This is a genomic window from Massilia sp. ZL223, from assembly GCF_018119395.1.
In the GTDB taxonomy this organism is placed as follows: domain Bacteria; phylum Pseudomonadota; class Gammaproteobacteria; order Burkholderiales; family Burkholderiaceae_D; genus Telluria.
Window position 1 is genome coordinate 1 of the sequence record NZ_JAGPWD010000004.1, and the last position, 56,743, is coordinate 56,743.

Below are 56,743 nucleotides of genomic sequence, written 5' to 3' on the forward strand. Positions count from 1 at the left end.
CGCGGGCCGCCCGGGGGGGGGCGTCCGGCGGGGCGGGGGGGGGGGGGGTTGGCCCCCCCCCCCCTTCTCGATACTGCCGGTGACCGGCTTGCTTTTGCGGTCGCGCAGCGTTTCGCCGCTGACCACGCCGATCATGGCGTATTCGCGCGACTCGGCCTTCCGCAATTCCATGCGCGGCACGGCGGGCAGGAAGCGCAGGACGATGTCGCCGCCGAGGGCATGGGCGCGCGCCAGTTCCGGATAGCGCATCTCGGAGGCGATGGTCGACATCACGCCCATCATGTAGTTGCAGTAGGCCATGCGCTCCGGGCGCCAGGTATTCACCTCGGCCACGAAGCGGTCGGGGTCGTCGGCTGCGTCCTTGCCGACCACGCAGTCCGTGGGCCTGACCACACGGCCTCTCGCCCCCCACCACAGCGCGGCAGCGATATCCGGCCCGTTGGCGGGATCGGCAAAACCGGCGGCCAGGCGCTCCGCCCCTTCCGGCATCCCTGCCGTGTGCGCTTGCGTGTAGAAATCGACGGCGCGCATCCAATCGCGGCGCAGGCAGACGCCGTGCTCGAACATGGTCCCGGCCAACAGCGCCACTTCGCGGTGGTTTTCTTTCAGCCCATCCTTGAGCCGTTCCACCGCACCGCTGCAGTCGCGCGACTGGATGCGGTGGGTGATGCCGGCCACGGCGTTCTCGCCCGGCGTGGCCGCCGCCGCCGGCAGGGACAGCAGAAGCAGGCCGGCGGCACAGGCGGCAAGGCGGGCGGTACGGAAAGGCATGGCGGCTCCGGGTGACGTTTTTCCAAACCGGCCACTCTAGCAGTTCGACCGCGCCAGATTCTCACCGATCGCAACAAAGGCTCAAATATCGAGCGGATCGACCTCGAGCGACCACTTGACGCGCGATTTCATGGCGCGCAGCAGTTCCACCCATTCGCGCAGGAAGGCCTGCAGCGCGGGGCGCGAGCTCGATTCCACCAGCAGCTGGGCGCGGTCGACGTTGTGGACCCGCGTCATGGTCATCGGAATCGGGTCGTTGATCAGGATGGTCTCGGACGGCAGGCAGTCGCGCGCCTGTTCCAGGAAAGCGATGGCGGTGGCCAGCTCGCGCGCCTCGGCGCGCAGCAACGCCTGGTACATGAAGGGCGGCAGGCCGGCTTCGCGGCGTTCCGCCAGCTGGCCGCCGGCGAAGCGCTCGTAGTCGTGGCGCACCAGCGCGCCGTACAGCGGATGGCTGGCGTAGCGGGTCTGCACCAGCACGTCGGACTGCGCGCCGCCGGCGCGGCCGGCCCGTCCCGCCACCTGCATCAGCTGGGCGAACAGGCGCTCGGCCGCGCGGTAGTCCTGCGAGAACAGCGCGGTGTCCGGGTTGAGGATGCCGACCAGGGTCAGGTTTTTAAAATCGTGGCCCTTGGCGACCATCTGGGTGCCGATCAGGATATCCACCTCGCCGCGGTGCACGGTGTCGAAGGCTTCCTGGGCGCTGCCCTTGCGGCGCGTGGAATCGGCGTCGATGCGCAGCACGCGCGCCTCGGGGAACATGGCCTGCAGGCCCTCCTCGATGCGCTGGGTGCCGCGCCCCAGCGGCTGCAGGTCGACGTTGCCGCAGGTGGGGCAATGGCGCGGGATGCGCAGCTCCAGGCTGCAGTGGTGGCAGCGCAGCCGGTGCTCCAGCTTGTGCAGCACCATGAAGGAGGTGCAGCGGGTGCAGTTGCTGATCCAGCCGCAGGCGTCGCAGGAAATCACGGGCGCATAGCCGCGCCGGTTCAGGAACAGCAGCGACTGCTCGCCACGCTCCAGGCGCGAGCGCAGCGCCGCCAGCAGGTCGCCGGTCAGGCCGTCGCGCGGGCGGTCGCGCTCCATGTCGACCAGGCGCACGCGCGGCAGCACGGCGTCGCGCACGGCGCGCTCGCGCAGCTCCAGCCTTTTGTAGCGGCCCGACTGCGCGTGGTGCCAGGTTTCCAGCGAAGGCGTGGCCGAACCCAGCACGATGGGGATATCCAGCTGGCGCGCGCGCCACACGGCCAGGTCGCGCGCCGAATAGCGCAGGCCTTCCTGCTGCTTGTAGGAGGGGTCGTGCTCCTCATCGATCACGATCAGCTTGAGATTCGGCAGCGAGGCCAGGATCGCCAGCCGGGTGCCGAGCACGATGCGCGCATGGCCCTGGTGCGCGGCCAGCCAGTGCAGCATGCGCTCGCCTTCCGACAGGCTGCTGTGCAGGGTGGCCAGCATGGCGCCGGGGAAGCGCGCGCGGATATTCCCTTCCAGCTGGGGCGTCAGGTTGATCTCGGGGACCATGATCAGGATCTGGGCCTGCGGGTCGCGCGCCAGCACCTGGGCGCAGGCCTGCAGATAGACCTCGGTCTTGCCGCTGCCCGTCACGCCCCACAGCAGCAGCGGCGCAAAACCCTGCGCCTGGCCGATCGCGGCGGCGGCTTCCTGCTGGGCCGGATTCAGCACCGGCATGTTGGCGGCGGCGACATCCTGGACGATATCGAGCTTGGCCATTTTTTTCAGCGCGCGGTCCAGCGCGACGGTCTTGGGCACGCGCAGGTTCTTGGGCAGGCCAGGCAGGGCCACTTCGCCGACCGGGCGCTGGTAGTAGTCGGCGGCGAAGCGCGCCAGGGCGATCCAGCGCTCCGGCAAGGGCGAGAGCTGGCTGCGCACGGCCAGCGCATCCTTGAGCTTTTCCGGCGGCACATCGGTCTCGTGCTTGACGCCCACGATCAGGCCGACCACCTCGCGCCGGGCGAAGGGGACCAGCACAAGCTGGCCGACCGCCGGCGCCTCGCCCGACTGGGAAACCCAGCGGTAATCGAAGCTGCTGTTGAGCGGCGTGTCGAGCACGACTTCAAGGATGCATTCTGGCAAGTGAGGCCCTGTGCAAAACTGTGGAAAACTTTGTGAATAGCGTGGGGCTTGACCCCGCTAAAGGTTTACGTTAAATCAAGCCAAAACTGAAAATTCTTCTAGTCAATTCTATTTTTCTTATTGTTTTCAATTACTTACATTGAGACGCACAGACCTGTTAACAAGCTGGGCTGGAATGGCGTTGTTGTGCATAAGTAGGGATGTCCTCGTGGAAAACTCGCTGCATTGCATCAAAATCTTCACGCGTTACTTGAAGTTCGGCGCTAAGTCACGGTAAACGAAGCACTTTTCCCCACATTTCCAGCTCCTGTGAATAACTTTGTGAACAATGGCCCAAAATGTGCCGAATTCCTTGGGACAAGCTTGTGGTTGGGAGGGAACGACACCGGCTGTTCATGCAAAAAACGCTTATAAATCATCGTTTTACGCTTGCCCAGACGGTGCCGAGATGTCCACAGGAATTTTTGCCCGGTTTTACGAAGTTGTGAACAAGTGAGACTTTGCACCAGGATACCGGGCAGGTATCCCTGAATAAGTCAAGCTGCGGCGCGTTGGCGGCGGCTGAAGCTGTGAACAGCCTCGACCATGGCGCTGACGGATTCCGGCGGCGTGAACTGCGAAATGCCATGGCCCAGGTTGAACACGTGGCCGTGGCCGGCCGCAGGCTTGCCATAGGCGCTGAGGGAGCGCTCCACCTCGGCGCGGATCTGTTCCGGTTCGGCGAACAGGATGGCCGGATCCAGGTTGCCCTGCAGCGCCACGCGGTCGCCCACCAGGGCGCGCGCACGGCCCAGGTTCACGGTCCAGTCCAGGCCCAGCGCGTCGGCGCCGATGCCGGCCATCTCGTCAAGCCACAGGCCGCCGCCCTTGGTGAACACGATCGCCGGGATGCGCACGCCGTCCTTCTCGCGCTGCAGCTGGGACAGCACCTGCTGCATGTAGCGCAGCGAGAACTCCTGGTAGGCGCCGTCGGCCAGCGCGCCACCCCAGGAATCGAAGATCATCACGGCCTGGGCGCCGGCGTCGATCTGGGCGTTCAGGTACTGGGCCACCGCGCGTGCGTTCACGTCCAGGATGCGGTGCATCAGGTCCGGGCGCGAATACAGCATCTTCTTAATGGTGTGGAATTCGCGCGAGCCGCCGCCTTCGACCATGTAGCAGGCCAGGGTCCAGGGGCTGCCGGAGAAGCCGATCAGCGGCACGCGGCCATTGAGGGCGGTGCGGATCTGGGTCACGGCCTTGAAGACGTAGTCGAGCGAGGCCATGTCGGGCACTTCCAGCGCCATCACCTGCTCTTCGCTGCGCAGCGGGCGCTCGAACTTGGGACCCTCGCCATCGGCGAAGTACAGGCCCAGGCCCATCGCATCCGGCACCGTCAGGATGTCCGAGAACAGGATCGAGGCGTCCAGCGGATAGCGGTCGATCGGCTGCAGGGTCACTTCGGTGGCGAAATCCGGATTCTTGGCCAGGCCCAGGAAGGAACCCGCCTGCTGCCGCGTGGCGCGGTATTCCGGCAGGTAGCGGCCGGCCTGGCGCATCAGCCATACCGGGGTGTAATCGGTCGGCTGGCGCAGCAGCGCACGCAGGAAGGTGTCGTTCTGGAGCGGGGCAAATTGGGGCATGACGGGCAATCCGGATCGAAGGGAAACCCCTATTATCGCATCCTGCGGCGGCAACTTATAATGCCATTCCAACTATCGAAAGACACTGCCATGACAGTTGCCACCAGCAAACAACCCGCGCCCTGCGGCGCCTGGACCTCGCCGATCACGGCGGCAGTCGTCGCCGCCGGCGCCACCCCGCTGTCCCAGCTGGCCGTGGATGGCGGCAGCGTCTACTGGCTGGAAGGCCGCGCCAGCGAAGCCGGGCGCTCGACCCTGATGGGCGGGCAAGGCACGGCCAGGGCCGAGCTCACCCCCCTGCCCTTCAATGTGCGCAGCCGCGTGCACGAGTACGGCGGCGGCGCCTATGCGGTGGCCGGCGGCCAGGTGTTCTTCTCGCACCATGGCGACAACCGGCTCTACCGCGTGGGCGCGGATGGCCAGCCTGTCGCCGTCACCGCCGAGGGCGAGCGCCGCTACGCCGACTTCGTGATCGACGCCCCGCGCCAGCGCCTGGTCGGCATCCGCGAAGACCACTCCTCCGGCGCGCAGTATCCCGACAACACGGTGTGCGCGATCGGCTTCGACGGCAGCGAAACCGTGCTGGTGGACGGCAACGACTTCTATGCCGCGCCGCGCCTGTCGCCCGACGGCGCCCATCTGGCCTGGCTGTGCTGGGACCATCCGCGCATGCCCTGGGAAGGCACCGAGCTGTGGCTGGCCGACGTGGCCGCCGACGGCAGCCTGGTGAACGGCCGCCTGATCGCGGGCGGCGCGCAGGAATCGATCTGCCAGCCGGAATGGTCGCCGGACGGCGTGCTGCACTTCGTCTCCGACCGCAGCGGCTGGTGGAACCTGTACCGCTACGAGCACGGCGTGGTGCACCCGCTGTGTCCGCGCGAAGCGGAATTCGGCGGCCCGCAATGGACTTTCGGCGGCTCGCTGTACGGCTTCTCTTCGCCGGACGAGATCGTGTGCACCTATATCGAGGCGGGCGTGAGCCGCCTGGCGCGCCTGGCGCTGCGCGGCGGCGAACTCTCGCCCATCGCCACGCCCTACCAGGAGATCCGCGAGCTGCGCGTCGAGGGCTCCCTGGTGGCGCTGCTGGGCGGCGCGCCCACGATCGCGCTGGAACTGGCCTGCATCGACCTGTCCACCAATCAGTGCACGGTGCTGGCGCGCTCCATCGAGCGCCTGCCGGAGGGGGTCTATTTGTCGGTCCCGCAGGCCGTCAGCTACCCCAGCGCGGGCGGGCGCACTTCCCATGCCTTCCATTACCCGCCCTGCAATGCGCATTACGCGCCGCTGGCGGGCGAGCTGCCGCCCCTGATCGTGATCGGGCACGGCGGCCCGACCGGCATGGCCGCTTCCACCCTCAAGCTGGCCATCCAGTTCTGGACCAGCCGCGGCTTCGCGGTGCTGGACGTGAACTACGGCGGCAGCACCGGCTTCGGCCGCGCCTACCGCGACCTGCTCAAGGGCCAGTGGGGCGTGGTCGACGTCGAGGACTGCGTGGCCGGCGCGCGCCACCTGGCGGAGCAAGGCCTGGTCGACCCGCAGCGCCTGCTGATCCGCGGCAGCAGCGCGGGCGGCCTGACGGTGCTCAGCGCCCTCGCCTTCCACGACGTGTTCAAGGCCGGCGCCTGCTACTACGGCGTGTCCGACCTCAAGGGCCTGGACGCGGACTCGCACAAGTTCGAGTCGCACTACAACCAGTACCTGATCGCCCCGCCGGAGCGCGCGGACACCGTGTATCGCGAGCGCTCGCCGATCCACCACACCGACAAGCTGCGCCACCCGATGATCTTCTTCCAGGGCCTGGACGACAAGGTGGTGCCGCCGCAGCAGTCGGAAAGCATGGTCGAAGCGCTGCGCGCGCGCCGCCTGCCGGTGGCCTACCTGACCCTGGAGGGCGAAGGCCACGGCTTCAGGAAGGCCGAGAGCGTGATCTGCACCCTGGAAGCGGAGCTGTATTTCTACCTGAGCGTGTTCGGCGTGCCCATCCCCGCCGGCCTGCAGCCGGTGGCGATCGAGAATCTTGGAGACGCATGAACGCAGCTGACCTGAACGAACGCCTGGCCGCCTGTAGCGCCGAACAGTTCCTGATCCTGGTGCTGCTGGCGCTCGCCGGCGAGCCGATGGGACGGCAACGCGTCCTCGAGCACATGACGGCGATGGGCGTCAAACTCCCCACGGGGCAGTGGGCAGCCGAACTGGCCCACCTGCGCGAGCTTGGCCTGGTCGCGGACGTGACCGGCCGCGGCTTCGTCATCGCGCCCGAGGCGTCCTGGCCCGTGCTGGACCGTGCGCTCGACGACGGCGCCTTCGACTTCGCGGTCGCCGCCTATGCCCAGGTGACGCCGATACGCAGCGACTGGCAGGGAAACCTCATGCTGCGCAGCTACCGCCAGGGCCTGGCCCTGCTGCGTATCGCCCTCCTCAACGGCGAGGGCAGCGAGACCGTGTCCGGGATCCTGGACGCCTGCCTGCGCTGCCACGAGGCTAACTACCTGCACCCGCTGGTCGAGGTCTGCGCCCGCCCCGTCTTCCATCCCGAAATCATCGGGCGCCTCCACCGCGGCGTGCGCGACAACGTGCTGGCGGTGCTGGTCATGCACTGCCAGCGCGAACCGCTGGCCGCGCCGGCTATCCGCGCGGCGGCCGAGCGCCAGGCGGCCGACGGCGAGCCCTCGGTCGCCCTGCGCCTGGCGCTGGCCGAACATTTCATCCTGTGCGGGCGGCTGGACGATGCGCTTGCCTTGCTGATCGAGGTGGCGGATTCGCCCGCCATGTTCCTGCGCAGCGTGATCGCGATTCTGCGCGACGACCTCGACGCCGGCCTGGCCGGCATCGAGCAGGCGATCAAGCTGCTGCGCCGCGAAACCGGCAAGCGCAAAGCCTTCTTCGAAGGAATCGGCGCGCACCTTGCGCTCGCGGCCCTGTTACGGAGCAAGCAGCCTGCTTCCATCAAATTGACGGAAGCGTGGTTCGACACCGTCATACGCAGCGTGCAGCGCCCGGAAAATTCGGTGAACAACCAGCTCGCGTTGCTGCGCTCGATCCGGTGCGGCACGGTCGATGCCGAAGTACTGGCTTCGCGCAACTGGGAACTGATGCTGGAGCCCTTCATGTTCCGCGCGCTGCTACATTACTGGCTCGGGCTGCCGCAGCTGGCTGGCAAGCGCACCCAACTCGAAGAAATGCTGGAGCAGTCCGAACGCGCCGGCTTCGATTTCATCTCGGCCCAGCTGGCGGGGCTCCTGGGCCAGCTGGGCTATGTCGGCCACGAGCAGCGCGCCAGCGAACTGCGCCGCCGGCACCGCTTCGGCGACATGGCGCTCTGGTTCGAGCGCGAAGAAGCCTGGGAGCGCCAGCTCAACGCCCTGATCAACCTGCAGCCGGCCGTCAACGCCGAAGTGGTCCGCGAGTCGCGCCTGGTGTGGATGATCCGCTACGACCCGACCCTGGGCGTGCAGGAGATCGAACCCCGCGAGCAAAAGCGCGACGCGCAAGGCGGCTGGACCCGCGGCCGTGCGGTCGGTCTCAAGCGCCTGGCCGAGGAAGGCGCCGTGCTGGACTTCCTGAGCGCCCAGGACCTGCAAGCAGTGCAGGCGATTGCCGGCCGGCGCTACTACGGCAGCAGCAGCGTGCGTTTCGAATTCGAGCGCGGCAAAGCGCTCGCCGCCCTGGTCGGCCATCCCTTGCTGTTCTGGATGGATTCGCCCGGCACGCGCGTGGAATTGCTGCCGGGAGAACCTGAGCTGCGGGTCAAGGCCCAGGGCGGCACCGTGCTGATCACGCTGCAGCCATCGCTGGAAGACCAGGACGGCGACGTGGTCGTCACGCGCGAGACGTCTACCCGCCTGCGCCTGGTGCACATCAAGGAAGAACACCGCCGCATCGCCGCCATCCTCGGCGAAGCGGGCCTGGAAGTACCGCTGGCGGCCGAGCGCCGCGTGCTGCGCGCGGTCGGCGCCATCTCGGCTATCGTCACCGTGCAGTCGGACATCGGCGCCAGCGCCAGCGACATCGAGCAGGTCGCGGCCGATCCGCGCCTGCACGTGCTCCTGCGTCCCTACCAGCAGGGCATGCGCATGCAGGTGCTGGTACGCCCGCTGCCGGACGCCGGCGCCTATTACGCGCCGGGCGAAGGCGCGGAAAACGTGATCGCCGACGTGGCCGGCGTGCGCACGGAAGCGAAGCGCAACCTGAACGCGGAGCGCGAAGCCGAGCGCCAGCTGGTTGGCGCCTGCCAGGCGCTGGAACAGGCGGAACTGGACCACGGCGAATGGCTGCTGGGCCAGCCCTTGCTGTGCCTGGAGCTGGTCGACCAGCTGCGCACCCTCGATCCCGCGAGCGTGGTGGTGGCCTGGCCGGAAGGCGAGAAGTTCCGCGTTTCCAAAAAGGCCACGACCAAATCCGTGCGCATCCAGATCCGGCGCGACCGCGACTGGTTTGCGGCCAGCGGCGAAGTGGTGATCGACGAGCAGCGCGTGATGGACTTGCGCGCCCTGCTGGAGCGCCTGCGCGAAGACGGCAGCCGCTTCGTGGCCCTGGGCGACAACGAATACCTGGCCCTGAGCGACGAGCTGCACCGGCGCCTGACGGAATTGTTCTCGTACGGCGAGATGCACGGCGACGGCGTGCGCCTGCATGCGCTCGCCAGCTTCTCGCTGGAAGAACTGGCGCGCGAAGCGGGCCGCGCCGACACCGACGGGGCCTGGCGCGCCCACCTGGCACGCATCGCCGAGACCGAGGCCTACACGCCCCCCCTTCCCTCCACCCTGCAGGCCGAGCTGCGCGACTACCAGCGCGAGGGCTTCGAATGGCTGGGGCGCCTGGCCCACTGGGGCGTGGGCGCCTGCCTGGCCGACGACATGGGCCTGGGCAAGACCCTGCAGGCCCTGGCCTTGCTGCTGACGCGCGCGCCCAACGGCCCGGCCCTGGTGGTGGCCCCGACCTCGGTCTGCCTGAACTGGATCGCCGAGGCCCAGCGCTTCGCGCCGACCCTGAACCTGAAGCTGTTCGGCCCCGGCGACCGCAAGGCGATGGTGGAGGAAGCCGGCCCCTTCGACGTGATCGTCGGCAGCTACGGCCTGCTGCAGCTGGAAGCGCCGCTGTTCACCGGGCGCCGCTGGCACAGCATCGTGCTGGACGAGGCGCAGGCGGTGAAGAACATGCACACCAAGCGCTCGCAGGCGGTGATGGCGCTGCAGGGCGACTTCCGCATGGCGGCCACCGGCACGCCGCTGGAAAACCACCTGGGCGAGCTGTGGAACCTGTTCCGCTTCATCAATCCGGGCCTGCTGGGCAGCGCCGACCAGTTCCAGCTGCGCTTCGCCGGCCCCATCGAAAAAGCGCAGGATAAACGCGCCGAGGCCGGAGCCCGCGCGCGCCTGCGCAGGCTGACCGCGCCCTTCATCCTGCGCCGCACCAAGGCGCAGGTGCTGACCGAGCTGCCGCCGCGCACCGAGATCGTGCTGCCGGTGGAGCTGACCGCGGAAGAAAGCTCGCTGTACGAATCGCTGCGCCGCGAAGCGCTCGACACCCTGGCTGCGCTGGAAGCGCCCGAGAGCCAGAAGTCGATCGCGATCCTGGCCGAGATGATGCGGCTGCGGCGCGCGGTCTGCAATCCGGAGCTGGTGGCGCCGGGCGCGGGCATCGCCAGCAGCAAGCTGGCCGCGTTTGCGCGCCTGACGGACGACCTGCTGGAGAACCGCCACAAGGTGCTGGTGTTCAGCCAGTTCGTCGACCACCTGACCCTGATCCGCCAGTACCTGGACAAGAAGGGCATCCCCTACCAGTACCTGGACGGCTCCACCCCGATCCAGGAGCGCAAGCGCCGCGTCGACGCCTTCCAGGCCGGCGAGGGCGAGCTGTTCCTGATCAGCCTGAAGGCGGGCGGGGTCGGCATCAACCTGACGGCGGCGGACTACGTGATCCATATGGACCCGTGGTGGAATCCGGCGGTGGAAGACCAGGCCTCGGACCGCGCCCACCGCATGGGACAGCAGCGGCCGGTGACGATCTACCGCCTGGTGGCGCGCGGCACCATCGAGGAAGGCATCGTGGAGCTGCACCACCACAAGCGCGACCTGGCCGACAGCCTGCTCGAAGGGACCGAGATGGCGGCGCGCATGTCGCCGCAGGACATGCTCGAGATGCTGCGGACAGGGCTCGGCGCTGCCGGGAACGCTGCGTCGTAGGGTTGGCGGCTCCGCCGCCGACCCTACGTTATCATCCGGCGTTTTGCCGAAGAGTTAACACTTCCCTCCACGACAACGTGTCGTAATGTTTCAGCCGCCCGCAAGCGACCGGAATGGTGCTACTCTTCACGCGCCCCCGCACAGCAGTATGCGCCGGGCGCCCCGCTTTTTTTCTGTTACAGGGCCGAATACGATGATGAAAACGAAAATCGCGCTGGCAGTGCTGCTGGCGAGTTTCGCACTGGCGCCGGCCAGCGCCAAGACCACCAAGCCTGCCAAGGGCAAGGCGAAAACCTCGAAAGTAGTCAAGGCGAAAAGCACCGACAAGCGCAAGAAGGCGCCGGTGAAGAAAGCCGCCGTCGCTACGGCGGCCACCGCTGCTGCTACTGCTGCCGCCCCGGCCACGCAAGCTTCCGCCTTCCGCCTCGACCGCCGCATGGACACGCTGAGCATGCAGTTCCTGACCGCGCAGTGGCGCATGGATCCGGAAGGCGGCATCTACGCCGGCAAGTTCGACCAGGCCGCCAACCTGACCATTCCCGATGCCGCCACCCGCGCCAGGAAAGTGGCCTTCGCCGAGGAATGGCTGGAAAAATTCGGCAAGCTCGATCCGAAGCAGCTCTCGCCGCGCCACCGCACCGACCTGGCTCTCCTGGTCAACAAGCTGGAAAAGGACCGCTGGAACCTGACCACCTGGCGCGAGTTCGAGTGGAACCCCTCGCTGTACAACGTGGCCCAGCCGCTCGACCTGATCCTCACCACCGAATACGCGGCCAAGCCGCAGCGCCTGCGCACCATCCTCAGGCGCCTGGCCAACGTGCCGGCCTTCTACCAGGCCGCCCAGGCCTCGATCACCAAGCCGACCATCGAGCACACCCAGCTTGCCATCACCCAGGCGCCGGGCACCATCGCGGTGCTGGCCGACCTGGGCAAGGCGGCCCAGGAATCGACCCTCACCCCGCAGGAGAAAGCGATCTTCGCCCAGCGCATCGCCAACGCCGGCACCGCGGTGCTGGGCTATGTCGATTTCCTCACCCAGCTGGACAAGAACCTGAATGCAGCCAAGGACGCGCGTCCCTTCCGCATCGGGAAGGACTTGTACGAGCAGAAGTTCGCGCTCGAGATCCAGTCGGCCAGCAGCGCCGAGCAGACCTACCGCAAGGCCCTGGCCACGCGCGAAGAGCTGCTCACCCGCATGAACGCGATCTCGGACGAGCTGTGGCCGCGCTACATGGCGGGCGTGAACAAGCCGCAGGACCGCTTCCAGAAGATCGGCATGATGATCGACAAGCTCTCCGCCCGCCACGTCGCGCGCGAGAACTTCTTCCCCGAGATCCGCCGCCAGATCCCGCTGCTGCAGGACTGGGTGATCAAGAACGACCTGCTGACCCTGGACCCGGACAAGCCGCTCGAAGTGCGCGAGACCCCGATGTACCAGCGCGGCGTGGCCGGCGCCAGCATCGACGCGCCCGGCCCCTACCGTCCGAAGGACAAGACGTATTACAACGTCACGCCGATGGACAACCTGACGCCGGAACAGGCCGAGAGCAGCCTGCGCGAGTACAACGAGTGGATCCTGCAGATCCTGAATATCCACGAGGCGATTCCAGGCCACTACGCGCAGCTGGTCCACGCCAACAAGTCGCCTTCCCTGATCAAGTCGCTGTTCGGTAACGGCGCCATGGTCGAGGGCTGGGCCGTGTACGGCGAGCGCATGATGCTGGAATCGGGCTACGGCGGCAACGCGCCCGAGATGTGGCTGATGTACTCGAAGTGGAACCTGCGCAGCGTGACCAACACCATCCTCGACTACAGCGTCCACGTGCTGGGCATGCAGCAGAACGAGGCGATCGACCTGCTGACCCGCCAGGCCTTCCAGACCCGCCAGGAAGCCGACGAGAAGTGGCGCCGCGCGACCCTGACCTCGGTGCAGCTGACCAGCTACTACAGCGGCTACGAGCAGATCGTGGAACTGCGCGAGCGCCGCAAGCAGCAGCTGGGCGAACGCTTCAACCTGAAGGAGTTCCACGATCAGTTCCTCAGCTACGGCAACGCCCCGGTCAAGATGATCGCGGAGCTGATGCAGTAAACCTCCTGTGCAAATGCGCACAAGCGGCGTGCCTGCGCGCCCAGCTTGTGCGCATTACTCCGGTTGCATAATGCCTGCGGACTCAGATCCACAACAATGACAACCGGAGACATTCGAATGACCCTCATTTCTTCGCCGCCGTCCTAGCGCTGCGGGCCGCCAGTCTTTTCCTGTTTGTCATCCCCGCAGTCTCACGCAATGAACGGAGGCTTCAATGGCATTACGCATGAATCGGGCGGCGGCAGCCGCCTGCCTGGCTTTATTCGCATCCTGGACGCCTGCCCAGGCCCAGGTCCAGGCCGGACCGGGAAGCTGGAGCGCCAACCAGACCTGGGCCACCGACACCGCCAACGGCGGCGCCCTGACCGGCTACTACTACTGGCCGGCCACCCAGCCCGTCCTGGACGGCAAGCGCGCGCTGGTGCTGGTGCTGCACGGCTGCGCCCAGACCGCCGCCGGCGACGTCATCGACGGAACCAGCGACAAGGGCTACAACTGGAAGGCCGCGGCCGACCAGTATGGCGCCGTGATCCTGGCGCCCAACGCCACCGGCAACCTGTACGGCGCCCACTGCTGGGACTGGGCGAATACGAACCGCAGCCGCGGCTACGGCCACAACGCCGTGCTGCTCGACCTGGTCAACCGCTTCGTCAGCAATCCCCAGTACGCGATCGATCCCAAGCAGGTGTATGTCGCCGGCCTGTCCTCGGGCGGCGCCCAGACCATGGTGCTGGGCTGCGTGGCGCCCGACATCTTCGCCGGGATCGGCATCAATGCCGGGCCGCCGCCGGGCGTGACGACCTCGCAGATCTCGATGGTGCCGTCGGGGTACACGGCCAGCACGGCGGCCAACAACTGCAAGAACATGTCGGGTTCCTATGCACCCAGCTTCACGAGCCAGGTCGCCAGTGTGATCTGGGGTACCAGCGACTACACGGTGGCCCAGGGCTACGGTCCGCTGGATGCGGCCGCGATGCGCCTGGTCTACGGTGGCAGCTTTACCAAGGGCGCGACGAGCACGGTGCCGACCGGCGGCACGAACACGCCCTACACGGATGCGAACGGCAAAGTACGCACTTCGGAGATCTCGGTCAGCGGCATGGGCCACGCCTGGCCGGCCGGCAGCGGTGGCCAGAACAGCAACTACGTCAATGCGACCACGGTGAACTATCCGTCCTTCGTGATGGATTTCTGGTTCAAGAATAACCTGCGCGTGGCGCGCGCGGCGCCGCCGACCATGAGCTCGTGCAGCGCCAGCGTGTCGGGATCGACGGTGACGGTGAACGGCGCCGCCACGGTGGCCGGCGGCTCGATCGCCAGCTACCGGGTGGTGCTGAACGGGGCGACGCCGGTGGACGATGCGGCCGCAGGCAGCGGGGCCAGCTTCAGCAAGGCGTACAGCGCGCGCGCCGATGGCTATTACACGGGCAGCGTGACGGCGACCTCCAGTACCGGCCAGGTGTCGGCGGCCTGCGCCATTCCGCAGTTCCTGGTCGGTACGGCGCCGGCCTTGCTGCCGCCTGCCGGCCTGGCGGTCGGGGCGCGTACGGCGAACAGCATCGCCTTGTCGTGGAACGCGGCAAGCGGGGCGACGGGATACAACGTTTACCGGAATGGGGCGAAGCTGAATGCGTCTGCGCTGACCTCGACGAGCTATACCGATACAGGGCTGGCGGCGTCGACCAGCTACAGCTATCAGGTGTCGGCGTTGGGCAATGGCGTGGAAAGCGCGCTGTCTTCAGCGGTAACGGGGACGACCACGTCGGGCTTCGTGTGCACGGCGACGACGGCCAGCAACTATGCGCACGTGACGGCCGGACGGGCGCACAACAGCGGCGGCTACGCGCTGGCGAACGGGTCGAATCAGAATATGGGGCTGAACAATACGTTCTATACGACGACCTTGGCGCAGACGTCGGCGGGGTATTACGTCATCGGGAATTGCCCGTAACGTCTATTACCAACCCGCTGCTTTAAAACGTCATCCCCGCCTGCGCGGGGATGACGTTGATATGCTTTGAGGTAGGTTTAGGCCGTCTCTTCCGGCGCCCGCGTCGCCCTGACAAACACCGGCGCCAGCAGCAGCCCCAGTTCGTAGAGCAAACACATCGGAATCGCCAGCGCCAGCTGGCTGACCACGTCCGGCGGCGTCACGATGGCGGCGATCACGAACGCGCCCACGATCACGTAGGAGCGGATTTCGCGCAGCTTCTGCAGGCTGACCATGTTCATGCGCACCAGGATCACCACCACCACCGGCACCTCGAAGGTGACCCCGAAAGCCAGGCACATCGACATCACGAAGTCCAGGTAGTTCTCGATGTCCGGCGTCACCGCGATCGACTGCGGCGCGAACTCGCCGATGAAGTGGAACACGCGGCCGAACACGAAGAAGTAGCAGAACGCCACGCCGGCGATGAACAGCAGCGAGGACGAGATCACCAGCGGCAGTACCAGGCGCTTTTCGTGGGCATACAGGCCGGGCGCGATGAACGCCCAGGCCTGGTAGAACACCCAGGGCAGCGACAGGATGAAGGCCAGCAGCAGGGTGACCTTCATCGGCACCAGGAAGGGCGAAATCACGCCGGTGGCGATCATCTTCGACCCCACCGGCAGCGAGGCGATCATCGGGGCGGCGAGGAGGTCGTAGATCTGCGAAGGACCCGGCCACAGCATCAGCGCCGCGCACACGAGCGCAATCCCGATCGACGCCTTGACCAGGCGGTCACGCAGCTCGACCAGGTGGGAGATGAAGGTTTCTTCGCCGGCGGCTTGCTCAGTCATCAGAAGAAGGAAGTATTGGATTTGGCGCCATACGGGGAGCCGGCCGGGCGGAACTTGCGTACCCGTGCGGCGCCCGACATCACATGGCGCTTGGTGCCATGGCGGTTCTTGTACCAGGCCGGCACGCTGGAGGTGCGCACCAGCTTCTTGCGGCGGAAGTCGCGCGCCTTGCGCTCGATGTCCTGCGGCGTGGCCGGCACGTTGATGCCGCTGTCATGGGCCGCGCGTCCGTCCCACAGCGCCTCGACCTCGTCGACGTGGCTGTGGACCGTGTGCTCGACCTCGTCCTTGAACGATTGCGCGCTCTCCTGCACTTCCTTGTGCAGGTTGCGCAGTTCGTCCAGCTCGATCTCGCGGCTGACTTCGGACTTCACGTCGTGCAGGTAGCGCTGGGCGCGCCCGTACAGGGTGCCGGCCATGCGCGCCACCTTCGGCAGCTTTTCAGGGCCGATCACGATCAGCGCGACAACGCCGATGATCGCGAGTTTGGACAGTCCGAGATCGATCATGGGACCCGCGGATTACGAACGGGTCTTGTCGCGGGCTTCCACGTCGATGGTCGTCTTGTCGGCGACCTGCTGCGGCGGGGTCGTGGAGGCGGTGGTAGAGCCGTTGGCCTTCTCTTCCTCGCCCTTCACGCCGTCCTTGAAGCCCTTCACTGCTTTGCCGAGATCGGAACCGATATTGCCGATCTTCTTGGTGCCGAAAATCAGCATCACGACGACCAGGACAATCACCCAGTGCCAAATACTCATCGAACCCATGTTTGTCTCCTTGCAAGGCGCCGGGCGCCTGTAAATCGGAAATGCGTATGTTTCAGTATACGCGATGTGGGGACACTTGCCCCCATATAAAGCTTAGGCTGGACTTAGGTGCCCAGACCGCGCCATGGACGCTTGCCGCCGTACACATGCAGGTGCAGGTGATACACCTCTTGCCCGCCGTCCGGCCCGCTGTTGATCAGGGTCTTGAAGCCGCCGCTGCGTCCGCCGTTGCCGTCGGATTTCACCGCGACACCATGCTCCTCGGCAAGCTTCGGCGCCAGCGCCAGCATCTTGCCCAGTACGGCGGCGTGCTCGTTCGTGCAGTCGGACAAGGTGTCCACGTGCTGCTTCGGAATCACCAGCAGGTGCACCGGAGCGGCCGGGTTGATATCCTTGAACGCGAGCACATCGTCATCTTCATAGACGACGGCAGCCGGGATCTGCTTGGCGACGATCTTGCAAAAAATGCAGTTGTCCATCTTCTCTCCAGATGATTACAGTGCTTTCCGTTTGGAAAACCTAGCTATCCTACCAGCGCCGCATGACATTGGGATGACGATTATGACACCGGATGCCAGCGCCGCAAGGGTAAGTAGGCGCTTACTCTTTGCGCGCGGCCTTTTCGTCGAGACCGGACAAGCCTTCGCGGCGCGCCAGTTCGTCGAGCACCTGCTGCGGCGTCAGCTTGAACTGGGCCAGCAGCACCATCGAGTGGAACCACAGGTCGGCGCACTCGTACAGGACCTTGGAAGTGTCGCCCGAGACGCGCGCGTCCTTGGCGGCCATCACGGTCTCGGTGGCTTCTTCGCCGATCTTCTTGAGAATGGCGTCGTCGCCCTTGGCGAACAGCTTGGCCACATAGGATTTGTCGGGGTCGCCGCCGTTTTCCAGCTTGCGCGATTCGATCACGGCCGCGACACGGGCCAGGGTAACGCTCATGAGGGTTTCTTATCCGCGGAATAAATGGTGTCGGGGTCCTTCAGCACCGGCTCGGCCGTCTGCCAGTCGGCCCCGTCGAATTTCTGGAAGAAGCAGGAGTGGCGCCCCGTGTGGCAGGCGATGCCCCCTAGCTGCTCGATCTTGAGCAGCACCACGTCCTCGTCGCAGTCGAGGCGCATTTCCAGCACTTTCTGAATGTGGCCGGACTCTTCGCCCTTGTGCCACAGCTTCTTGCGCGAGCGGCTCCAGTAGACGGCTTCGCCCAGCTCGGCGGTCCTGGCCAGCGCTTCGCGGTTCATCCAGGCGAACATCAGGATGTCGCCGGTGGCCGCTTCCTGGGCGATCACCGGCACCAGACCGTGCTCGTCCCATCGCACCTTGTTCAGCCATTTGGCATTGGTCGGCATGTTCACTCCAGGCGCATGGGGATGCCACGCTCGGCCATGAAGCGCTTGGCTTCGCCGACCGTGTGCTGCCCGTAGTGGAAGATGCTGGCCGCCAGCACCGCGTCGGCGTGGCCTTCCAGGACGCCGTCGGCCAGGTCCTGCAGGCCGCCCACGCCGCCCGAGGCGATCACGGGGATGCCGACCGCGTCCGAGACGGCGCGCGTCAGGCCGAGGTCGAAGCCGACCTTGGTGCCGTCGCGGTCCATGGAAGTGAGCAGCAGTTCGCCGGCGCCCAGGCTTTCCATCTTGCGCGCCCATTCGACGGCGTCGAGGCCGGTGGCGTTGCGGCCGCCGTGGGTGAAGACTTCCCACTTGCCGGGCGCGACCTGCTTGGCGTCGATCGCGACCACGATGCACTGGGAACCGTGCTTTTGCGAGGCGTCGAACACCAGCTGCGGGTTGGTGACGGCCGAGGTGTTCATGCTGACCTTGTCGGCGCCGGCATTGAGCAGGCGGCGCACGTCCTCGACCTTGCGCACGCCGCCACCGACGGTGAGCGGAATGAAGACGGTCGAGGCCACGGCTTCGATGATCGGCAGGATCAGGTCGCGGCCGTCGCTCGAGGCGGTGATGTCGAGGAAGGTGATTTCGTCGGCGCCCTGCCCGTCGTAGCGGCGGGCGATCTCGACCGGGTCGCCGGCATCGCGCAGCTCGGTGAAGTTGACGCCCTTGACCACACGGCCGCCGGTGACGTCGAGGCAGGGGATGATGCGTTTTGCGAGCATAAAATTTTTTGCGTTAGCGCTTGTTCGTCGTTCCCGCGAAGGCGGGAACCCAAGTTCTACCAGCGTTTCGGCTGCTCATGCAAGCTTGGATTCCCGCCTTCGCGGGAATGACGGTGTATTTGAACCGGTGACTATCGGCCCTGGGGATTAAGCGTCCGCACCCTCAGTCAGTTCATCGGCACGCACCTGCGCCGAGGTCAGGTCCAGCGTGCCTTCATAGATCGAACGGCCGCAGATCACGCCTTCGATGCCTTCGTCCTGCACCGCGCACAGCGCTTCCACGTCGGACAGGTTGTGCACGCCGCCCGAAGCGATGATCGGGATGCGCACGGCTTGCGCCAGCTTGACGGTGGCTTCGATGTTCACGCCCGCCATCATGCCGTCGCGGCCGATGTCGGTGTAGACGATCGATTCCACGCCGTAGCCTTCGAACTTCTTGGCCAGGTCGATGACCTCGTGGCCCGACATCTTGCTCCAGCCGTCGGTCGCGACCTTGCCGTCCTTGGCGTCCAGGCCGACGATGATGCTGCCAGGGAAGGCGCCGCAGGCGTCGTGCAGGAAGCCCGGGTTCTTCACGGCGGCAGTGCCGACGATGATGTAGCTGATGCCGTCGTCCAGGTAGCGCTCGATGGTGTCGAGGTCGCGGATGCCGCCGCCCAGCTGGACCGGAATTTCTTCCAGTTCATTCTGTTCGGCGTACTCCTGCACGACCTGCAGGATCGATTTGATCGCTTCTTCGTTCTTGGGCTTGCCCGCGAAGGCGCCGTTCAGGTCCACCAGGTGCAGCCGGCGCGCGCCCTTCTTGAGCCAATGCAGCGCCATCTCGGCGGGATCTTCGGAAAACACGGTGGCGAGGTCCATATCGCCTTGTTTCAGGCGAACGCAGTGACCGTCTTTCAGGTCGATGGCGGGGATCAGCAGCATGATGGTGGTCGGTTGGTTGACGGTTGGGAGCGAACGCGGGCGTTCACGGTTTCCAGTGGATGAAATTACGGTACAGGCGCAGCCCTGCGGCGGCGCTCTTCTCGGGGTGGAACTGGGTGGCGACGAGGTTGTCGCGCGCCACCGTGCAGCAATACGGCGCGCCGTAGTCGGCTTCGCCTATCGTGTCGGACGGGTTGTCCGGCACCGCGTAATAGCTGTGCACGAAATAGAAATAGCTGTTGTCGGCGACGCCTTCCCACAGCGCGTGGGCGCGCGACTGGCGTACGCGGTTCCAGCCCATCTGAGGCACCTTGAAGCGCGAGCCATCAAGCTGCAGCTTGCCGTCGAGCTGGAAGCGCACCACCTTGCCGGGCAGCAGGCCCAGGCCGGGGGTGCCGTCGTTTTCTTCGCTGGCATCGAACAGCATCTGCTCGCCCACGCACACGCCCATCACGGGTTTGTTCCGGACGGCGCGCAGCAGGGCTTCCTCGGCGCCGGATTCGCGCAGGCTGGTCATGCAGTCGCGCATCGCGCCCTGGCCGGGCAGGACGATGCGGTCGGCCGCGTCGATGTCGCCGGCATTGTTCGAGACCAGCACATCGGCTTCGGGCGCGGCCGCGCGCAGGGCCTGCGCCACAGAGCGCAGGTTGCCGAGGCCGTCCACCACAACAATCTTGTTCGTCATGGCGTCAGAGGCTGCCTTTGGTCGAAGGGATGATGCCGGCGGCGCGCTCGTCCAGCTCGGTGGCCATGCGCAGGGCGCGGCCGAAAGCCTTGAACACGGTTTCGCACTGGTGGTGCGCATTCACGCCGCGCAGGTTGTCGATGTGCAGGGTCACGCCCGCATGGTTGACGAAGCCGCGGAAGAACTCGCCGGTCAGGTCGACGTCGAAGGTGCCGATCATGGCGCGCGTGAAGGGAATGTGCATTTCCAGGCCAGGGCGGCCGGAGAAATCGATGACCACGCGCGACAGCGCCTCGTCCAGCGGCACGTAGGAATGGCCGTAGCGGCGGATGCCTTTCTTGTCGCCGACGGCCTTGGCCACCGCCATGCCGAGCGTGATACCGGTGTCCTCGACGGTGTGGTGCGCATCGATGTGCAGGTCGCCGACGGCTTCGACTTCCAGGTCGATCATGCCGTGGCGCGCGATCTGGTCCAGCATATGGTCGAGGAAGGGGACGCCGGTATTGAGTTTCTGGCGGCCGGTGCCGTCGAGGTTGATCGCGACGCGGATCTGCGTCTCGTTGGTGTTGCGCGTGATTTCGGCGGTGCGGGTCATTGCAGGGTGCTCGTCAGTCGGCCTCCCCCATCGGGGAGAGACCGGTTACAGGGACGCTTTCAGGGCTGTCAGGAATTGGGTGTTTTCTTCCGGGGTGCTCACCGTGACGCGGATGCAGTTCGTCAGCAGCTTATGCATTTTACTCAAATTTTTGATCAAGACCTTCTCGCCATGGAGATGCGCGCAGACGGCATCGGCGTCCGGCACCCGCAGCGAGATGAAATTCGCGGCCGACGGGAAGACTTCGACACCCGGCAAGGCCGCCAGTTCGGCGGCCAGGCGGCTGCGCTCGGCGTTGATCTGCTCGGCCTGGCGGTCGAGCACGTCGAGGTGGTCGAGCGCGAACTCGGCCGCCACCTGGGTCAGCACGTTCACGTTGTAGGGCGGACGGACTTTTTCGAACTGTTCCAGCAGCGCGGCGTGGCCCGACAGGTAGCCCAGGCGGATGCCGGCCAGGCCCAGCTTGGACAGGGTGCGCATCACGACCAGGTTGTCGAATTCCGGCAGGCGGCCCATGAAGCTCTTGTGGGCGAAGGGCTGGTAAGCCTCGTCGACCACGGCGATACCGGTGTCGCCCAGGGCGCGGATCACCGCTTCCATGTCGGCGGCGTCGAACAGGTTGCCGGTGGGATTGTTCGGGTAGGCCAGGAAGACCAGCGAGGGCTTGTGCTGCTCGATGGCGGCCAGCATCGCTTCGCGGTCGAGCGAGAAATCTTCCTTGACCGGCACGCCGACGAAATCGGCGCCGGCGAACTGGGCCGAGCGCGAGAACATCACGAAGGCCGGGACCGGCGCCATGACCACGGCGCGCTGGTCTTGTTTTGCGACGGCGGTCGCCATGATGGCGATCAGCTCGTCCGAACCGTTGCCCAGAAGCACGTCATAGCCGGCAGGCACGCCCAGCTTGGCGCAGATCTTGTTCTTGACGGTGCGGTAGGACGGCACCGGATAGCGGTTCAGGGCCGCGTCGGCCAGGCGCGCGCCCAGTTCGCGGCGGAGTTCTTCCGGCAGCTCGTAGGGATTCTCCATCGCATCTAGCTTGATGTAGCCGCTGGCGTCCGGCACATGGTAGCTGCCGATCGCACGCACGTCGGCACGGATGGTGTTGTCGATCAGCTTGTCGATGGCGCTCATGGATTTCCTTCAGAGGTAATGGCGATAGCCCCTTTGGCCGCCGCCTTGCGTTTCTTTGCAGCCAGCGGAACTTCCGGCGCGGCAAGGCGCGCCTGGATGATCTCGCAATAGGCCGGGTTCAGCTCGAAGCCGGTGAACTGCCGGCCCAGGCGCTTGGCCGCGATGGCCGTGGTGCCGCTGCCCATGAAGGGATCGAGCACCACGCCGCCCGGCGGGCAGGAGGCCTTGACCATGCGCTCGATGATCTCGAGCGGCTTCTGGGTCGGGTGGTCGGCGCGCTCCGGATGCTCGCGGTGCAGGCGCGACACGCTCCATACGTCCTTCGGGTTGTAACCCACTTCGAGCCACTTGGCGCCGACGAAGATCGAGCGCGAGCGGGCCTTCTTGGTCTCGGCGTCGTAGGGAATACGCACCGCGTCCAGGTCGAAGTAGTAGTCCTTGCGGTTGACGAAGAAGCCGATGGTGTCGTGCACCGAGCTGAAGCTGCGCACGCTGCCGCCCATCGAGGGCACGCGGCGGTCCCAGATGATCTCGTTCATCATCGTCATGCGCTTTTTGAGCATGACAAAGATCTCGGGTGCGAAGCGCCAGGTCAGGAAGATGTACAGGCTGCCGTTGGCCTTCAGCTTGGGCAGCACGGCGGCTATCCACTGCTCGGTCCAGGCCAGGTAGGCTTCGACGCTCTGCTGGTCGGACGCGTTGCCGTAGTCCTTGCCGAGGTTGTAGGGCGGGTCGGTCAGGATCAGGTCGATGGATGCATCCGGGATGCGCGCGATTCCTTCGAGCGCATCCTCGCAGAAGACCTGGTTGACCCAGTCCGTCATGACGTTTTGATACGCAGTTCGGCACTACGGGCGTGGGCCTGCAGGCCTTCGCCATAGGCCAGTTCGGCCGCCACCTTGCCCAGGGTTTGCGCGCCCTGCTCGCTCACCTGGATGATGGACGAGCGCTTCTGGAAGTCGTACACGCCCAGCGGCGAGGAAAAGCGCGCCGTGCGCGAGGTCGGCAGCACGTGGTTCGGGCCGCAGCAGTAGTCGCCCAGCGATTCGGACGAGAAGCGGCCCAGGAACATGGCGCCCGCGTGGCGGATCTTATCTGCCCACTGCATCGGCTCCGCGGCCGAGATTTCCAGGTGCTCGGCGGCGATCGCGTTGGCGATCTCGCAGGCTTCAATCATGTCGCGCACCTTGATCAGGGCGCCGCGGTCGCTGAGCGAAGTGGTGATGGTCTCATGGCGCGGCATGGTTGGCAGCAGCTTGTGGATGCTGGCTTCGACCTGCGCGATGTAGTCCGCGTCCGGGCACAGCAGGATGGCTTGCGCCAGCTCGTCGTGCTCGGCCTGCGAGAACAGGTCCATCGCCACCCAGTCCGGGTCGGTGGTGCCGTCGCACAGCACCAGGATCTCGGAGGGCCCTGCGATCATGTCGATGCCCACGGTGCCGAACACGCGGCGCTTGGCCGAGGCCACGAAGGCGTTGCCCGGGCCAACGATCTTGTCCACGGCCGGGATGGTCTCGGTGCCATAGGCCAGCGCGCCGACCGCCTGGGCGCCGCCGATGGTGATCACGCGGGTCACGCCGGCAATCGCGGCGGCGGCCAGCACCATGCGGTTCTTCACGCCGTCCGGGGTCGGGACCACCATGACGATTTCCTTGACGCCGGCCACCTGGGCCGGAATCGCGTTCATCAGCACCGAGGAAGGATAGGCTGCCTTGCCGCCCGGGACATAGATGCCGACGCGGTCCAGCGGCGTCACGCGCTGGCCCAGCACGGTGCCGTCAGGCTCGGTGAAGGTGAAGCCGTTCAGTTCCTGCTTCTGGCGCTCGTGGAACACGCGGATGCGTTCGGCGGCGGTGCGCAGCGCGGCGCGCTGGGCTTCCGGCAGCGAGTCCAGGGCCTCAATGAGTTCGGCCTGCTTGATGTCGAAGGCGTCCATCGAGGATGCCCCGCCGTTCGGGATGCGGTCGAACTTGTTGGTGTACTCCAGCACGGCGGCATTGCCGCGCTTTTTGACGTCCGCAAGGATCTTCGCGACCGCCGTTTCGATGGCGTCGTCGGTCTCCGCCTCGAATGCCAGCAGCGCATCCAGGGTGGGTTTGAAATCGGGAGCGGTGGAGTCGAGCTTGCGGATCTGTACTGCCATGTTCAGCCTACTTGTTGGGACGCGCGTTGGAAGGCGTCGAGGATCGGTTGCAGGCGCTCGCGCTTGAGCTTGAGCGCGGCCTGGTTGACCACCAGGCGCGAGGAGATGTCCATGATCTTTTCGACTTCGACCAGGTTGTTGGCGCGCAGGGTGCCGCCGGTCGAGACCACGTCGACGATGGCGTCCGACAGGCCGACCAGCGGCGCCAGTTCCATCGAGCCGTACAGCTTGATCAGGTCGACGTGCACGCCCTTGGCGGCGAAGTGCTCGCGCGCGGTGTTGACGAACTTGGTCGCCACGCGCAGGCGCGCGCCCTGGCGCACGGCGGTGTCGTAGTCGAAGCCGGCGTTCACCGCGACCGACATGCGGCACTTGGCGATCTGCAGGTCGATCGGCTGGTACAGGCCTTCGCCGCCATGCTCGAGCAGCACGTCCTTGCCGGCCACGCCGAAGTCGGCGGCGCCATGCTGGACATAGGTCGGCACATCGCTGGCGCGCACGATCAGCACGCGCACGCCGGGGTCGTTGGTCGGGAGGATCAGCTTGCGCGAGGTCTCGGGGTTTTCCAGCACCTCGATGCCTGCCGCCGCCAGCAGCGGCAGAGTGTCTTCGAAGATGCGGCCCTTGGACAGCGCCAGGATCAGGCCGGAACTCGTGTTTTGGCTATTCGGATTCATGCTTACTTGATGCGGACGATGTCGGCGCCCACGGCCGACAGCTTCACTTCCATGCGGTCGTAGCCGCGGTCCAGGTGGTAGATGCGGTCCACCAGGGTCGTGCCTTCGGCCGCCATGCCGGCAATCACCAGCGAGGCCGAGGCGCGCAGGTCGGTCGCCATCACGGGCGCGCCGACCAGGCGGTCCACGCCCTTGATGAAGGCGGTGTTGCCTTCGGTGTGGATCGAGGCGCCCAGGCGGTTCATTTCCTGCACGTGCATGAAGCGGTTTTCGAAAATGGTCTCGGTCACGCGGCTCGGACCCGAGGCGATCGTGTTCACGGCCATGAACTGGGCCTGCATGTCGGTCGGGAAGCCGGGATACTCCGTGGTGCGGAAGGACACCGGGCTCGGACGGCCGTCCATGCGCGCGCGGATGGTGTTGCCGGACACGGCGAGCTGCAGGCCCATCTCGCGCAGCTTGTCGAGGGCCACGTCGAAGATGTCGGTGCGGGTGTTGGTGAGCAGGATGTCGCCGCCGGTGGCCGCGACCGCGCACAGGAAGGTGGCGGCTTCGATGCGGTCCGAAATCACCGCGTGCTCGGCGCCGTGCAGCTCCTGCACGCCCTGGATCACCAGGCGGTCGGTGCCGATGCCTTCGATCTTCGCGCCCATGGCCACCAGCAGGTTGGCCAGGTCGGTCACTTCCGGCTCGCGCGCGGCGTTTTCCAGCACGGTCTCGCCCTGGGCCAGGGTGGCGGCCATCAGCAGGTTCTCGGTGCCGGTGACGGTGATCATGTCGGTGTGGATGCGCGCGCCCTGCAGCTTGTTGGGCGCCTTGGCATAGATGTAGCCGCCTTCGATGGTGATCTCGGCGCCCATCTGGCGCAGGCCCTTGATATGCTGATCCACCGGGCGCGAGCCGATGGCGCAGCCGCCCGGCAGCGAGACCTTGGCTTCACCGAAGCGCGCCAGCAGCGGGCCGAGCACCAGGATCGAGGCGCGCATGGTCTTGACCAGCTCGTAGGGCGCTTCCAGCGAGGTGATATTGGCGCCGTTCAGGGTGACGTTCTCGTCGTCCTGGTCCACCTTGAGGCCGGTCTGCTCGAGCAGGCGCAGCATGGTGCGCACGTCGTGCAGGCGCGGCACGTTCGACAGGCGCACGTCGCCTGCGGTCAGCAGGCCGGCGCACAGGATGGGGAGCGCAGCGTTCTTGGCGCCGGACACCGGGATTTCACCGTTCAGGCGCTTGCCGCCGACGATCTGGAGCTTGTCCATGCTTAGCCTCCGAATTCTTCAGGGGTCAGGGTTTTCATCGACAGCGCGTGGATTTCCTCGCGCATGCGGTCGCCGAGCGCGGCGTACACCAGCTGGTGGCGCTGGATCGGGCGCTTGCCGGCGAAGGCCGGCGACACGATCACGGCCGTGAAATGGCGGCCGTCGCCTTCCACCTGCAAATGGGTGCATTCGAGGCCGGCGCTGATGTAGCTGTGGATCAGTTCTGGTGTGGTTTCCACGACAACTCCTGGGTAGATTCTTTGTTAGTGGCGCAGCTTGTAGCCGCGCTTGAGCATGTTGATTGCAATTGCCGCCAGCACCGCGAAGAACACGGCGACGATGGCCAGGCTGGTCCAGGGCGAGACATCGGACTTGCCGAAGAAACCGTAGCGGAACCCGTCAATCATATAAAAGAACGGGTTGAAATGCGAGACGGCGAGCCAGAAGGGCGGCAGTTTCTGGATCGAATAGAACACGCCGGCCAGGAAGGTGGCGGGCATGATCAGGAAGTTCTGGAAGGCGGCCAGCTGGTCGAATTTCTCGGCCCAGATGCCGGCGATCACGCCCATGGTGCCGAGGATGGCCGCGCCCAGGAAGGCGAAGGCGACGATCCACAGCGGCGCCACGAAGCTCAGGTGGGCGAACCAGGCCGTGACCAGGAACACGCCGGCCCCGACCACGATCCCGCGCAGCACCGAGGCCAGCACATAGGCCGACAGGATCTCGGCATGCGACAGCGGCGGCAGCAGGATGAAGACCAGGTTGCCGGTGATCTTGGACTGGATCAGCGAGGAAGACGAGTTGGCGAAGGCGTTCTGCAGCACGCTCATCATCACCAGGCCCGGGATCAGGAAAGCGGTGTACGACACGCCTTCGAGCATCTCGACGCGGCCGTCGAGCACGTGGCCGAAGATCAGCAGGTAGAGCATGGCGGTGACGATCGGCGCCGCCACGGTCTGGGTCGCGACTTTCCAGAAGCGCAGCGACTCCTTGTAGAACAGGGTCCGGAAGCCCACGGAGAAGAGGTTCATTGCTTGCCCTCCTCCATGATCTGGATGAAGATGTCTTCCAGGTCGGCTTGCTCCAGCTGCATCTCGTCGATGACGGCGCCGGATTCGCGCAGGCGCGCCAGGATCGGCTCGACCTCGGAATAGTCGTTCACGCGCAGTGTGTACTTGTTGCCGTTGTTATGTTCGTCGTGCGAGACCAGGTGGCGCAGGCCGTCCGGCAGGTCGCCGCTCTTCAGGTGCACCACCAGCTGCGAGCCCGACACGCGGCGCAGCAGGTTCGGCATGGTGTCCAGCGCCACCACCTGGCCCAGCTTGAGCATGGCCACGCGCTGGCACATGGCCTGGGCTTCTTCCAGGTAGTGGGTGGTCAGGACCACGGTGTGGCCCTCGCGGTTCAGGCGCGAGATGAACTTCCACAGGGTCTGGCGCAGTTCCACATCGACGCCGGCGGTCGGTTCGTCGAGCACGATCACGGGCGGCTTGTGCACCAGGGCCTGGGCCACCAGCACGCGCCTCTTCATGCCGCCGGACAGGGCGCGCATGTTGACGTCGGCCTTGTTGGTCAGGTCGAGGTTGTGCATCACCTCGTCGATCCAGGCGTCGTTGTTCTTGATGCCGAAGTAGCCGGACTGCAGGCGCAGGGTCTCGCGCACCGTGAAGAAGGGATCGAACACCAGCTCCTGCGGCACCACGCCCAGGCGGATGCGCGCTTCGCGGAAGTCGCTCACCACGTCGTGGCCGTGCACGCGCACGCTGCCCGCGTCGGGGCGGATCAGGCCTGCGATGGTGGAAATCAGGGTGGTCTTGCCGGCGCCGTTGGGGCCGAGGAGGCCGAAGAATTCGCCTTCCTCGATGGTCAGGGAAACGCCCTTGAGGGCCTTGAAGCCCTTGTAGCTTTTCTCGACGTTGCTGATCTGGATCGCTGTCATTCTTGTTGGGGAGGCGCGGACGCGCGGGACGGTGCGGTGAAACAGCCCATTATAGGGGAATTCGCAATGTCAAGAGCGACAGGGGATTTTCGGGACGCGCCGAAGCAGTGCCGGCGGAAGAAAAGAAGGCGACGGGCGAACCCGCCGCGCATCATTGCTGCGGCAGCAGCGAGTCGACCCCGTACAGGGCCGCGAGCTTGCGGACGTTGTCCGGCATGTTGATGAAGCGCAGGCGCTGGCCCGCCGCCTGTGCGCGGCGCTGCCAGGCCAGCAGCATCGCCACGCCCGAGGAGTCGGCCGCCTGGATGCCCGCCAGATCGAACACGGTCTCGCCGGCCTTGATCGCGAGCGCACCCTGTTCGAGTGCCGCCCGGGCGCTCTGGAAGGTCAGTGCATCGAGCGAAAGCATCGCATTGGCCTCGGCCATTACTTCGGCGCCTTCAGCGGCTTGTTGGCCAGCTGCGCATTGCGGTCGGCCAGGGTCTTGATCAGGCCATCGATGCCGCCCTTGTTGATCTGGCTGGTGAAGGTGCCCTTGTAGGTCTCGACCAGCCAGGCGCCCATCACGTTCAGGTCATAGATCTTCCAGCCCTGCGCGCCCTTGGCGACGCGGTAGTTCAGGGTGACCGGCTCGCCGCGCGAGACGTTCACCTGCGAACGCACTTCGACGTCGGTGGCGCCCGGTTCGGCGCGCAGCGGCTTGAACTCGACGGTCTGGTTGTCGACCTGCGACAGCGCGCCGGCATAGGTGTACACCAGCAGGGTGCGGAACTCGTCCGACAGGCGCTTCTGCTGCTCCGGGGTGGCCTGGCGCCAGAAGCGGCCGGCCGCCTGCTGGGTCATCTTTTCGGAATCGACGTAGGGCAGGATCTTGGTGTTCACCAGGCCCATGATCTTGTTGCGGTTGCCGGCCTGGATCTCCTTGTCGGCCTTGACGGCGTCGAGGATCTCGGTGGAGATGCGCTTGACGAAGACGTCCGGCGCTTCTGCGGTGGCGGCCGGCGCGGCGATGGCGGCGGTGGCGAAGGCGACGCTGGCGGTCGCGGTGGCGATCAACTGGATGATAGGCTTCATGTAGGGCTTTTCCTTTCGTTGGCAGCCGCGCAACCGGCCCGGTGGGACGGTTCGCGGCACTGACCGGTTAACTCTTCTTACTGCTTTTCGGATGACACCGGTTGCGGAACGACTTGCGAATTGGCGTCCGCATCCTTGTCTTCCGCCGCTTGCGGCGGATTGCCGTCGTAGACCTGGCTCTGGCGGCGCTGCATGTAGCCGTCGCGGATGAAGTCGTAGCGGTCCAGGGCGGCGTCTTCCAGCAGGCTGGTGGCGTCCAGCAGGGTGGCGCGCTTGTCGACCACGCGCACGGCGTTGCCGATGTTGCGCCAGTTGTCAGGCTGCTTGTATTTCCAGATGTCGGCGCCGATGTCGGCCGGCAAGGCCGCGGTGTCACGTACCGTAGATGGGCCCAACAATGGCAACATCAAGTAGGGGCCGCTTGGAACGCCCCAGACGCCCAGGGTCTGGCCGAAATCTTCGTTGTGCTTCGGAATGCCCGCTTCCGAAGCGATGTCGAGCACGCCGAGCAGCCCGAAGGTCGAGTTGAAGGCGAAACGGGTCAAATCGCCCATGCCGGCCTGGCCTTTGCCTTGCAGCAGGTTATTGACGCCGCTCCAGGCATCCGACAAGTTGCCGAAGAAATTGTTCACGCCGGTCTGGACGGGACCCGGGGTGTAATCCTTGTAGACGGTGGCGGTCGGCTTGAGCACGGTGCGGTCGACCGCATCGTTAAAGCTGAACACGGCACGGTTGTAGCCTTCGAGCGGATCCTGTGGATTGGTCGCGGTCGAGGCGCAGCCGGTGAGCGCGAGCATCGCCGCGACGGCGGCGAGCGCGGAGGCGCGGCGGGCGGTACGGGAAACGTGGGTCATTCGCTACCTTCCTTTCCTTCAGCGGCCTTGCTATAGATGAATTGGTTGATCAGGTCTTCCAGCACCGCAGCCGACTGGGTACGGTTGATGCGGTCGCCGTCGACCAGGTTCTGGGTGTCGCCACCCGGTTCGATGCCGATGTACTGCTCGCCGAGCAGGCCAGCGGTCAAGATCTTCAGCGAACTATCTTTAGGGAATTTATACGAGGGCTCGAGATCGAGGCGCACCAAGGCCTGGTAGGTCTTGTCGTCGAAGCTGATCTCGCCCACGCGGCCGACCACCACGCCCGCGCTCTTGACCGGCGCCTGCGGCTTGAGACCGCCGATGTTGTCGAACTTGCCAGTCACGGCATAGGTCTTGCCAAACGAAATGGTGCTCATGTTGCCGGCCTTCAGGGCCAGGAACAGCAGCGATGCCAGGCCCAGCAGGACGAACAGGCCGACCCAAACGTCGATAGTTTTGCGATGCATGTGAATACCTTACGGAACTTAGTTAATTCTTTACTTGTTGAACATCAGGGCGGTCATGATGAAGTCCAGCCCCCAGACCATCAGCGAAGCGATCACGACGGTGCGCGTGGTGGCGCGCGACACGTCTTCCGGCGTCGGCTGGGCCTGGTAGCCCTGGAACAGGGCAGTAAAGGTCACCGCGACACCAAAGATAAAGCTCTTCAGCACACCGTTCAGTACGTCAGCTCGCACATCGACGCCGGATTGCATCTGCGACCAGAACGCACCTTCGTCGACACCGATCAGCTGCACGCCGACCAGGTAGCCGCCCAGCACGCCGACGGCCGAGAACACGGTGGCCAGCACCGGCATGGCGATCACGCCGGCCCAGAAGCGCGGCGCGAGCACGCGCTGCACCGGGTTAATCGCCATCATTTCCATGGCGGACAGCTGTTCGCCGGCCTTCATCAGGCCGATCTGCGCGGTGAGCGAGGTGCCGGCGCGGCCGGCGAACAGCAGCGCGGTCACGACCGGGCCCAGTTCGCGGGTCAGCGCCAGCGCCACGACCTGGCCCAGCTTCTGTTCGGCGCCGTACTGGTTCAGGGTGTAATAGCCCTGCAGGCCCAGCACCATGCCGACGAACAGGCCGGACACGACGATGATCACCAGCGAATAGTTGCCGATGAAATGGACCTGTTCCGAGATCAGCGCGGGCCGGCGGAAGGCTCCGGGCGAGCAACCCAGCAGGGTAAAGAAGGAACGAGTGGCGAAGCCCAGGCTGGCGACGCTTTCGCGCACGGTGCGGCCGATGCTTTCGAGGATGCGGGCGATCATTTGCTCACTCCCAGGCCCAGGTCCTCGGCGAGCGACTTGCCGGGATAGTGGAAGGGCACGGGGCCGTCCGGGGCCGCGTTGACGAACTGCTTCACGTACGGATCTTCCGAGACGCGCAGCTCGGCCGGCGTGCCTTCGGCGACGATCTTGCCTGCCGACATGAAGTACACATAGTCGGCGATGGCGAAGCATTCGTGCACGTCGTGCGAGACCAGGATCGAGGTCGAGCCGAGGGCGTCGTTCAGGTTGCGGATCAGGTTGGCGGTGACGCCCATCGAGATCGGGTCGAGGCCGGCAAAGGGCTCGTCGTACATGATCAGTTCCGGATCCAAAGCGACCGCGCGAGCTACTGCTACCCTGCGCGCCATGCCGCCCGAGATCTCGGCGGGCTTGAGGCGATGCGCATTGCGCAGGCCGACGGCGTTGAGCTTCATCAGGACCAGGTCACGGATCAGCTCTTCCGGCAGGTTCGTGTGTTCGCGCAACGGGAAGGCAACGTTATCGAAGACGGACAGGTCGGTGAACAGGGCGCCGAACTGGAACAGCATGCCCATGCGGCGGCGCAGGCGGTACAGGCCGTCGGTGTCGAGCTGGTGCACGACTTCGCCGCCCACGCGGACTTCGCCGCGCTGGGGGCGGATCTGGCCGCCGATCAGGCGCAGCACGGTGGTCTTGCCACAGCCCGAGCCGCCCATGACGGCAATGAGCTTACCGCGTGGGAAATCCATGCGGAGGTTCGACAGGATGGAACGCTCTCCGTACGCAAAGTGCAGATCGCGAATTTCGACTAGGTTTGGCACAGCGTGATTAATTTTTGAGGAATCCGGTATTGTAGTGCAGAAAGGGCAAGCCTTGCTGGCGGCACCTCCGTTTTGGAGGCTGGATCGACGTGCAATTACAACACAACTAACTCACGAGTCACTAATTTGATGATCGTAAGTGGTTGTTTTTGAAGAGATATGTATGTCTCACGAGACTTCAGTTTGTTGAATCATATCAACAAATGCCCATAGGCAACCCACCTCCTGCGTGGGGGAAGTTGTCGACTGAAGAAGCATAAAAGCCTGTACCGCTACGTGCTTTGCTGCAAAGCAGCAATGCCTGTTGATTCAGCTAACAATAAAAAAGGCGGCCCGCAGGCCGCCTAAACGGAAACCTTGGAAACCGTTGATTAGCGCGGCAACACCGAGCTGCCCATCAGGAATTCGTCGACGGCGCGCGCGCACTGGCGGCCTTCGCGGATCGCCCATACCACCAGCGACTGGCCGCGGCGCATGTCGCCGGCGGCGAAGATCTTCGGCGACGAGGTCTGGTAGCAGCCTTCGCCATCGGTGGTGGCGCGGGCGTTGCCGCGGGCGTCCTTCTGCACGCCGAAGGCGTCCAGCACCTGCTGCACCGGCGAAACGAAGCCCATGGCCAGGAACACCAGGTCGGCCTTCATCTCGAATTCCGAATCCGGCACTTCGCTCATCTTGCCGTCCTTCCACTCGACGCGGCAGGCGATCAGCTTCTCGACCTTGCCGCCCTTGCCTTCCAGGCGCTTGGTGGCCACCGCCCAGTCGCGCTCGCAGCCTTCCTCGTGCGAGGACGAGGTGCGCAGGCGGGTCGGCCAGTAGGGCCAGACCAGCGGCTTGTTTTCCTGCTCGGGCGGCATGGGCATCAGTTCGAACTGGGTGACCGAGGCCGCGCCGTGGCGGTTCGAGGTGCCGACACAGTCCGAGCCGGTGTCGCCGCCGCCGATCACGATCACGTGCTTAGCCGTCGCCTTGATCTGGTCCTTCAGCTTGTCGCCCGCGTTGACGCGGTTTTGCTGGGGCAGGAATTCCATCGCGAAGTGCACGCCCTTGAGCTGGCGGCCCGGGACCGGCAGGTCGCGTGGCTGTTCCGCGCCGCCGGCCAGGACCACGGCGTCGAAGTCCTTTTCCAGGTCTTCCGGGAAGATGGTGTCGCGCGCCATGTTGCTGACGGTGGCCGGGAAGTCCTTGCCGATCAGGACACTGGTGCGGAAGCTCACGCCTTCGGCCTGCATCTGTTCGATCCTGCGGTCGATCAGGTCCTTCTCCATCTTGAAGTCGGGGATGCCGTAGCGCAGCAGGCCGCCGAGGCGGTCGCTCTTCTCGAACACGGTCACGTCATGGCCCACGCGCGCCAGCTGCTGGGCGGCGGCCAGGCCGGCGGGGCCGGAACCGACCACGGCGACCTTCTTTCCGGTCTTGACGCTTGGCGGCTGCGGCACGATCCAGCCGTGTTCCCAGCCGCTGTCGGCGATCTTGCGCTCGATCGACTTGATGCCGACCGGCTCATTGTTGATGCCCAGGGTGCAGGCGGCTTCGCAAGGCGCCGGGCAGATGCGGCCGGTCACTTCGGGGAAGTTGTTGGTCGAGTGGAGGTTCTCCACGGCCGCGCGGTAGTTGCCGTGGTAGACCAGGTCGTTCCAGTCCGGGATCATGTTGTTGACCGGGCAGCCCGTGTTGCAGAAGGGGATGCCGCAATCCATGCAGCGCGCGCCCTGCACCTTGGCCTGGCCGTCGGTCAGGGTGACGACGAATTCTTTATAGTTCTTGACGCGATCGGTCGGCTCGAGGTGGCCCTCTTCCTGCCGTGCGAATTCCATGAAGCCGGTAATTTTGCCCACGTTGTTTTCCTTGTATCCATCGGAGAGAGCAGCCCGCTGCCCTACCACCGTCATCCCGGCGCAGGCCGGGATCCAAGTTTTGCGTGCGCTGACGCTACGCTGGCAAACTTGGGTCCCGGCCTTCGCCGGGACGACGGTTCATCTGTTATCGGCAGGCTTTACGCCGCCATCTCGATCTTGTCGTTCGCCTCTTCCATGCTCGAGTTGTGCATCTCTTCGAGCGCCCGCTTGTAGTCGGTCGGGAAGACCTTGACGAACTTGGTGCGGCTGTTGGCCCAGTCGTCGAGCAGGTTGCGCGCGCGGGTGGAACCCGTGTGCTTGAAGTGGCGTTCGATCAGGCGGCGCAGGATGGTTTCGTCGGATTCGCGCTCGCCGTCGCGGGTCTGGCTGTGCCAGCCGGACTTGTCGGACTGCTGCTTGGCCGGCAGCACCGCTTCCAGGTTCACCATCGAGGTATTGCACTTGCCCTCGAACTCGCCCTTCGGGTCGTACACATAGGCCACGCCGCCCGACATGCCCGCCGCGAAGTTGCGGCCGGTCTCGCCCAGCACCACGACCGTACCGCCGGTCATGTATTCGCAGCCGTGGTCGCCGCAGCCTTCCACCACCGCGGTGGCGCCCGAGTTACGGACCGCGAAACGCTCGCCCGCCACGCCGTTGAAGAAGGCCTCGCCCGCAATCGCGCCGTACAGCACGGTGTTGCCGACGATGATGTTGTCCACCGCCCAGCCGCGGAACTCGGTGTTCGGACGCACGATGATGCGGCCGCCCGACAGGCCCTTGCCCACATAGTCGTTGCCTTCGCCAACCAGGTCCATCGTGATGCCGGCCGCCAGGAAGGCCGCGGCCGACTGGCCGGCGGTGCCCTGCAGCTGGATATGGATGGTGTCGTCCGGCAGGCCGGCATGGCCGTAGCGCTTGGCCACTTCGCCCGACAGCATGGCGCCCACGGTGCGGTTGACGTTCTTCACCGGCGAGATGAAGGAGACGCGCTCGCCCTTTTCCAGCGCCGCTTTCGCCTGCGCGATCAGCTTGTGGTCCAGCGCCTTGTCCAGGCCGTGGTCCTGCTCGCCGGTGTGGAAGAGCTGGGCGCGCGAATCGGTCTTCGGCTGGTAGAAGATGTTCGAGAAATCCAGGCCCTGCGCCTTCCAGTGGCCGATGGCCTTGGATTTGTCGAGCAGGTCGGCGCGGCCGATCAGTTCGTCGTAGGTACGGATGCCCAGCTGCGCCATCAGCTGGCGCGCTTCTTCGGCGACGAAGAAGAAGTAGTTCACCACGTGTTCCGGCTTGCCCTGGAACTTGGCGCGCAGGACCGGGTCTTGCGTCGCCACGCCCACCGGGCAGGTATTCAGGTGGCACTTGCGCATCATGATGCAGCCTTCGACCACCAGCGGCGCGGTGGCGAAGCCGACTTCGTCGGCGCCCAGCATGGCGGCGATCACGACGTCGCGGCCGGTACGCATCTGGCCGTCGGCCTGGACCCGAATGCGGCTGCGCAAGCCGTTCAGCACCAGGGTCTGCTGCGTTTCGGCCAGGCCCAGCTCCCACGGGGTGCCGGCGTGCTTGACCGAGGACAGCGGCGAAGCGCCGGTGCCGCCGTCATGGCCCGCCACCACCAGGTGGTCGGCCTTGGCTTTCGAGACGCCGGCAGCCACGGTGCCGATGCCGACTTCCGACACCAGCTTGACCGAGATCGAGGCGCGCGGATTGGCGTTCTTCAGGTCGTGGATCAGCTGCGCCAGGTCTTCGATCGAATAGATGTCGTGGTGCGGCGGCGGCGAGATCAGGCCCACCCCCGGCACCGAGAAGCGCAGGGACGCGATGTATTCGGACACCTTGTGGCCCGGCAGCTGGCCGCCTTCGCCCGGCTTGGCGCCCTGCGCCATCTTGATCTGGATCTGGTCGGCCGAGTTCAGGTACTCGGCGGTCACGCCGAAGCGGCCCGAGGCCACCTGCTTGATCTTGGAGCGCAGCGAGTCACCCTCTTCCAGCGGAATGTCGGCCACCACGCGTTCGCTGCCCAGGATCGATGCCAGGGTCTCGCCCTTGCTGATCTTGATGCCCTTGAATTCATTGGTGTAGCGCGCCGGGTCTTCGCCGCCTTCGCCGGTGTTGCTCTTGCCACCGATGCGGTTCATCGCGATCGCCAGGGTGGCGTGGGCTTCGGTCGAGATCGAGCCCAGCGACATGGCGCCGGTGGCGAAGCGCTTGACGATTTCCTTGGCCGGCTCCACTTCATCCAGCGGGATCGCCTTGCTCGGGTCGATCTTGAACTCGAACAGGCCGCGCAGGGTCAGGTGGCGGCGGGTCTGGTCGTTGATCAGCTGGGCGTATTCTTTATAGGTGCTGAAGTTGTTGGCGCGGGTCGAGTGCTGCAGCTTGGCGATCGCGTCCGGCGTCCACAGGTGGTCCTCGCCGCGCACGCGGTAGGCGTATTCGCCGCCCACGTCGAGCGCATTCGCCAGCACCGGGTCGTTGCCGAAGGCGAGCGTGTGCAGGCGCAGCGCCTCTTCCGCCACTTCGAACAGGCCGATGCCTTCCACGTTGGACGAGGTGCCCTTGAAGTACTTGTCGACCAGCGACTTGTTCAGGCCGACGGCTTCGAAGATCTGGGCGCCGCAATAGGACATGTAGGTGGAGATGCCCATCTTGGACATCACCTTCATCAGGCCCTTGCCGGTCGCCTTGATGTAGTTGTAGATGGCGGTGTCGGCCGACATCTCGTGCGGCAGGCCATGGGCCAGCTCGGCCAGGGTTTCCAGCGCCAGGTAGGGGTGCACGGCTTCCGCGCCGTAGCCCGCCAGCAGGGCGAAATGGTGGGTTTCGCGGGCCGAGCCGGTTTCCACCACCAGGCCGGTGGAGGCGCGCAGGCCGCGCGCCACCAGGTGCTGGTGGATGCTGGACGTCGCCAGCAGCGCGGGGATCGCGACCATGTCGGCCGACAGCTTGCGGTCGGAGACGATCAGGATGTTGTGGCCGGACTTGACCGCGTCGACGGCTTCGGCGCACAGCGAGGCGATCGAGGCTTCGATGCCTTCCTTGCCCCAGCTGGTCGGGTAGCAGATGTTCAGCTCATACGACTTGAACTTGCCGCCGGTGTGCTGGCTGATGTGGCGCAGGCGCGCCATGTCGTCGAAGTTCAGGATCGGCTGCGACACCTCGAGGCGCATCGGCGGGTTGACGTTGTTGGTGTCCAGCAGGTTCGGCTTGGGGCCGATGAAGGACACCAGCGACATCACCATGCTTTCGCGGATCGGGTCGATCGGTGGATTGGTGACCTGGGCGAACAGCTGCTTGAAGTAGTTGTACAGCGGCTTGAGCTTGTTCGAGGTGACGGCCAGCGGCGAGTCGTTGCCCATCGAGCCGGTGGCTTCCTCGGCCAGCACGGCCATCGGCGCCATCAGGAACTTCAGGTCTTCCTGGGTATAGCCGAAGGCTTGCTGACGGTCCAGCAGGGTGATGGCCGCCTTTTCGCCCTGGGCGTGCGCATCCTTGGCGCGGTGCAGGGCCAGCTGCGATTCCGACAGCTTGATTTCGTTGAGCTTGATGCGCACCGACTTGATCCAGGCCTTGTAGGGCTTGGCGTTCGAGTAGGTGTCCTTCAGTTCCTTGTCGTCGATGATGCGGCCGGCTTCGAGGTCGATCAGGAACATCTTGCCCGGCTGGAGGCGCCACTTCTTGACGATGCGCGACTCGGGAATCGGCAGCACGCCGGATTCGGAAGCCATCACCACCAGGTCGTCCTCGGTGACCACGTAGCGCGCCGGGCGCAGGCCGTTGCGGTCCAGGGTGCCGCCGATGTGGCGGCCGTCGGTGAAGGCCATCGCGGCCGGGCCGTCCCACGGCTCCATCATCGCGGCGTGGTATTCGTAGAAGGCGCGGCGGTTGTCGTCCATGGACGTATGGTTTTCCCAGGCTTCCGGGATCATCATCATCATCGCCTGGGCGACCGGATAGCCGGCCATCACCAGCAGCTCGAGCGCGTTGTCGAAGCAGGCGGTGTCGGACTGGCCTTCGTAAATCAGCGGGAACAGCTTGTTCAGGTCCTCGCCCAGCACGGCGGACTTGAGCATGCCTTCGCGGGCGCGGGTCCAGTTGAAGTTGCCCTTCACGGTGTTGATCTCGCCGTTGTGCGCGATCAGGCGGTAGGGGTGGGCCAGCGGCCATTCCGGGAAGGTGTTGGTGGAGAAGCGCTGGTGCACCAGGGCCAGGGCCGAGATGCAGCGCGGGTCCTGCAGGTCCTTGTAATAGACGCCGACCTGGTCGGCCAGCAGCAGGCCCTTGTAGACGATGGTGCGCGCCGACATCGAGGGCACGAAGAATTCCTTGCCGTGCAGGAGCTTGAGCGCCTGGATCGCGTGGCCGGAGGACTTGCGGATCACGTAGAGCTTACGTTCCAGCGCGTCGGTGACCATGATGTCCGGGCCGCGGCCGATGAAGATCTGGCGGATCACCGGCTCCTTGGCCTTGACGAAGGGCGACATCGGCATGGCTTCGTCGACCGGCACGTTGCGCCAGCCCAGCACGACCTGGCCTTCGATGCGCACGGCGCGCTCGATCTCCTGTTCGCAGGCGATGCGCGAGGCGTGTTCTTTCGGCAGGAAGACCATGCCCACGCCGTATTCGCCGGGCGGCGGCAGTTCGACGCCCTGCTTGGCCATCTCGTCGCGGAAGTACTGGTCAGGAATCTGGATCAGGATGCCTGCCCCATCGCCCATCAGCGCATCGGCGCCCACGGCGCCCCGGTGGTCCAGGTTCTTCAGGATCATCAGGCCTTGCTCGATGATCGAATGGCTCTTGTTGCCCTTGATATGGGCGACGAACCCGACGCCGCAGGCGTCGTGTTCATTGGCGGGATCGTACAAACCTTGGGCAATCATGAGGCTTTCTCCACAGCTTTGGTAGGGGTATTAAATCGAGAATAGTGCAATGCAGCAGAATCGGCAACAAGAATAATTAGGGTCAGAGTCGAATTATTTGACAACTTTTTGAGAAGTCAATTAATTGGGGACAGAGTCAATCGGGATGGATAAGAGCCAGCTTTCTAAACGCAAGCCGTTGATTTTGAATCAAAAAATACAAGCGAAAACGGCACGGATAACCGTGCCGTCAGTAGGAGAGAGTCTTGCTCAGGGCTAGAGAAGAGGCGGAATCGGTTCCCGGAACGGGCGGCCGCGCTTGGCAGGAAGGATCTGGCGCTTGGTTTTACGCTCGAGATCGGCCTTGAAGGCGTCCGAGCCCAGCGGGGCGTTCTTCAGGATCGAGGTCGTGATGAAATCGACTTCCTGCTGGGACATGCCCTGCTCCACCAGGGCGATGTAGGCCGCCTCGCGCTGGAAGGGCGTGTTGCCCAGGCTCCAGTAGAGGGAGTGTTCGGTGACGATGCTGTCGGAACGCACCCCCGCGTGGTGGACGTAGCTCGACCAGGGATAGTCCGCCGGCGCATTCACCAGCTGGGCGCGGACCGGATTAAGCTCGATGTAGCGGCTGCAGGCCAGGAAATAGCGTTCGGTATCGATTAGCGAGGTGCGGAACCGGCCTTCGAACAGGCTGCCGGTGCGCTCGTACTTGTTGTTGAACCAGGGGACGTAGAAGCGGCCCACCTTCTGCATCATCAGGGCCAGGCCCGTGTCGTTCGAAGGCGTCGCCAGCAGGTGCAGGTGGTTCGGCATCAGCACATAGGCATGGATCGCCACTTCATAGAAGCGGGCGGTCTCCTTCAGCCAGACCAGGAAGCGCTGGTAGTCGGCCTCTTCGCGGAAGATAGGCTGACGGTTATTCCCACGCTGGATGATGTGGTAGGGCTGGTTCGGAACGATGAGTCGGGGAAGGCGTGCCATGGCATCTGCTCAAACGATGAGCAGGCATTCTACATGAAAAATTGACTCTGTCCCTAATTAATCTCAAGCCACAGCCAAACCAGCGCGACTCCGTCCCCATTTATTTGAATACAGGGAAGAAAATCAGTTGACTCTGTCCCTAATTAGCCAGAATCCTCGCCGGACAGCCAGATCGAGCAGGAAATTGGCCAGTAATTCGACTCTGACCCTAATTGTCCGCCGGGCTATTGGCCAATAAATCGACTCTGACCCTCATTAAAAGAAAAGGGACCTCGGAGGTCCCTTTGCGGATCAGGCCAGCGTGAAGCCGGCGGAGAGGCTGTAGCCTTCGCCGTAGGCGCTGCGCAGCGGCAGGTCCTGGCCCAGGCCAGAGCGGGCCTTCTTGCGCAGGCGGTAGACCAGCATGTCGACCCGGCGGCTGGCGTCCGGGTCCTCGCCGCCCATGCCCGCCACGATCACATGGCGCGGGACAGGACGGGTGTTGATCGTCAGCAGGTGCAGGAAGTTGCACTCTTTTTCGGTCAGGTCGATCACTTTGCCCATCAGCTCGAGCTGGCGCGCGCTCACGCGCAGGGTCCACTTGCTCGGCGCCGGGGCCGGATCCTGCGGACGCACGCGGCGGTCCAGGGCTTCGATGTGGGCCGCCAGTTCCGGGAACTTGATCGGCTTGGTCAGGTAGTGGTCCGCGCCCAGGCGCAGGCCCAGGATGCGGTTGTCGAAGGCCACCCGGCCGGTCAGGACCAGCAGGCCGATCTCCGGATACAGCTGGCGCATGCGCGGGATGACGTTGAAGCCGTCCTCGTCCGGCAGGCCGAGGTCGAGCACCACCACGGCGGCAGGGGTGCGCGTCAGGGCGGCCCACATCTCGCTGGCGGTACGGGCGATCGTGACCTCATGGTCGAGCTCCCGCAAGAACTCGGCCATGTCGTCGGCGTATTCGCCATTGTCTTCAACAATCAATATCTGCGTCATGGTTTAGCCATGTTATTCATTCTTTCCTGGCGGCCAGAGTCGGCGCGCCGGACCGATTATCACTGCTGAGACTTCCTGAAGCAAGCTGTTGTTGCCCGCTGCCCTCACTCGACGGCAGCCAAAGCCGGAATTCGGCGCCATTCTCGCCCTCTTTGCCCGGCGCCAAGTGCAGGCTGCCGCCATGGACGTCCAAAATCGAGCGCGCCATATAGAGGCCCAGGCCGCTGCCCGGCAAGCCAGCTGCATTGCTGCCCCGATAACCCTTGTCGAATATGCGTGCCGCATCTTCTTGCGGCACACCCCCGCCCTGGTCGCGCACGGCGACGTCGACCCCGCCGGCGGCGGGGCGCACGCTGAGCGACACCGGCGTGCCCGGCGGCGAGAAGGCGAGCGCATTGTCGACCAGGACCTTCAGCGCCAGCCGCAGGCCGGCCGGTTCGCCGCGCAGCTGGAAGGCATGCGCACCAAGGTCGACGATCGCCTCGCGCCCGGCGGCGCGCACCTGGGCCGCCGCGGCTTCGACCAGCTCGTTGACCGCCAGGGTATTGGCCTGGCGCGTCTTACCGATGGCCGCCATGCGGTCCGGCGACAGGTATTCGTCCAGCATGCCGATCAGGCGGTCGACCGCCGCGCCGATCTTGCGGTAGCGCTGGCGCGTCGGTTCGTCGGCGTTCACCGCCGTCGCTTCCAGGCGCTGGATGGCGCCGTCGATGGTCGCCAGCGGGGTGCGGAATTCATGGTTGAGCATGCTGGCGAAGCGCTTCTGCTCGGCCTGCTGTGCGCGGCGCGGCGACAGGTCGCGCAGCAGGCCGACCAGCATCGGCGGCGTGTCCGCCGTCACCGTGGACAGCACTTCCAGCGGCAGCGCGCGGCCCTCCAGGTTCGGAACGTCGAGCTCGGCCGAGCGGCGTTCGCCAGGCAGGGCGGCCGCGGCTTCGCGCAGGCAGGCCGCCAGCACGGCCAGCGGCGCATTCCCTGCCGGGTGCGCGAGCGCCTGCTCCAGCGCGGACGGGTCGTGGCCGAGCAGCGCCGCGAAGGCCGGGCTCAGATAGCGCAGCTGGAAACCGGGCAGCGCGATGCCGAATGCGATATCGCCGCCCAGTTCGGCCATGGTGCGGAACTGTCCGGCGGATACGCCGACGTCGGGCTCAGTGGTGGCCTCGTCGGCGTCGACAGTGAAATTCATCAGGGCTTTCGGTTGAGGGCGAGCTGGTGATTATGACTGAAACGAGAGTATATCGTTCACGTTCATTATTTGCACGACAACACCTGTCGTCATATTGCCGACATGACATATTTGAAGAAATACGCCACGGAGCGGGGACTTGCGCGATAATTCGCACACTATGAACGATACCGCAACCCTCCCCCCGCTCCCAGACCGGCTCTCGATCGACCCGAGCAGCCCTTTCCACAACCCGGACGTGTTCCAGCGCGAGATCGGCATCCGCTTCAACGACAAGGATCGCCATGATGTCGAGGAATACTGCCTCAGCGAAGGCTGGATCAAGGTCGCTGCCGGCAAGACGCTGGATCGCAAAGGCAAGCCGATGCTGATCAAGCTGAAGGGCAAGGTCGAGGCGTTTTACAAGTGATTGCCTTGCAGTGTAAACACGAAGGTCGCTGCGGCGGCCTTTTTTGTTGTTCGTGGTGGGCGGGCAAACTTGGGTTCCGGCCTTCGCCGGAACGACGGTTTATCGGCCAACCACTACGTTTGACCTAGCCGATAGCCATAGCACGTCGTCCCGGCGAAGGCCGGGACCCAAGTTCGTATGCAGGCCACGGCATCAAAAAAATGGCGGACCTAAAGTCCGCCATTGTTATCATCACCGCGCTTACTGCTCGTCCAGCGGCGCAAAGATCGCCTGCAGATCCTCCTGCGTCAGCGCCATCTTCTGCGATTCGCCTTCCGCCAGGATCGACTGCGCCAGCTCCGACTTCTTCTGCTGCAGCTGCTGGATCTTCTCTTCCAGCGTACCCTTGGCGATCAGCTTGTACACGAACACCGGCTTGTCCTGCCCGATGCGCCAGGCGCGGTCGGTGGCCTGGTTCTCGGCCGCCGGGTTCCACCACGGGTCGTAGTGGATCACGGTGTCGGCCGCGGTCAGGTTCAGGCCCACGCCGCCGGCCTTCAGGCTGATCAGGAAGATCGGCACCGCGCCCTGCTGGAAGGCAGCCACCTGGGCCGAGCGGTCGCGCGTCTCGCCGGTCAGGATCGCGTAGGGAATGTCGCGCGCGTCCAGTTCTTCCTCGATCAGGCCCAGCATGCTGGTGAACTGCGAGAACACCAGGATCTTGCGGCCTTCCTGCAGCAGGTCCTCGACCATCTGCATCAGGTCCGTCAGCTTGGCCGATACCGCGGCCGTGTTCTTCTTGGCCGGCATCGCCTTCACCAGGCGCGGGTCGCAGCACACCTGGCGCAGCTTGAGCAGCGCTTCCAGGATCACGATCTGGCTGCGCGCCACGCCCTTGCGGTCGATCTCCTCGCGCACCTTCTTGTCCATCGCCAGGCGCACGGCCTCGTACAGGTCGCGCTGCGGGCCGGACAGCTCGATGCGGCGCACCATCTCGGTCTTCTGCGGCAGCTCCTTGGCCACGTTGTCCTTGGTCCGGCGCAGCAGGAAGGGACGGATGCGGCGGTTCAGCAGCATGCGGCGCACCGGGTCGTCCTGGCGCTCGATCGGGTGGCGGAACTGGGTGTTGAAGGTCTTTTCGTCGCCCAGCAGGCCGGGCAGCAGGAAGTGGAACTGCGACCACAGCTCGCCCAGGTGATTCTCGAGCGGGGTGCCCGACAGGCACAGGCGGTGGCGCGCGTTCAGCGAGCCGGCCGTCTGCGCCGCCTTGGAGCGGGTGTTCTTGATGTAGTGCGATTCGTCCAGGATCACCAGGTGATAGTGGTGCTCGCGCAGCTGTTCCTCGTCGCGCGGCAGCAGCGCATAAGTAGTCAGCACGATGTCGGCCTGGTCGATCTGGTCGAACAGGTCGACCCGCTCCTTGCCCTGCAGGAGCAGCACCTTGAGGTCTGGCGCGAAGCGCGCGGCTTCGTCCTGCCAGTTGCCCATCAGGCTAGTCGGGGCGATCACCAGGGCCGGGCTGGTCAGGCGGCCCGCTTCCTTCTCGGTGAGGATGTGGGCCAGGGTCTGGACGGTTTTACCGAGACCCATGTCGTCGGCCAGGATGCCGCCCAGGTCGTACTCGCGCAGGAACTGCATCCACGACAGGCCGTCGAGCTGGTAGTCGCGCAGGGTGGCCTGCAAGCCTTTCGGCGCCTGCACCTTTTTGACGGAGCCGAACTGGCTCAGCTTGCGGCCGGTCTCGCGCAGCTGCTCGCCGCCGGTCCATTTCAGTTCCAGGCCGCGCGCCAGTTCTTCCAGGCGCGCCGCGTCCAGCGTGGACAGGCGCACGCGCTGCTTGATCTTGTCGTTGAAATACAGCTCGCCCAGGGTCGACAGGATGGGCTTCAGGCGCCCCCAGGGCAGCGCCACGCGGGCGCCGTCCGGCAGCACGGCCAGCATCTGGTCGGCTTCCGCATGGGCGGCCAGCACGGCCGGGTCGAAGTCGGCCGGCGCGCTGCGGATCAGCTGCACCAGCACCGGCAGCAGCGGCACGCGCTTGCGGTTGACCACGATGCCCAGCTCCAGCTCGAACCAGGCATTGCCCGCTTCTTCCGGCTCGTCGATGTCGGCGTACCAGTCCTCGACCGGCACCACGTCGTAGCGGTACTTGGCGGACTTCTGCACATGCCAGCCGGCGTCGGACAGCGCATCCAGGTCGCCCTCGGCGAAGCGCAGCCAGTGCGCCTGGCTTTCCAGCTGAAGCGCGCCGGCCATGGCGTTGAAGGGCGCGGTGGCCGGCTTGCGGAAGCCCAGTTCGTTCAGCCTGGTGAGCGCGGCGCTTTCGGCCTTCGGGTCGCGCTCGATGATCTCGGTGACGTCGCCGATCTGGCGCACCACGCGCTGCGACGGGTCGAAGGACACGCGCTGGCCGTCGTAGTCGTAGGCCAGCACGGCGAAATCAATCCAGCGCGCCGCGCCGCCGTCGGCCAGCTGCACCGAATCCAGCAGCAGGTGCGGTATGGGTTTTACATCATTGCGCAGGCGCTGGGTGAGCGGTTGCGGCAGCGGCATCAGCTGCTGCAGGCCGTGCGCCAGCAGCAGCTGCGAGACGCGCTTCTTGTCGTTGCCGGTGAGGGCCGGGGCCTGGGCCACCAGCGCCTGCAGCTCGGCCAGCGAAATGTCGATCCCGCCGCGGTTGAGTTCCAGCGCGCCGCAGGACAGGTTGTCGATGTACCACGGCGGGTCGGTCGGCAGCATGTAGTCGATCTGGTCGGCGGCGCTGTGGGTGGCGCCCTTGGCCGGTTCCACCGACCAGCCCAGCTTGGCCACGCGGCCTTCGTCGCGCCAGGCCAGGTTGGCCTTGCGCACCGGGCCCGCCTGCAGCGGATACACCAGGCCGTTGGCCATGTCGGACCAGGAGTTCGCCCACAGCAGCTTTTCCTGCTCGAGCAGCATCTGCAGCAGGATGGCGCCGACCTTGCCCTTCGGCTCGGTGGCGCTGGTGCCCTGCGAGGAGCCGCTGCGCATCGCGATGAAGAAGCGCACCAGGTCGACGTCGTCGCCTTCAAGGTAGGCGGGCGGCGCCGACAGCAGCGAGAACACCTCGCTCACCGGGCTGGCCGCGGCCACGTCGCCGTTCGGGCGCAGGCGCGCCTTGCACAGGCAGATGGCGACATGGCGGCCGCCGCTGGTGGGGGCCATCACGTAAACGAATTTGTACTGTGCGGCCTTGGGATCCGTGACCTCGGCGGTCAGCTTCGGCTGCGGATGCGCAGCCGCTTCGACCCGTTGCAGCCAGCTCACCACCGGCGCGGGCAGGGCGGGAGCTCTTGCGGGAGCGCGGACCGGTGCTGCGTCGCCGGCGTTCTCGCGTGGGTAATCGACTGTGTGCATGGGGTCTCGTATACCTAACGTTGTGCGTAAAACTGCGCGTAACCAAAACGACAATAAAGTACATTATCCGTCATCCGGACACTTCCGTTTTGTTCGGAATCGCACGTAGCGGACAATTCTCATTCATGCGGCATCGCCGTAACAGATGCCGCATACAGAACCGGTTGTTCTCTCATGTTCGCGAGACGCTGTCAAGACTGGTGTATCGTTCCGGTTTGCGTATCATTGGCCGCTTGACTTCTGACATTTGCATCATGCTGCCATCCATCGAACAACGCCTCGCCCTCGAACTGTCCGCCAAACCTGCCCAGGTGACGGCCGCCGTCGCCCTTCTCGATGAAGGCGCCACCGTCCCCTTCATCGCCCGCTACCGCAAGGAAGCCACCGGCGGCCTGGACGACATCCAGCTGCGCCTCCTGGAAGAGCGCCTGCGTTACCTGCGCGAGCTGGAAGACCGGCGCGCCGCGATCATCGCCTCGATCACCGAGCAGAACAAAATGACGCCGGAACTGCTCGACGCCGTCACCCACGCCGAAGACAAGACCCGCCTGGAAGACCTCTACCTGCCCTACAAGCAGAAGCGCCGCACCAAGGCCCAGATCGCGATCGAAGCCGGCCTGGCGCCGCTGGCGGACAGCCTGCTGGCCGACCCCACGCTCAATCCCGAGGAAGCCGCCGGCGCCTACCTGCGCGAAGCATTCACCAATGCCGACGGCGGCGCCAACCCCGGCGTGCCGGACACCAAGGCCGCGCTGGACGGCGCGCGCCAGATCCTGATGGAGCGCTTCGCCGAAGATGCCGGGCTGCTGCAGTCGCTGCGCGAGTATGTACAGGAGCACGGCGTGGTCGAGTCCAAGGTCGTCGCCGGCAAGGAAGACGAAGGCGAGAAGTTCGCCGACTACTTCGATTACTCGGAGCCGCTGTCCACCGTGCCCTCGCACCGCGCGCTGGCCCTGATGCGCGGCCGCCGCGAAGGCGTGCTGGACGTGACCCTGCGCCTCGATACGGAGCTTGAAAAGCCGAAATGGGATGCGCCGCACAATCCCTGCGAAAGCCGCATCGCGGCGCGCTTCGGCATCAAGGGCGCGGGCCGCCCGGCCGACAAGTGGCTGCTCGACACCGCGCGCTGGACCTGGCGCGTGAAGAGCTTCATGTACATCGAGACCGAATTGATGGGCGCCCTGCGCGAAAAGGCCGAGCTGGACGCGATCCAGGTCTTCGCGCGCAACCTGAAATCCCTGCTGCTGGCCGCACCGGCCGGTCCGCGCGCCACCATGGGCCTGGACCCTGGCCTGCGCACCGGCGTCAAGGTGGCCGTGGTCGACGCCACCGGCAAGGTGGTCGACACCGCCACCGTCTATCCGCACCAGCCGCGCAACGACTGGGACGGCGCCCTGCACGTGCTCGGCCAGCTGGCGGCCAAGCACAACGTGTCCCTGGTCTCGATCGGCAACGGCACCGCCTCGCGCGAGACCGACAAGCTGGCCCAGGACCTCATCAAACAGCGCCCCGAGCTCAAGCTGACCAAGATCGTGGTGTCGGAAGCCGGCGCCTCGGTGTACTCGGCTTCGGAATTCGCCTCGCGCGAACTGCCGGAGCTGGACGTGTCGCTGCGCGGCGCGGTCTCGATCGCGCGCCGCCTGCAGGACCCGCTGGCGGAACTGGTGAAGATCGATCCCAAGTCGATCGGCGTGGGCCAGTACCAGCACGACGTGTCGCAGACCCAGCTCGCGCGCTCGCTCGACGCGGTGGTGGAAGACTGCGTGAACGCGGTCGGCGTGGACGTGAACACCGCGTCGGCGCCGCTGCTGGCGCGCGTGTCTGGCCTGTCCTCCAGCGTGGCGCAGAGCATCGTCACCTACCGCGACATGAAGGGTGCGTTCAGCTCGCGCGCGGCCCTGAAGCAGGTGCCGCGCCTGGGCGACAAGACCTTCGAGCAGGCGGCCGGCTTCCTGCGCGTGATGGGCGGCGAGAACCCGCTGGACGCCTCGGCCGTGCACCCGGAATCCTATCCGGTGGTCGAGAAGATCCTGGCCGATATCAAGCGCGACATGAAGGCGGTGATCGGCGACAGCTCGCTCATCAAGAGCCTGAACCCGGCCAAGTACGCGGACGAGAAGTTCGGCGTGCCGACCGTGACCGACATCCTGAAGGAGCTGGAAAAGCCGGGCCGCGACCCGCGTCCGGAATTCACCACCGCCACCTTCAAGGAAGGCGTGGAAGAACTCTCCGACCTGCGTCCGGACATGATCCTGGAAGGCGTGGTGACCAACGTGGCTGCCTTCGGCGCCTTCGTGGATATCGGCGTGCACCAGGACGGCCTGGTGCACATCTCGGCGCTGTCGAACACCTTCGTGAAAGATCCGCACACGGTGGTCAAGGCCGGCCAGGTGGTGAAGGTCAAGGTGCTGGAAGTGGACGTGAAGCGCAAGCGCATCGCCCTCACCATGCGCCTGAGCGACAGCGCGCCGGCGCCGGGTTCGCGTCCGGAGCAGCGCGCCGACCGCAACGACGGCAAGCGCCTGGCCCAGCATCAGCAGCGCCAGGAGCGTAGCGCGCCCCCGAGCGGCAATGCGATGGCGGCGGCTTTCGCCAAGCTGCGTAAATAAGGAGCAGGCCATGATCACGCTCGGCAGCGCCGATCCCGACAGCCCCGACGCCCTGGTGCTGCTCGCGGAACTGGGCGCTGCGCTGAGCGCGATCACCGGCGACAGCGGCGCCGCATCCTTCGATCCGCAGGACGTGCGCGGCCCGCGCGCGGTCTTCCTGATCGCACGCGACGATCAGGGCAATGCGGTGGGCTGCGGCGCCCTGCGGCCGCTGCAGGACGACGTGGCGGAACTCAAGCGCATGTATGCGCGGCCCGGCAGCGACGCGGGCAAGCATATCCTGGCGGCGCTGGAATGGCATGCCGTGATCTTCGGCTACACCGAGGTATGGCTGTCGACCCGGCGCGTCAATCGGCGCGCCATGGATTTCTATCGCCGCAACGGCTACGTGCCGGTGCCGGCCTACGGCAAGTACGTGGGCAGCCAGGTGTCGGCCTGTCTCGGCCGCTGGCTGTGATTACTTGAGGAAGACGCCGATCAGGTAGATCGACAGGCAGGCGAAGCCGAGCAGCAGCATCTGCTTCTGCGGCATGGCCGGACGGCCGGTCTTCTTCACATGCAGCGCGTCGCGCACCAGCAGGGTGGCATACGCCAGGGCAGCGATGCCGGCCACGATGCCGCCGACGCTCTGGTGCGTCACGCCGCCGACGATGTTGATGATGCCGGGGATGCCGAGCAGGACGGCGATGACGAGGTTCATGCCCGTCGAGGGCCCGCGGTTGGGGGGTTGTTGCATGGGTCGGCTCCGGTCGGCTTTCAAACCGGGCGATCATACAGCAAGCATGGGGCGGCGTCAGCCGGCGTCACCGGGTGACCTGGCGGGCTTATGCCCTCCAGGTCGAATTCTTATAAAATGTCGCCATCAACCCCTCCACCCAAAGGCAGAACAAATGAGCGACGTACAAACCTGGATCAAAGAAACCGTGACCAACACCCCGGTCGTGCTGTTCATGAAGGGCACCGCCCAGTTCCCGCAGTGCGGCTTTTCCGGCCGCGCCATCCAGATCCTGAAGGCATGCGGCGTGGACAACATCGCCACCGTCAACGTGCTGGAAGACGCGGAAGTCCGCCAGGGCATCAAGGACTACTCGAACTGGCCGACCATCCCGCAGCTCTACGTGCGCGGCGAATTCATCGGCGGCTCGGACATCATGAACGAGATGTACGAATCGGGCGAACTGCAAACCCTGCTGAAGAATGGCTGATCGCCCGCGCCGGATAACGGTCGCCATTACCGGCGCCACCGGCGCAACCTACGGCGTGCAGCTGCTGCGGCGGCTGCACGCCACGCCAGGCGTCGAGAGCCACCTGGTCGTCTCCGACGCCGCCACCCTCACCCTGCACCAGGAACTCGGCCTGCAGCGGCGCGACGCCGAGGCACTGGCCCATGTCGTCCACCGCAACCGCGACATCGGCGCCTCGATCGCCAGCGGTTCGTTCCAGACCGACGGCATGGTGGTCGCCCCCTGCTCCATGAAGACCCTGGCCGCGGTCGCGCATGGCCTGTCCGACAACCTCATTACCCGCGCCGCGGACGTGATGCTGAAGGAGCGCCGCCGCTTGATCCTGATGGTGCGCGAAACGCCCTTCAACCTGGCCCACCTGCGCAACATGACGGCCGTGACCGAAATGGGCGGCATTATTTTCCCGCCCTTGCCGAGTTTTTATCACAGGCCGGTGTCGATCGAGGAGATGGTCGAGCACAGTGTCGACCGGGTGATGGATTTGCTTGGGCTTGAGAACGCCCAGGCCGCCCGCTGGGGCGGCATGAAGGCTGCGCCGGACGCCTAATCCGGATGGCTGGCCCGGGCGGCTCAGCGCTTTTCTTCGAACAGGTCCTTGTCGGCCTTTTTAAGCTCTTGTGCTTCCTCGAGCTTCCGCCGCCGGGCATTGCGTTCTCGCATGACCTCGGCATGGCGCGCCGCCGTCATCGGCGGGGCGGTCATCAGTTCCTTGAGCTGAGCGGTGTTGGCGTAGTTATTTCGCATGCGGCTGCTGCTCCTTGACGTGACCAGTGGCGGCGAATCGCTTCCACTGGAATAGATTATGAACCAGGTTCGCCCATTTGTGCGGACCCGGCTTCACGAAAAGTGCACTACGACAACGTCTATTGAGTAACGTTACTTGCCGTCGGTCTTTTGATGGTGCATGCGCACCAGCATGCGGATGAACTCGCGCGCCAGCTGGCGGTGGTGTTCATCCAGGCGCTGCAGGTCGGCGATCAGCTTGACGTCGGCCGATTCGAAACGCGCCGCGCCGCCGCCGCCGGCTTCGGTGCTGGCGGCCTGCTCGCCGCCGCCGAAGCGCAGCCAGTCGGCCGGCACACCCAGCCACTGGGCGATCATGCGCAGCTTTTCCTGGGTCGGAATCGCCTCGCCCACCAGCCACTTGCGCGCCGCGTGCACCGTGATCGGACGTCCTTCAAAGCGAATATTGAATTCGCGCGCCAGCCGGGTTGGGCTGTCGGGCGAATAATGTGCGTTTTTCAGGGCCTGCTGCAGTCGCTCGCTGAAGCTCTCCCGTTCATTCGTCGAATTCATCGTAAAACTACTTAATGTTGCGTAAGCGGATGGCCGGTTCTTACTGATGAGTAAGTCTCGGGGCAATCATACCCTTAAAAAGTAACAAAGATGTGATTTTTTAAGAGAATTTTCGGTATTGCAATGATAACTGGTAGCAACACGGAGAAGGATAAACCTTCCCGTAAATGTAGCCTAACTGAAATGTTCGAAGAATGCCGCACAATTTGCAGCCCGTTACAGAGGACGTATTGACTACAAGCGCGCGGGACAACGGTTACATTTTATTCTTGTTGCATTGGAAACGTATGACGCCATCTATGTTGTTGTTACGCAGCAAGACACCATCACGCCACAGCTTGTGTAAATGTGCCAGCGCCTCGCCCAAGGCAAAGCTGAGCTGGTGGGCGTCGAGCTGGCGCCGGAACATGATGGGTACGATGTCGACCGCCGATTTTGGTTCCTCGCAGGCCGCCACCACTTCGGCCAGGCGCGCTTCGTGGTGTGCACGCAACTGTGCGATGCGGGTATGCAGGCCGCGGAAGGGTTTGCCATGGGCCGGCAGCACCAGGGTGTCCTCGGGCAGGTCGGCGAACTTGCCGAGCGAATCGAGGTAGAGCTGCAGCGGATTGCCCTCCGGCTCGACCGCGAAAACCGAGACATTGGTCGAAATACGCGGCAGCACCATGTCGCCCGAGACCAACACCTTCAGCGCATCGCAATACAGCGAGGCATGTTCCGGCGAATGGCCGAAGCCGGTGATCACACGCCAGCTGTGGCCGCCGATGCGCAGCTGCTGTCCATCCTGCAGGCGGGTGTAGGACGCCGGGACGGCCGGCACCAGGGAGGGATAGTAATTGCGGCGGCTGCGCATCTGCTCCAGCATCGCGGGGTCGGTCAGGCCGTGGCGTTCGAAGTGGGGAATGGCCGAGGGGCCGTCCACGCCCGGCAGCGCGGCCGCCATCATGCGCGCGAAGGCGAATTCGCCGGTGGTGGTCCAGAACGGGGCGGTGAAACGCTCGCACAGCCAGCCGGACAGGCCGACGTGGTCGGGATGGCAATGGGTAGCGAACACGCGCACCAGCGGCTCGCCCGCCAGGCCCTCCGCCAGCACCTGTTCCCAGGCGGCGCGGGTGGCGTCGGTAGCGGCGCCGCAGTCGACCAGGGCCCAGCCCTGTTGTCCCTCGTGCTCGTCCTCCAGCAGCCACAGGTTGATGTGGTCGAGCGCGAAAGGCAGGGGCATGCGCGCCCAGCGCAGTCCGGGAACGATCTCGTGCAGGACGCCGGGCGTGGGAATGGTGTCGCCGAAGGGATAGGCGAGCTGGGACTCGAGCGGGTTCATGGAAATCTTTCGTATTCGTGGGAAGGCGGGCGCGCTACAATGCGATTGACGTTGACGTAAACGGAAAACGGCTTTGAGATTTTAAGCGATTCCGTGTTTGCCTACCTTTTGACCGCCACCGCACACCATGGCTACTTATACCATCGCCGAACTGGCACGCGAATTCGACATCACCGCCCGCGCGATCCGTTTCTATGAAGACCAGGGCCTGCTGAGCCCCATGCGCGAAGGCGTGGGCGGACGCAACCGTGTTTACACCCCGCGCGACCGCACCCGGCTCAAGCTGACCCTGCGCGGCAAGCGCCTGGGCCTGACTTTGTCCGAGATCAAGAGCATCGTCGATATGTACGAGTCGCCCAAGGACACCCACGCCCAGATCAACCGCTTCCTCGGCGTGCTGGCCCAGCAGCGCCTGACGCTCGAGCAGCAGCGGGCCGATATCGAGATGGCGCTGGAGGAAATCACCGCCCACGAAGAGGAATGCCGCCGCCTGCTGCGCGAAAATGAGGCAGACAAGAGCGCTGCCTGAGGCTGGCCCGGACCCTCGCGGGTCCCTTTTTTTGTCGCTTAGTTGACGTTTACGTTAACGTCACAGGCGAGTATGATTCACGCTATTCTGCTCAACCACCGTTCACCGTGAGGACGACATGCTGCATCTCCCAGGCTTGACCTTTGACCATGGCGAAGACATCGCCGCGCTGCGCGAAGCAGTCCAACAGTTCGCTGCTGCCGAAATCGCACCGCGCGCCGCCGAGATCGACCATACCGACCAGTTCCCGATGGACCTGTGGAAGAAGATGGGCGAACTGGGCCTGCTGGGCATCACCGTGGGCGAGGAATACGGCGGCGCCAACATGGGCTACCTTGCGCACATCGTCGCCATGGAAGAGATCTCGCGCGCCTCGGCCTCGGTCGGCCTGTCCTACGGCGCCCATTCGAACCTGTGCGTCAACCAGATCAAGCGCAACGGCAACGAAGAGCAGAAGCGCAAGTACCTGCCCAAGCTGATCTCGGGCGAGCACGTGGGCGCGCTCGCCATGTCGGAGCCGAACGCCGGTTCCGACGTGGTCAGCATGAAGCTCAAGGCCGAGCTCAAAGGCGACCGCTACGTCCTGAACGGCACCAAGATGTGGATCACCAACGGCCCGGACGCCGACACCCTGGTGGTGTACGCCAAGACCGACCTGGAAGCCGGCCCGCGCGGCATGACCGCCTTCCTGATCGAAAAGGGCTTCAAGGGCTTCTCGATCGCCCAGAAGCTGGACAAGCTGGGCATGCGCGGTTCGCACACCGGCGAGCTGGTGTTCCAGGACTGCGAAGTGCCGGTCGAGAACGTGCTGGGCGGCGTGGGCAAGGGCGTGAACGTGCTGATGTCGGGCCTGGACTTCGAGCGCACCGTGCTGTCGGGCGGTCCGCTGGGCATCATGTCGGCCTGCATGGACGTGGTGGTGCCTTACATCCACGAGCGCAAGCAATTCGGCCAGGCGATCGGCGAGTTCCAGCTGATGCAGGGCAAGATCGCGGACATGTATTCGACCATGATGGCTTGCCGCGCTTATGTGTACGCCGTGGGCCAGGCTTGCGACCGCGCCGATAACGCGGCGGCGGTGCGCGCCCTGCGCAAGGACGCCGCCGGCGCGATCCTGTACAGCGCCGAGAAGGCGACCTGGATGGCGGGCGAAGCGATCCAGACCCTGGGCGGCAACGGCTACATCAATGAGTATCCGGTCGGCCGCCTGTGGCGCGACGCCAAGCTGTACGAGATCGGCGCGGGCACCAGCGAAATCCGCCGCATGCTGATCGGCCGTGAGCTGTTCGGCGAGACGATGTAAATAAAGCTGGCACGGCAAGATAGATATTCTTTTGCCAGCTTAAAAACCGTCATCCCGGCGAAGGCCGGGATCCAAGTTTCACGCATACCGATCACGTTCGATGCCATCGATCCGCGAACAAACTTGGGTTCCGGCCTCCGCCGGAACGACGGGCTGGGACAAACTATCTTTTCAAATAGTTGTGCAGTGCACAAGTTGCCGTAGAATGTCCGCTCCCGGACCCGCGCGAGACGAACGATGACACAAGTTGCGTTCCCCAAACTGCTGTCTTCCCAGATCGCATTCGACATCGCGCGCACCATCCTGGACGGCTTCGACAAGCACTACCGCCTGTTCCGCCAGGCCAGCCAGCAGGCCAAGCACCTGTTCGAGAAGGCCGACTGGAAAGCCGCCCAGCAAGCCGCGCGCGAGCGCATCGGCTTCTACGACCAGCGCGTCCAGGAGTGCGTGCACACCCTCGAGGACGACTACTCCCCCGAGGACCTGACCGACCGCGTCTGGCGCGAAATCAAGCTGCACTACATCGGCCTGCTCGCCGGCCACAAGCAGCCGGAACTGGCCGAGACCTTCTTCAACTCGGTCAGCTGCCATATCCTGCACCGCACCTACTACCACAACGATTACATCTTCGTGCGGCCGGTGGTCTCGACCGAGTACATCGACACCGACGAACCGCAGCCCACCTACCGCGTCTACTACCCGGCCGCGGACGGCCCGCGTGTCGCGCTCAGGCGCATCGTCACCAACTTCCAGCTCGACGCCCCCTTCGCCGACCTCAACCGCGACGTCCAGCTGGTCGAAGAGCGCATGAACGCCGCCTTCGGCCTCGGCAAGCGCGAATCGAACCAGCAGTTCCAGGTGCTCTCCAGCCTGTTCTTCCGCAACAAGGGCGCCTACATCGTCGGCCGCGCCATCAACGGCGCGCGCGAGTATCCCTTCGTGATCCCGGTGCTGCACAACCGCAAGGGGCAGCTGGTGCTCGACACCGTGCTGACCGACCAGGAACAGATCATCATCCTGTTCTCGTTCACGCGCGCCTACTTCTCGGTGGACATGGAAGTGCCCTCGGCCTACGTGACCTTCCTGCGCAGCTGCATGCCGCGCAAGGCCAGGAGCGAGATCTACACCGTGCTGGGCCTGCAAAAGCAGGGCAAGGCCCTGTTCTACCGCGACTTCCTGCAGCACCTGAAGCACAGCTCGGACTATTTCCGCATCGCCCCCGGCATCCGCGGCCTGGTGATGCTGGTGTTCGAGCTGCCGTCCTTCCCGTATGTGTTCAAGGTGATCAAGGACTTCTATCCGCCGCCCAAGGAAACCACGCGCGCCCAGGTCAAGGAAAAATACCTGCTGGTGAAGTACCACGACCGCGTGGGCCGCATGGCCGACACTCTCGAATACTCGAACGTGGCCTTCCCGCTGGCGCGCTTTTCCGAAGAGCTGGTCGGCGAGCTGCAGAAATACGCACCCTCGCTGGTCGAGATCGAGGGCGAATGCATCGTCATCCGCCACCTCTACATCGAGCGCCGCATGGTGCCGCTGAATATCTTCCTGTCCGAGGCCCAGGAGCAGGGCAAGCCGGAGCTTGTGGAGCACGGCATCGTCGAATACGGCAATGCCATCAAGGACCTGGTCGCCGCGAATATCTTCCCTGGCGATATGCTGTACAAGAACTTCGGCGTCACCCGCCATGGCCGCGTCGTGTTCTACGACTACGACGAGATCGAATACCTCACCGACTGCAATTTCCGCGACATCCCGGCCGCGCGCAACGAAGAGGACGAGATGGCTTCGGAACCCTGGTACCCGATCGGCAAGCACGACGTGTTTCCGGAACAATTTGGCCGCTTCCTGCTTGGAAATCCGGCCATCCGCCGCCATTTCATGCAACATCACGCGGATCTTTTGACCCGCGACTATTGGCAATCCCACAAGGACCGCATCCTGGAAGGCGTCGTCGACGACGTCTTCCCTTACCCGCAGCAGATTCGTTTCTGTCACCAAGCAACCCCCACCGTGGCATCGACGCCACTCTATTTGGAGAACCTACACAATGAATGATCCAGTCGTTATCGTTGGCGCCGCCCGTACCCCGATGGGCGCCTTCCAGGGCGATTTTTCCTCGAAAACGGCGAGCGACCTCGGCGCGGTGGCGATCAAGGCCGCGGTGGAGCGTGCCGGCGTGGCGCCGGAAGCCGTGGAACACGTCTATTTCGGTAACTGCCTGATGGCGGGCCAGGGCCAGGCCCCGGCGCGCCAGGCCCTGATCAAGGGCGGCCTGCCGCTGTCGACCGGCGCCGTGACCCTGTCCAAGATGTGCGGCTCGGCCATGCAGGCCGCGATCTTCGCCCACGACCAGCTGGTCGCCGGCAGCGCCGACATCGTCGTCGCGGGCGGCATGGAATCGATGACCAACGCACCCTACCTGATCCCGAAGGCGCGCGGCGGCTACCGCATCGGCCACGCGCCGATGTTCGACCACATGATGCTCGACGGCCTGGAAGACGCCTACTCGCGCAACGAGAAGACCGGCGAAGGCCGTTCGATGGGCACCTTCGCGGAAGAGTGCGTGGCCACCTACCAGTTCTCGCGCGAAGAGCAGGACAACTTCGCGATCGAATCGGTCAAGCGCGCGCAAGCTGCCAACAACGAAGGCTGGTTCGCCTGGGAAGTGGCGCCGGTCTCCGTGGCCACCCGCACCGGCGAACTGGTGGTCGAGAAGGATGAAGGCCCGATGAAGGCCAAGGTCGACAAGATCCCGTCGCTCAAGCCGGCATTCAAGAAGGACGGCACCGTGACCGCCGCTTCGTCCTCGTCGATCAACGATGGCGCCGCGGCCCTGGTGATGATGCGCGAATCGAAGGCCAAGGAACTGGGCCTGACCCCGATCGCCCGCGTGATCGGCCACGCCACCCACGCCCAGGAACCGAACCTGTTCACCACCGCCCCGATCGGCGCGATGCAGAAGCTGTTCAAGAAGACCGGCTGGACTCCGCGCGACGTCGACCTGTTCGAGATCAACGAAGCCTTCGCCGCGGTGCCGATGGCCGCCATGCGCGACCTCGACA

Annotated in this window: 50 protein-coding genes (1 of these 50 cut by a window edge); 13 read left to right on the plus strand and 37 right to left on the minus strand. The window is 65.1% G+C overall.

The features are described 5' to 3' along the window. From KBW95_RS03950 to hemE, 3 genes are all read right to left on the minus strand, one after another. Positions 1–771 (minus strand): hypothetical protein (locus tag KBW95_RS03950; RefSeq protein WP_211527547.1); only part of this gene is annotated, 771 nt, incomplete at its 3' end. Positions 772–852: 81 nt separating this feature from the next. Beyond that, complete coding sequence (locus KBW95_RS03955) at positions 853–2,862, minus strand: primosomal protein N' (RefSeq protein ID WP_211527548.1); 2,010 nt, start codon at positions 2,860–2,862, stop codon at positions 853–855. A 536-nt stretch (positions 2,863–3,398) separates the two neighbouring features. Then, positions 3,399–4,484 carry a uroporphyrinogen decarboxylase gene (hemE, locus tag KBW95_RS03960; protein WP_211522887.1) on the minus strand — a complete coding sequence of 362 codons (1,086 nt, stop codon included), beginning with the start codon at positions 4,482–4,484 and terminating at the stop codon, positions 3,399–3,401. A gap of 90 nt (positions 4,485–4,574) precedes the next feature. Between hemE and KBW95_RS03965 the strand changes: the two genes are divergently transcribed. The 4 genes from KBW95_RS03965 (at position 4,575) to KBW95_RS03980 (ending at position 14,709) form a co-directional block, all read left to right on the plus strand. Beyond that, complete coding sequence (locus KBW95_RS03965; protein WP_211527549.1) at positions 4,575–6,515, plus strand: prolyl oligopeptidase family serine peptidase; 1,941 nt, start codon at positions 4,575–4,577, stop codon at positions 6,513–6,515. Beyond that, on the plus strand, positions 6,512–10,669 hold the full coding sequence (locus KBW95_RS03970; RefSeq protein ID WP_211522889.1) for a DEAD/DEAH box helicase: 4,158 nt from the start codon (positions 6,512–6,514) through the stop codon (positions 10,667–10,669). The genes KBW95_RS03965 and KBW95_RS03970 overlap by 4 nt, the downstream gene beginning before the upstream one ends. A 193-nt stretch (positions 10,670–10,862) precedes the next feature. Then, a complete protein-coding gene (locus KBW95_RS03975) occupies positions 10,863–12,758 on the plus strand; it encodes a DUF885 domain-containing protein (RefSeq protein ID WP_211527550.1) in 1,896 nt (631 codons plus the stop codon). Between the two features lie 214 nt (positions 12,759–12,972). Then, on the plus strand, positions 12,973–14,709 hold the full coding sequence (locus KBW95_RS03980) for a PHB depolymerase family esterase (protein WP_211527551.1): 1,737 nt from the start codon (positions 12,973–12,975) through the stop codon (positions 14,707–14,709). A 77-nt stretch (positions 14,710–14,786) separates the two neighbouring features. On the opposite strand, the gene tatC is transcribed toward KBW95_RS03980, so the two are convergent. The 29 genes from tatC to KBW95_RS04125 all read right to left on the minus strand — a co-directional run bounded on the left by tatC (position 14,787) and on the right by KBW95_RS04125 (position 41,613). Next, positions 14,787–15,542: a twin-arginine translocase subunit TatC gene (gene tatC / locus KBW95_RS03985; protein ID WP_211522892.1), complete on the minus strand. Its 756-nt coding sequence runs from the start codon at positions 15,540–15,542 to the stop codon at positions 14,787–14,789. Beyond that, on the minus strand, positions 15,542–16,051 hold the full coding sequence (gene tatB / locus KBW95_RS03990; protein ID WP_211527552.1) for a Sec-independent protein translocase protein TatB: 510 nt from the start codon (positions 16,049–16,051) through the stop codon (positions 15,542–15,544). The genes tatC and tatB overlap by 1 nt, the downstream gene beginning before the upstream one ends. Before the next feature lie 12 nt (positions 16,052–16,063). Next, positions 16,064–16,306 carry a Sec-independent protein translocase subunit TatA gene (gene tatA, locus KBW95_RS03995; protein ID WP_211522894.1) on the minus strand — a complete coding sequence of 81 codons (243 nt, stop codon included), beginning with the start codon at positions 16,304–16,306 and terminating at the stop codon, positions 16,064–16,066. Between the two features lie 104 nt (positions 16,307–16,410). Further along, positions 16,411–16,785: a histidine triad nucleotide-binding protein gene (locus tag KBW95_RS04000; protein WP_211522895.1), complete on the minus strand. Its 375-nt coding sequence runs from the start codon at positions 16,783–16,785 to the stop codon at positions 16,411–16,413. A 121-nt stretch (positions 16,786–16,906) separates the two neighbouring features. Continuing rightward, positions 16,907–17,245, minus strand: a complete 339-nt coding sequence (locus tag KBW95_RS04005; RefSeq protein WP_211522896.1) for a phosphoribosyl-ATP diphosphatase — start codon at positions 17,243–17,245, stop codon at positions 16,907–16,909. Continuing rightward, positions 17,242–17,652, minus strand: coding sequence for a phosphoribosyl-AMP cyclohydrolase (hisI, locus tag KBW95_RS04010; protein ID WP_211522897.1), 411 nt, complete (start codon positions 17,650–17,652; stop codon positions 17,242–17,244). The genes KBW95_RS04005 and hisI overlap by 4 nt, the downstream gene beginning before the upstream one ends. A gap of 2 nt (positions 17,653–17,654) precedes the next feature. After that, positions 17,655–18,416 (minus strand): imidazole glycerol phosphate synthase subunit HisF, encoded by a 762-nt coding sequence (gene hisF, locus KBW95_RS04015; protein WP_211522898.1) that lies wholly within the window; start codon positions 18,414–18,416, stop codon positions 17,655–17,657. 147 nt (positions 18,417–18,563) lie between these two features. After that, entirely contained in the window at positions 18,564–19,340 is a 777-nt protein-coding gene (hisA, locus tag KBW95_RS04020) for a 1-(5-phosphoribosyl)-5-[(5-phosphoribosylamino)methylideneamino]imidazole-4-carboxamide isomerase (protein WP_211522899.1), read from the minus strand. 43 nt (positions 19,341–19,383) lie between these two features. Then, positions 19,384–20,025 (minus strand): imidazole glycerol phosphate synthase subunit HisH, encoded by a 642-nt coding sequence (gene hisH, locus KBW95_RS04025; RefSeq protein ID WP_211527553.1) that lies wholly within the window; start codon positions 20,023–20,025, stop codon positions 19,384–19,386. 4 nt (positions 20,026–20,029) lie between these two features. Continuing rightward, positions 20,030–20,620: an imidazoleglycerol-phosphate dehydratase HisB gene (hisB, locus tag KBW95_RS04030; protein WP_211522901.1), complete on the minus strand. Its 591-nt coding sequence runs from the start codon at positions 20,618–20,620 to the stop codon at positions 20,030–20,032. 45 nt (positions 20,621–20,665) lie between these two features. Then, on the minus strand, positions 20,666–21,754 hold the full coding sequence (gene hisC, locus KBW95_RS04035; RefSeq protein WP_211522902.1) for a histidinol-phosphate transaminase: 1,089 nt from the start codon (positions 21,752–21,754) through the stop codon (positions 20,666–20,668). Further along, complete coding sequence (locus tag KBW95_RS04040; protein WP_211522903.1) at positions 21,751–22,578, minus strand: site-specific DNA-methyltransferase; 828 nt, start codon at positions 22,576–22,578, stop codon at positions 21,751–21,753. The genes hisC and KBW95_RS04040 overlap by 4 nt, the downstream gene beginning before the upstream one ends. Then, positions 22,575–23,897 carry a histidinol dehydrogenase gene (gene hisD / locus KBW95_RS04045; protein ID WP_211527554.1) on the minus strand — a complete coding sequence of 441 codons (1,323 nt, stop codon included), beginning with the start codon at positions 23,895–23,897 and terminating at the stop codon, positions 22,575–22,577. Before hisD ends, KBW95_RS04040 begins: the two co-directional genes overlap by 4 nt. A gap of 2 nt (positions 23,898–23,899) precedes the next feature. Continuing rightward, positions 23,900–24,574, minus strand: coding sequence for an ATP phosphoribosyltransferase (gene hisG / locus KBW95_RS04050; protein ID WP_211522905.1), 675 nt, complete (start codon positions 24,572–24,574; stop codon positions 23,900–23,902). A gap of 2 nt (positions 24,575–24,576) precedes the next feature. Further along, positions 24,577–25,830, minus strand: coding sequence for a UDP-N-acetylglucosamine 1-carboxyvinyltransferase (gene murA, locus KBW95_RS04055; protein ID WP_211527555.1), 1,254 nt, complete (start codon positions 25,828–25,830; stop codon positions 24,577–24,579). A 2-nt stretch (positions 25,831–25,832) separates the two neighbouring features. Beyond that, positions 25,833–26,069 carry a BolA/IbaG family iron-sulfur metabolism protein gene (locus KBW95_RS04060; protein ID WP_211522907.1) on the minus strand — a complete coding sequence of 79 codons (237 nt, stop codon included), beginning with the start codon at positions 26,067–26,069 and terminating at the stop codon, positions 25,833–25,835. Between the two features lie 24 nt (positions 26,070–26,093). Beyond that, positions 26,094–26,861, minus strand: coding sequence for an ABC transporter permease (locus KBW95_RS04065; RefSeq protein WP_211522908.1), 768 nt, complete (start codon positions 26,859–26,861; stop codon positions 26,094–26,096). Next, positions 26,858–27,769, minus strand: a complete 912-nt coding sequence (locus KBW95_RS04070; RefSeq protein WP_211527556.1) for an ABC transporter ATP-binding protein — start codon at positions 27,767–27,769, stop codon at positions 26,858–26,860. The genes KBW95_RS04065 and KBW95_RS04070 overlap by 4 nt, the downstream gene beginning before the upstream one ends. Before the next feature lie 151 nt (positions 27,770–27,920). Further along, positions 27,921–28,196, minus strand: a complete 276-nt coding sequence (locus KBW95_RS04075; RefSeq protein ID WP_211522910.1) for a lipid asymmetry maintenance protein MlaB — start codon at positions 28,194–28,196, stop codon at positions 27,921–27,923. Further along, a complete protein-coding gene (locus KBW95_RS04080; protein WP_211527557.1) occupies positions 28,196–28,843 on the minus strand; it encodes a phospholipid-binding protein MlaC in 648 nt (215 codons plus the stop codon). Before KBW95_RS04080 ends, KBW95_RS04075 begins: the two co-directional genes overlap by 1 nt. A 77-nt stretch (positions 28,844–28,920) precedes the next feature. Then, positions 28,921–29,697 (minus strand): VacJ family lipoprotein, encoded by a 777-nt coding sequence (locus tag KBW95_RS04085; RefSeq protein WP_211527558.1) that lies wholly within the window; start codon positions 29,695–29,697, stop codon positions 28,921–28,923. Further along, positions 29,694–30,167 (minus strand): outer membrane lipid asymmetry maintenance protein MlaD, encoded by a 474-nt coding sequence (mlaD, locus tag KBW95_RS04090; RefSeq protein WP_211522913.1) that lies wholly within the window; start codon positions 30,165–30,167, stop codon positions 29,694–29,696. Before mlaD ends, KBW95_RS04085 begins: the two co-directional genes overlap by 4 nt. Before the next feature lie 30 nt (positions 30,168–30,197). Next, positions 30,198–30,980, minus strand: coding sequence for a lipid asymmetry maintenance ABC transporter permease subunit MlaE (mlaE, locus tag KBW95_RS04095; RefSeq protein ID WP_211522914.1), 783 nt, complete (start codon positions 30,978–30,980; stop codon positions 30,198–30,200). Further along, positions 30,977–31,780 (minus strand): ABC transporter ATP-binding protein, encoded by an 804-nt coding sequence (locus tag KBW95_RS04100; protein WP_211522915.1) that lies wholly within the window; start codon positions 31,778–31,780, stop codon positions 30,977–30,979. The genes mlaE and KBW95_RS04100 overlap by 4 nt, the downstream gene beginning before the upstream one ends. 371 nt (positions 31,781–32,151) lie before the next feature. After that, positions 32,152–33,615 carry a glutamate synthase subunit beta gene (locus tag KBW95_RS04105; protein ID WP_211522916.1) on the minus strand — a complete coding sequence of 488 codons (1,464 nt, stop codon included), beginning with the start codon at positions 33,613–33,615 and terminating at the stop codon, positions 32,152–32,154. A 158-nt stretch (positions 33,616–33,773) separates the two neighbouring features. Beyond that, entirely contained in the window at positions 33,774–38,495 is a 4,722-nt protein-coding gene (locus KBW95_RS04110) for a glutamate synthase-related protein (RefSeq protein WP_211522917.1), read from the minus strand. Positions 38,496–38,750: 255 nt separating this feature from the next. Continuing rightward, a complete protein-coding gene (locus tag KBW95_RS04115; protein ID WP_211527559.1) occupies positions 38,751–39,455 on the minus strand; it encodes a transposase in 705 nt (234 codons plus the stop codon). Positions 39,456–39,746: 291 nt separating this feature from the next. Further along, a complete protein-coding gene (locus KBW95_RS04120; protein ID WP_211521617.1) occupies positions 39,747–40,427 on the minus strand; it encodes a response regulator transcription factor in 681 nt (226 codons plus the stop codon). A 16-nt stretch (positions 40,428–40,443) separates the two neighbouring features. Then, positions 40,444–41,613 (minus strand): sensor histidine kinase KdpD, encoded by a 1,170-nt coding sequence (locus KBW95_RS04125; protein WP_211522919.1) that lies wholly within the window; start codon positions 41,611–41,613, stop codon positions 40,444–40,446. 160 nt (positions 41,614–41,773) lie between these two features. Here KBW95_RS04125 and KBW95_RS04130 point away from each other — a divergent pair, with 160 nt between their 5' ends. After that, positions 41,774–42,022, plus strand: coding sequence for a DUF3297 family protein (locus KBW95_RS04130; protein WP_211522920.1), 249 nt, complete (start codon positions 41,774–41,776; stop codon positions 42,020–42,022). A 240-nt stretch (positions 42,023–42,262) separates the two neighbouring features. Here the strand turns inward: KBW95_RS04130 and KBW95_RS04135 are convergent, their stop codons facing one another. After that, on the minus strand, positions 42,263–45,376 hold the full coding sequence (locus KBW95_RS04135) for a DEAD/DEAH box helicase (protein WP_211522921.1): 3,114 nt from the start codon (positions 45,374–45,376) through the stop codon (positions 42,263–42,265). 254 nt (positions 45,377–45,630) lie between these two features. On the opposite strand from KBW95_RS04135, the gene KBW95_RS04140 reads away from it, so the two are divergent. Both KBW95_RS04140 and KBW95_RS04145 read left to right on the plus strand, forming a co-directional pair. After that, on the plus strand, positions 45,631–47,985 hold the full coding sequence (locus KBW95_RS04140; protein WP_211527560.1) for a Tex family protein: 2,355 nt from the start codon (positions 45,631–45,633) through the stop codon (positions 47,983–47,985). A 10-nt stretch (positions 47,986–47,995) separates the two neighbouring features. After that, the gene (locus KBW95_RS04145; protein ID WP_211522923.1) at positions 47,996–48,442 is read left to right on the plus strand and encodes a GNAT family N-acetyltransferase; all 447 of its coding nucleotides are present in this window, start codon (positions 47,996–47,998) and stop codon (positions 48,440–48,442) included. On the opposite strand, the gene KBW95_RS04150 is transcribed toward KBW95_RS04145, so the two are convergent. Beyond that, on the minus strand, positions 48,443–48,721 hold the full coding sequence (locus KBW95_RS04150) for a hypothetical protein (RefSeq protein WP_211522924.1): 279 nt from the start codon (positions 48,719–48,721) through the stop codon (positions 48,443–48,445). Positions 48,722–48,875: 154 nt separating this feature from the next. Between KBW95_RS04150 and grxD the strand changes: the two genes are divergently transcribed. Beyond that, positions 48,876–49,190, plus strand: coding sequence for a Grx4 family monothiol glutaredoxin (gene grxD, locus KBW95_RS04155; RefSeq protein WP_020656899.1), 315 nt, complete (start codon positions 48,876–48,878; stop codon positions 49,188–49,190). Further along, positions 49,183–49,776, plus strand: a complete 594-nt coding sequence (locus KBW95_RS04160; protein ID WP_211522925.1) for a UbiX family flavin prenyltransferase — start codon at positions 49,183–49,185, stop codon at positions 49,774–49,776. Before grxD ends, KBW95_RS04160 begins: the two co-directional genes overlap by 8 nt. A 23-nt stretch (positions 49,777–49,799) precedes the next feature. Here the strand turns inward: KBW95_RS04160 and KBW95_RS04165 are convergent, their stop codons facing one another. The 3 genes from KBW95_RS04165 to KBW95_RS04175 all read right to left on the minus strand — a co-directional run bounded on the left by KBW95_RS04165 (position 49,800) and on the right by KBW95_RS04175 (position 51,846). After that, entirely contained in the window at positions 49,800–49,973 is a 174-nt protein-coding gene (locus tag KBW95_RS04165; RefSeq protein ID WP_211522926.1) for a hypothetical protein, read from the minus strand. 132 nt (positions 49,974–50,105) lie between these two features. Beyond that, positions 50,106–50,525: a hypothetical protein gene (locus KBW95_RS04170; protein ID WP_211527561.1), complete on the minus strand. Its 420-nt coding sequence runs from the start codon at positions 50,523–50,525 to the stop codon at positions 50,106–50,108. 256 nt (positions 50,526–50,781) lie between these two features. Then, a complete protein-coding gene (locus KBW95_RS04175; RefSeq protein WP_211527562.1) occupies positions 50,782–51,846 on the minus strand; it encodes an MBL fold metallo-hydrolase in 1,065 nt (354 codons plus the stop codon). Between the two features lie 127 nt (positions 51,847–51,973). Here KBW95_RS04175 and KBW95_RS04180 point away from each other — a divergent pair, with 127 nt between their 5' ends. The 4 genes from KBW95_RS04180 to KBW95_RS04195 all read left to right on the plus strand — a co-directional run. After that, positions 51,974–52,375: a MerR family DNA-binding transcriptional regulator gene (locus KBW95_RS04180; protein ID WP_211522929.1), complete on the plus strand. Its 402-nt coding sequence runs from the start codon at positions 51,974–51,976 to the stop codon at positions 52,373–52,375. A gap of 118 nt (positions 52,376–52,493) precedes the next feature. Further along, positions 52,494–53,678, plus strand: coding sequence for an isovaleryl-CoA dehydrogenase (locus KBW95_RS04185; RefSeq protein WP_211522930.1), 1,185 nt, complete (start codon positions 52,494–52,496; stop codon positions 53,676–53,678). Between the two features lie 237 nt (positions 53,679–53,915). Further along, entirely contained in the window at positions 53,916–55,736 is a 1,821-nt protein-coding gene (gene aceK, locus KBW95_RS04190; protein WP_211527563.1) for a bifunctional isocitrate dehydrogenase kinase/phosphatase, read from the plus strand. Continuing rightward, positions 55,729–56,743, plus strand: partial view of an acetyl-CoA C-acyltransferase gene (locus KBW95_RS04195; RefSeq protein WP_211522932.1) — the 5' portion only. The gene runs 185 nt beyond the window's last position; only the first 1,015 of its 1,200 coding nucleotides appear in the window; it begins with the start codon at positions 55,729–55,731; its stop codon lies beyond the right edge, outside the window. The genes aceK and KBW95_RS04195 overlap by 8 nt, the downstream gene beginning before the upstream one ends.

Excerpts from the sequence above, each read along its gene's own strand:
- hemE (WP_211522887.1), bottom strand. The coding sequence starts at position 4,484 with ATGCCCCAATTTGCCCCGCTCCAGAACGACACCTTCCTGCGTGCGCTG.
- KBW95_RS03965 (WP_211527549.1), top strand. The coding sequence starts at position 4,575 with ATGACAGTTGCCACCAGCAAACAACCCGCGCCCTGCGGCGCCTGGACC.
- KBW95_RS03970 (WP_211522889.1), top strand. The coding sequence starts at position 6,512 with ATGAACGCAGCTGACCTGAACGAACGCCTGGCCGCCTGTAGCGCCGAA.
- KBW95_RS03975 (WP_211527550.1), top strand. The coding sequence starts at position 10,863 with ATGATGAAAACGAAAATCGCGCTGGCAGTGCTGCTGGCGAGTTTCGCA.
- KBW95_RS03980 (WP_211527551.1), top strand. The coding sequence starts at position 12,973 with ATGGCATTACGCATGAATCGGGCGGCGGCAGCCGCCTGCCTGGCTTTA.
- tatC (WP_211522892.1), bottom strand. The coding sequence starts at position 15,542 with ATGACTGAGCAAGCCGCCGGCGAAGAAACCTTCATCTCCCACCTGGTC.
- tatB (WP_211527552.1), bottom strand. The coding sequence starts at position 16,051 with ATGATCGATCTCGGACTGTCCAAACTCGCGATCATCGGCGTTGTCGCG.
- tatA (WP_211522894.1), bottom strand. The coding sequence starts at position 16,306 with ATGGGTTCGATGAGTATTTGGCACTGGGTGATTGTCCTGGTCGTCGTG.
- KBW95_RS04000 (WP_211522895.1), bottom strand. The coding sequence starts at position 16,785 with ATGGACAACTGCATTTTTTGCAAGATCGTCGCCAAGCAGATCCCGGCT.
- KBW95_RS04005 (WP_211522896.1), bottom strand. The coding sequence starts at position 17,245 with ATGAGCGTTACCCTGGCCCGTGTCGCGGCCGTGATCGAATCGCGCAAG.
- hisI (WP_211522897.1), bottom strand. The coding sequence starts at position 17,652 with ATGCCGACCAATGCCAAATGGCTGAACAAGGTGCGATGGGACGAGCAC.
- hisF (WP_211522898.1), bottom strand. The coding sequence starts at position 18,416 with ATGCTCGCAAAACGCATCATCCCCTGCCTCGACGTCACCGGCGGCCGT.
- hisA (WP_211522899.1), bottom strand. The coding sequence starts at position 19,340 with ATGCTGCTGATCCCCGCCATCGACCTGAAAGACGGTCACTGCGTTCGC.
- hisH (WP_211527553.1), bottom strand. The coding sequence starts at position 20,025 with ATGACGAACAAGATTGTTGTGGTGGACGGCCTCGGCAACCTGCGCTCT.
- hisB (WP_211522901.1), bottom strand. The coding sequence starts at position 20,620 with ATGACCCGCACCGCCGAAATCACGCGCAACACCAACGAGACGCAGATC.
- hisC (WP_211522902.1), bottom strand. The coding sequence starts at position 21,754 with ATGAGCGCCATCGACAAGCTGATCGACAACACCATCCGTGCCGACGTG.
- KBW95_RS04040 (WP_211522903.1), bottom strand. The coding sequence starts at position 22,578 with ATGACGGACTGGGTCAACCAGGTCTTCTGCGAGGATGCGCTCGAAGGA.
- hisD (WP_211527554.1), bottom strand. The coding sequence starts at position 23,897 with ATGGCAGTACAGATCCGCAAGCTCGACTCCACCGCTCCCGATTTCAAA.
- hisG (WP_211522905.1), bottom strand. The coding sequence starts at position 24,574 with ATGAATCCGAATAGCCAAAACACGAGTTCCGGCCTGATCCTGGCGCTG.
- murA (WP_211527555.1), bottom strand. The coding sequence starts at position 25,830 with ATGGACAAGCTCCAGATCGTCGGCGGCAAGCGCCTGAACGGTGAAATC.
- KBW95_RS04065 (WP_211522908.1), bottom strand. The coding sequence starts at position 26,861 with ATGAACCTCTTCTCCGTGGGCTTCCGGACCCTGTTCTACAAGGAGTCG.
- KBW95_RS04070 (WP_211527556.1), bottom strand. The coding sequence starts at position 27,769 with ATGACAGCGATCCAGATCAGCAACGTCGAGAAAAGCTACAAGGGCTTC.
- KBW95_RS04075 (WP_211522910.1), bottom strand. The coding sequence starts at position 28,196 with ATGGCCGAGGCCAATGCGATGCTTTCGCTCGATGCACTGACCTTCCAG.
- KBW95_RS04080 (WP_211527557.1), bottom strand. The coding sequence starts at position 28,843 with ATGAAGCCTATCATCCAGTTGATCGCCACCGCGACCGCCAGCGTCGCC.
- KBW95_RS04085 (WP_211527558.1), bottom strand. The coding sequence starts at position 29,697 with ATGACCCACGTTTCCCGTACCGCCCGCCGCGCCTCCGCGCTCGCCGCC.
- mlaD (WP_211522913.1), bottom strand. The coding sequence starts at position 30,167 with ATGCATCGCAAAACTATCGACGTTTGGGTCGGCCTGTTCGTCCTGCTG.
- mlaE (WP_211522914.1), bottom strand. The coding sequence starts at position 30,980 with ATGATCGCCCGCATCCTCGAAAGCATCGGCCGCACCGTGCGCGAAAGC.
- KBW95_RS04110 (WP_211522917.1), bottom strand. The coding sequence starts at position 38,495 with ATGATTGCCCAAGGTTTGTACGATCCCGCCAATGAACACGACGCCTGC.
- KBW95_RS04115 (WP_211527559.1), bottom strand. The coding sequence starts at position 39,455 with ATGGCACGCCTTCCCCGACTCATCGTTCCGAACCAGCCCTACCACATC.
- KBW95_RS04120 (WP_211521617.1), bottom strand. The coding sequence starts at position 40,427 with ATGACGCAGATATTGATTGTTGAAGACAATGGCGAATACGCCGACGAC.
- KBW95_RS04125 (WP_211522919.1), bottom strand. The coding sequence starts at position 41,613 with ATGAATTTCACTGTCGACGCCGACGAGGCCACCACTGAGCCCGACGTC.
- KBW95_RS04130 (WP_211522920.1), top strand. The coding sequence starts at position 41,774 with ATGAACGATACCGCAACCCTCCCCCCGCTCCCAGACCGGCTCTCGATC.
- KBW95_RS04135 (WP_211522921.1), bottom strand. The coding sequence starts at position 45,376 with ATGCACACAGTCGATTACCCACGCGAGAACGCCGGCGACGCAGCACCG.
- KBW95_RS04140 (WP_211527560.1), top strand. The coding sequence starts at position 45,631 with ATGCTGCCATCCATCGAACAACGCCTCGCCCTCGAACTGTCCGCCAAA.
- KBW95_RS04145 (WP_211522923.1), top strand. The coding sequence starts at position 47,996 with ATGATCACGCTCGGCAGCGCCGATCCCGACAGCCCCGACGCCCTGGTG.
- KBW95_RS04150 (WP_211522924.1), bottom strand. The coding sequence starts at position 48,721 with ATGCAACAACCCCCCAACCGCGGGCCCTCGACGGGCATGAACCTCGTC.
- grxD (WP_020656899.1), top strand. The coding sequence starts at position 48,876 with ATGAGCGACGTACAAACCTGGATCAAAGAAACCGTGACCAACACCCCG.
- KBW95_RS04160 (WP_211522925.1), top strand. The coding sequence starts at position 49,183 with ATGGCTGATCGCCCGCGCCGGATAACGGTCGCCATTACCGGCGCCACC.
- KBW95_RS04165 (WP_211522926.1), bottom strand. The coding sequence starts at position 49,973 with ATGCGAAATAACTACGCCAACACCGCTCAGCTCAAGGAACTGATGACC.
- KBW95_RS04170 (WP_211527561.1), bottom strand. The coding sequence starts at position 50,525 with ATGAATTCGACGAATGAACGGGAGAGCTTCAGCGAGCGACTGCAGCAG.
- KBW95_RS04175 (WP_211527562.1), bottom strand. The coding sequence starts at position 51,846 with ATGAACCCGCTCGAGTCCCAGCTCGCCTATCCCTTCGGCGACACCATT.
- KBW95_RS04180 (WP_211522929.1), top strand. The coding sequence starts at position 51,974 with ATGGCTACTTATACCATCGCCGAACTGGCACGCGAATTCGACATCACC.
- KBW95_RS04185 (WP_211522930.1), top strand. The coding sequence starts at position 52,494 with ATGCTGCATCTCCCAGGCTTGACCTTTGACCATGGCGAAGACATCGCC.
- aceK (WP_211527563.1), top strand. The coding sequence starts at position 53,916 with ATGACACAAGTTGCGTTCCCCAAACTGCTGTCTTCCCAGATCGCATTC.